Below are 56,387 nucleotides of genomic sequence, written 5' to 3' on the forward strand. Positions count from 1 at the left end.
CTTCCCCCGCGGGCTTTCCGTGATCTTCCGCCCCTCACCGGAGGCGGCAGCGGATTTTTCCGTCGTTTTCAAACCGCTTTCGGCGCGAGCAGAACACCCGGATTCATCAGGTTCTGCGGGTCGAACAGCGTCTTGACCTTGTTCATCAACTCGTAGCGCAGCGGATCGGCGAGGCGTTCCAGCTCCTCCGTCAGCTTGCGGCCGACACCGTGTTCGGCGCTGAAGGTGCCGCCGAAGCGCGCCGCGACGTCATGGATCGCCCGCTCGACCTCCAGCGCGAAGGCCTCCGCATCAGGCAGCGCCGCCCAGAATGCGTGCGTGAACATCAGGATGTAGTGCACGTTGCCGTCGCCGAGATGGCAGACCACCTCGCTGTAAGCTTCCGGAAACAGCTTCGCCGCGACCTCGTCGGCCGCCGCGATGAAGGGCGCGACATCCGAGGAGCGCACGGCGACGTCATGCGTGATGCTCATGCCCTCCTTCTTGTTCGCTTCGGAGACGGAGTGGCGGATGTGCCAGAAATCGGCGGCCTGTTGCTCGGACGTCGCAACCACCGCATCGAGCACCTCGCCCATCTCCAGCGCCGCACCGAGGACCTCTTCGAGGATCGTCGACAGTGCCGCCGTCGCGTCCTCGCTGCCGAGCTCGATGAGCACCGACCAAGCCGGAATCTCCGCGAAGGGGAACCGCGCTCGCTCCGCATGCTTACGCACCAGCTCGAATTGCGAGGCCGAGACCAGCTCGAAGGCCTGGATGTACGAGCCGGCGCGATCCTGCAGGGTGGCGAGCAAGGCGACTGCAGCAGCCGGTTCTGGAGCAGCGACCCAGGCATGGGCGGTGTTCGGGGTCTGCAGATGCAGCCGCAGCGCCGCGCCGGTGATGATGCCGAGCGAGCCTTCCGCGCCGATGAAGAGATGGCGCAGCATGTAGCCGGTATTGTCCTTGCGCAGCGCCGCGAGGTCCGCGAGCACGCGCCCGTCCGGCAGCACCACTTCCAGCCCCGCGACGAGATCGCGCATCGGGCCGTAGCGGACGACGCCGGTGCCGCCGGCATTGGTCGAGATCAGCCCGCCGATCTGGGCGCTTCCCTCGCTGCCGAGATGCAGCGGGAACTGTCGCCCCGCCTCGGCGGCGGCGGCGTGCAGGTCGCCGAGGACGACACCGGCATCGACCGTGGCGATGCCGGTCGCCCGGTCGATGGCGCGGATGCGGTTCAGACGGCGCAGCGAGAGCACGATACCCGGCTTGTCGCTGCGGTCGCTTTCCGGCACGGCCCCGAAGCACAGCCCGGTATTGCCGCCGACCGGGAAGACCGGTTGCCCCTCGGCCGCGCAGAGCGCGACCACGGCGGAGACTTCCTTGGTCGAAGCCGGCTGGACGACGGCGAGCGCGCGGCCGCGACGGCGCTGGCGCCAGTCGGTGAGCCAGGGCTCCATCTCCGCCGGATCGGTGATCAGCCCCTTGTCGCCAACGATGCCACGAAGCGTCTCGATCACGACACCGTCTCCGCTCAGGCGAGGCTAACGGCTTTGGCCCGCTCGGCGGCCAGCTTGAGCTTCGCCAGCGTGTCCGGGCTCGGCCCCAGCAGCGGCAGGCGGACCCCGCCGACCGGCCGGCCGGCGAGCGCCATATATTCCTTCAGGGGCCCCGGGTTCGTTTCGACATAGATGGCGTCGACCACCGGGTCGATCTTGTCCTGAAGCTTGAGCGCCTCCTTCAGCTTGCCCTGACGGGCAAGTTCGAAGATCTCAATCCAGATTCGCGGATAGATCGTCGCCGAAGCGAGCACGCCGCCGCGCGCGCCGAGCGCGACATGGGTGGCGAAAAGCGGCTCCTCCCCCGAGAGGATCGCGATCTTATCGCCCGCGAGCTTCATCGTGCGGATGAAGTCCGGCATGTCGTAGGACGAGTACTTCATGCCGATGATCGAACCGTCCTCGGCCATGGCCTGCACGGTCTCGGCGAAGGCGGCGACCGTGGTGCGGCGCGGGATCTGGTAGAGCATCACCGGCAGATCCAGCGCATCGCGATAGCGGGCGAACCAGGCGCGCATGCCCTCCTGGGTGCCGGGCGCGTAATAGGGTGTCACCGTCATCACCGCCGAGGCGCCGACCTTAGCGAAGTCGCGGCCCGCCTCCAGCGCATCCTCATAGCCGGTCGCGAGCACGCCGGGGATCACCGGCTTGCCGTCTGCGGCGTCGACGCAGGCAGCGACGATGTCCCGGCGCTCGGCACGCGAGAAGACCGGATATTCGCCCGTGCCGCCGATCGGCACGATGCCGGCGGCACCGGCGTCGAGCTGGAAGCGCACCAGCGCCTGGAGCCCCTTGATATCGACCGCTCCATCGGCGGCGAGCGGCGTAACGATCGCGGTGTACAGACCGCCGAGGGAGTCGTGCGTAAGCGTCATGTAAGCATCCCCGCAGTGATGCTGCCGGTTCCCCGCGTGTCGGCCCCTCGCCAACCGCGCTCAGTTTCTTGCCGGCGCATCGTTGGGAATGGAGCCTCTTTCAGGGGCGGGAAAGTGTCAACACAAAAATACATAAATGTCGGATACGACAATTATTGGATCATGCGGGACGCGATTCTCTTTCCCTCCCCGCAACCAGAGATTATGACAGGACGATCCCCATCAGGGGGGCGAGGAGAATCGGGATGCCGGAAATCTCGGCGGCGGAACGCGGGGATATCGAACCGCCTGAGGCTTGGCAGGCCGGCGACGAGTCGCGCGGTGGCGTCGATATCGGTGTTCGGCTGCTCAAGCTGCGCAAAAGCCGCGGGCTGACGCTTCAGGACGTCAGCGCGATGACGGGGGTTTCCGCCTCGGCCTTCTCCAAGATCGAACGCAACGAGCTTTCGCCGACGATCTCGACGATGCAACGCATCGCTCACGGGCTCGATGTCGAACTGGTGACGCTACTGTCGAGCGGTCAGGACAACAGCACGGTGAGCTTCGCCGGACGCCGCGCCATCAGCCGGGCCGGCAGCGGCAGCAAGCATACCACCGGCACGTGCAACAACGTCCTGCTCTGCGCCGATCTCAAGAACAAGCGCGCCACGCCGATACTGACGACAGTGACGGCGCGTTCTCCGGATGAATATCCTGCCTGGGCGAAATCCGAAGCGGAAATCTTCGTGATGGTGCTGGAAGGCACGCTCGTCGTGCACAGCCGACTCTACGAGCCGCTTGAGCTGAACAAGGGCGATTCCGTGTATTACGACGCCACGACGGAACACACCTGGACGTCAAAAGGGGTCGCCAACGCCGTGGTGCTGTGGGTTCTCGTCGATCTCTGAGGGTAGCGCCCGAGACGCGGCTTGCCCCATAGATTCGGTGAATCTGCAAAATTTGGAGCGAGAACAAGACTCGCCGAGATCGACGTCCGGCCGCTCCGGATTGGGCAAGCGTACCGTCACAAGCATTAAAGAGGCCGATCGCGGGCACATTCGGCATCTCCGAGCCAATCGTCCGTTCGTGGAACGGATCGTGCTTAGCGCATGGCGTTTTTCGCACGAGACCCATCGCGATGGCCGCAGCCGCTTGTTCCGCCGGACTCGACACCGGATTCGCCGCCCTCGACTTCGGGCAGGTCGCCGTGCTCGGGCTGGTCCAGGGTGTCAGTGAGTTGTTGCCGATCTCCTCGACGGCCCATATGCGGGTCGTGCCGGCCCTGCTCGGCTGGCCCGATCCCGGCTCCGCCTTCTCGGCGCTCATGCAGCTGGCCGCGCTTGCGGCGGTGACCACCTATTTCAGGCGCGATGTCGGCAGCATCGCCGTCGGGGGGCTCGCGGCGCTCAGGACCCGCAAGTTCGACACGGGCCCGGGCCGGCTGGCGCTCGGCATCGTGGTCGCGACGGTCCCGATCGTCCTGGCTGGTGTCGCGCTCGCGCCCATGCTCAACCGCTGCGGCTCGCCTTTGCGTTCGCTGGAAGTGATCGGCGCGACATCGCTGGTGATGGCATTGCTACTGGCGGCGACGGAATGGTTCGCTAGCCACCGCCGCTCGGTGGAGCAGGCGCGCTGGCCGGATTTCCTGCTGGTCGGTTTGGCCCAAGTCGGAGCCCTGATCCCGGGCGTTTCTCGATCCGGCTCGACCCTGACGGCGGCGCTGGCTCTCGGCTTCAAGCGCGACGAGGCCGCGCGGCTGTCCTTCCTGCTCGGCCTGCCGGCCATCGCCCTGGCCGGGCTCAAGGAAGCCTGGGAGATCGCCAAGGTCGGCATAGACGCCCATGCCGTAGCATTGCTGGCGGTCGGCCTGATCGCGGGCTCGCTGGCTTCCTTCGCCGCGATCTGGGGCTTGATGCGGTATCTGGAGCGGATGTCGAGCTGGGTCTTCGTGATCTATCGGGCTGGAATGGGCATCTTCCTGCTGTGGGCCGTCGCGACCGGATTGTTCGTCTAGATCCTGCCGCGCGAGGCAAAACGCAATCCGCAGGAGCGTCCGGATGAAGCACTTGCTTGGGAAAGGCGGGCAGCGGTTCGCGATGCTTGCGCTTTTTCTGATGTATGCGCCGGCTCTGCCCGCGCTAGCTGGCCCGGCGGCTGGCTGGCGCTTCTGCTATGCAGGCTCGGAGCAAGACCGTCATTTCTACGTTTCGCAGCCTTTTCCGACGACCGAACCTTTGGAAACCCTTGAGCGGAAATGGGTCGTCTGGTTGAGTCGGCAGGCGCTGCGATACGATACGACCGGATGTCCGCGCGGAGCCGATCCTTCCAAGGTCGAGGCCTCCGTCAAATCCGCCATTCGCTACAATGCCAGGCAAGGCCGCAGTGCGGTCGAACTCGACTGGAAGCCCGCTCCCTGAGCGCCAGGCCGTCAGTTGGCTCGTCCCGGCGTGCGAAAGGCCGCTCGACGCGCCAGGTGCCGACAGCCCTGCGCCGCGGGCCTACCGACATGACGGAAAATGTTTGAAAGATGCCCCTTCCGGAGCGAATCCATGCAAGTCATCGTTGACGGGCTCGATCGGGGCCTGGGTGCGATCTGTCTGGCAGCCCGATGGCTCGCCTTGCCGCTGGTCCTGCTGCTGTTCCTGCAATGGCCATTGCGCGATCTCTTCAAAGGTTGGTCCCGTGAAGCCAACGATCTCGGACAATGCGTGTTCGCCCTCTATGTCGCGGTATCGCTGACGGCAGCCACACGCTCCGGTGCCCACCTGGCGAGCGATGCCCTGGCGCATCGGCACGGGGAGAGGCTGCGGCGGGCGCTGGAGATCGGGCTCATCGTGCTTGGGCTTCTGCCCTGGTCCCTGTTCCTGCTGATCGTCGGGTGGCCGGCTTTGCTGGCCAGCCTTCGGGTCCTCGAATCGTTCCCGGATACCGGCAATCCCGGCTATTTCCTCATTCGCGCCTCGGGCTTCATTCTGGCTGCGCTGGTCTTCGCGTCCGGCTTGCTCGGTTTGCTGCGGAGGCGCGCGTGAGCCAGTGGGTCGGCCTTGCCATGCTCGGCGGCGTCGCGCTGGGCGCGATCGCGACCGGGTTGCCCGTCTGGGGTGTTCTGATTTGCCTCGCGGCGGTAGGCGCCGCCGTGTCGGCTGTGCTCGATGCTTCCAGCGTCGCGCTCTTTGCGGCGCTGCCGAGCCGTCTCGTCGGCCTGCTGGAATCCGATCTGCTGCAGGCGTTGCCGCTGTTCGTCTTCATGGGAGCGCTGCTGAACCGCTTGCCGCTCGCTCGCATTCTGTTCCGAGCGGCGCTGCGTCCCTTCGGTGGCGCACGCGGAGCGACGCTGGCGCTCGGCGCGATTCTGGGACCGATGAACGGTTCCGTCAGCGCCAATGCGATTGCCCTGACACGAGCGATCGATCCGGCACTGGCCGAGCATGAGGTCCCGCCCGCCGAGAGCGTCGCATTGTTGACGGTTGCCAGCACGCTCGGCGTGCTGGTTCCGCCTTCGCTCGTCCTGATCTTGCTTGGCGATGCGATGATGACAGCTCATACGATCGCGCTCAATGCGACCGGGCGGGTAGATCGCATCGTCAACACGCAGGACGTTTTCCGCGGCGCTATATTACCGGCCGGGTTGTTTCTCGCGGCCTGTCTCGCCCTGACGTTTCTGCGCCGGGAACCCGGCCGGCGCCTGCCGGTGCCGACGCTGGGGGAGACCGCTCTCGCGCTCCTCACCGTCGGCTTCATCGGCGGCCTGCTCGTCGGCGTCGCGCTCGGCTATTTCTACGCGGTCGAAGCCGCTGCGATGGGCGCGGTCGGCCTGCTGGTCGCGGGAGTGTTGAGCCGTCAGCTGGATCTTGTGCGGCTCAAGGCGGTCCTCGACGACACGCTGGCGATGACCGGTGCATTGATGGCGCTGCTGGTTGCGGCGACGACTTTCACGCTCGTCTTTCGCGTGCTCGGAAGCGACCGGCTCGTCGCTGGCTGGATGGAGGCGGTGCCAGGCGGCCCTCTGGGAATTCTGGGGGCGGGTCTCGGCCTGATCTTCCTGGCGGCCTTCGTTCTCGATGCCTTCGAGATCATCTTCGTGCTGATTCCGATCCTGCTGCCGCCGATCTTGATGCGGGTCGAGGATGCGCAATGGGTCGCGGTCCTGACCCTGCTCATACTCCAGACGAGCTTCTTGCTTCCGCCTCTCGGCTATGCGCTGACGATGACCCGGGCGGCCTCGACCCGGCGTGCGCCGTTGCGGGCCGCTATGGCGTCGCTCGCTCCCTTCATCCTGGTGCAGCTATGCGTGACGGCGGCGGTCGTTTGCTGGCCGAACCTGGCGCATTTGGGGAGGACGCCTGAGCGGGCCGTTGCGGCTCCTTCCGAAGCCGACGCCACACGCCGCCTGCGCGAGATTGCGCCTCCCGCCGACCTGCTGGAGATCGGGCCGCCAAAATTTTGAAATAGAGATTGCTGTGCTGCTCCGTTCATGGAGGCGCCGGCTGCGCCTGCTCCGCGCGATTGAACTGCTATGCGGCGGCGGGACGGCCGTGATCGATACGGCACTCGCTCGGTCTGAGACGATGCCCGCTTCAGATCCTGTCTTCAGATCACCTCCCTTGGCGGCGGAAGGACCGCTGCCGTTCGGATCCCTTGCCATCGCGGCGACAATCGCGTTCCTTGAGGCATCTGACCGGCGACGGTAGGCGTCAGTCCGACGCACAGCGAAAGAGTTTGCCGAGCACGTGCGCATCCTGTTGGTCGAGGACAATCGTGAGCTTGCGGACTGGCTCTCGCGCCTGCTCCAGAAGAGCCGCTACGTCGTTGACAGCGTCCATGACGGGCTCGATGCTGACGCCGCTCTCGCGACGCACAGCTACGATCTCATTATCCTCGACATCGGCCTGCCGAACATGACCGGGCTTGAACTGCTGCGCCGCTTCCGCCAGCGGCGCGGACTGGCGCCGGTGATCATCCTGACTGCCAACGATGCCGTATCGAGCCGGGTCGCAGGGCTCGATGCCGGCGCCGACGACTATCTCGTCAAGCCCTTCGAGCCGGATGAGCTGGAGGCACGGATTCGGGCTCAGCTCCGCAGGCGTCAGAATAGCCGCACCGCACATGTCAGCTTCGGGCCCCTGGTCCTGGAAACGGATGCGCGCCGCTTCATGCTCGGTGGTGCTCCCCTCGACCTGACGGCGCGCGAGTACAGCGTGCTTGAAGCGCTGGTTCTCGCCGGGGGGCGCATCGTCCCCAAGGCGAGCCTGATCGATACCGTTTTCGGCCTCGACGATGATGCGACCGACAATGCGCTCGAAATCTATGTTCACCGCGTTCGCAAGAAGCTCGGCGGCGGAGGGGTCTCGATCGGCACCTTGCGCGGCCTGGGCTACGCCCTGAGGCTGAAAGGTGAGTAGGAGCCTGCGCGCCGAGCTTCTGGCTTGGCTGCTGCTGCCATTGGCCGCCATCGTCGCCTTCAACGGCTGGACTCTGCGCCGGGACGCGACGCGGACGGCAGATCTGATCACCGATCGAACCCTGCTCGCTTCGGCGCGCGTCATCGCGGAGCAGGTCAAGGAGAGCGATGGGCGGGTCGAGTCCCTGATCCCGCCCTCGGCGCTGGAAATGTTCGCCTCGCCCGACCGCGAAAAGGTGATCTACCGGGTGCTATCGCCGTCCGGGGAACTCATTGCGGGTTTTCCCGATGTGGTGGAGCCGCCAGCGCCGCCCCAAGGGTTGGAGCCCGCCTATTACGAGGGCCAATTCCGCACGGAGCCCGTGCGCGCGGTCGCCCTGGCTCAACCCGTGATCTCCAAGGTGGAAGGCGGCAACGCGCTCGTCATCGTCGCGACGACCCTGCATGGCCGTGACCGGCTGGTGAACGAGATCTGGCAGAGCTCTCTGCGAGACCAGCTCGTGCTGGTGGGCATCGCCGCCCTGCTGGCCCTGCTGGGGTTGCGGCGCGGCCTGGCGCCCTTGCTCCGGCTGCGCGACGAACTGCGCAATCGCGACCCGGAATCGTTGACAGCGCTGGACCGCAATCGCGTACAAGGCGAGCTCAGGCCGGTCATCGACGCGCTCAACCATGCGCTCGAACGCGTGCGCGTCTACATCCTTCTCCAACGGCGCTTCGTGGCCGATGCTTCACACCAATTGCGCACGCCGCTGGCCGTCCTGAAAACGCAGGTTGCGATGGCGCGCCGCGACGACGATCCGCAGTTGCGGCACGAGGCGCTCTCAGCCATCGAGCGCGGCGTCGACAACATGGGCCGGGTCGTGAACCAGCTCCTGACCCTGGCGCGGGCGGAACCGGGCGGCGCGGCGCTGCGAAAGGAGCGGCTCGATTTCGGCGCAATCGCGCGCGACGTGCTCGTAGGCCTTGGAGCCATTGCCTTCGATAAGGACATCGACCTTTCCTTCGAGGCTCCCGATGCCGCGCTGCCCATCAACGGCCACGTCACCTTGCTGCGCGAGCTGGTGACCAACCTCGTCGACAACGCCCTGCGTCACATCCCTGAAGGGGGCAGCGTCGCCGTGAGGCTGGCATCGTCAAAGGCCGCGATTCTGCTCGTCGTCGAGGACAACGGCCCAGGCATTCCAGAGGCCGATCGCGAGCGGGTTTTCGAGCGGTTTCACCGCCTTGCCCCCTCGACTGTCGAGGGCACCGGGCTTGGGCTCGCGATCGTGAAGGAGATCGTTGCCGCCCATGACGGGACGATCGCGCTCACGGAAACGCAGCCCCCGCCGGGGCTGCGTGTCGAAGTCAGGCTACCGATGGCCGAGGACCAGCCATCACCTTCGGTTTGAGCCTCACTGCTGATCCTGTAGCGGCTTCGGGCGCCAGGTCGCGAGCCGGCCCTCGACCCAGGTCATCAGATACTCGGCTACGAGCGCCACGATCATGATCACCACGATCGCCGCATACATGCCGGCGGAGTCGAAGGTGCCCTTGGCGATGTTGATGAGCAGGCCGATGCCGTGGCGTGAGCCGACGAATTCGCCGACGATCGCGCCGATGATGGCGAAGCCGAAGCTCACATGCAGCGAGGCGAAGATCCAGCTCATCGCCGAGGGGATCACCACCGAGCGGGTAAGCTGCCAGCCGCGGGCGCCGAGGATCTGGGCGTTGGCCATCAGGTTCCGGTCTGCCTCGCGCACGCCCTGGAAGGCGTTGGCGAAGACGACGAAAAAGACCATGACGAAGGCGAGCGCCACTTTCGAGCCGATGCCCAGCCCGAAGATCATGATGAAGATCGGCGCCAGCACCACGCGCGGGATCGAGTTGAACACCTTGATGTAGATCGAGAAGATGTCCGCCAGCATCTGGTTGCGGCCAAGCGCGATGCCGACGACGATGCCCGCGACGGAGCCGAAGACGAAGCCCAACGTCGCCTCTTCCATCGTCACATAGAGGTGCAGCCAGAGAGAGCCTTCCGAAGTGCCCTCGATCGTCCATTCGACGAGCCTGCTCCAGATCGCGCTGGGGCTCGAAAAGAAGAACTCGTCGATGATGCCGGTTCGGGCCCCGAGCTCCCAGCCGCCGAGGATGGCGAGCAGGATGGCCCAGCGCCAGAACAGCACCTTGTGACGGCGATGGCGGGCAGCCTTGGCTGCCGCGGCCTCGATTTCCGCATCGGAGGTGCCGGGGCGGAAGCCGGTGGAGGTGGTGAGAACTGCGTCGGTCATGGCGCCCTCCTCAGGCTGCGCGGGCTTCGTCGCGGGCAGCGCCGCGCTCGACTTCGGCGCGAAGATCGTCCCAGATCCGGCGGGACAGCGCGATGAAATCGTCCTGGTAGCGGATCTCGCTCACGACGCGCGGCCGCGGCAGCTCGACGGGGTAGATCGCCTTCACCGTGCCGGGACCGGAGGTCAGCACATAGACCTTGTCCGCGAGCGCGATGGCCTCCTCGAGGTCGTGGGTGACGAAGATCACCGAGGCCTTGGCCTCCGACCAGAGGTTGAGCAACACCTCGTGCATGACCACACGCGTCTGCACGTCGAGCGCCGAAAACGGCTCGTCCATCAGCAGCACTTGCGGCTCGTTGATGAAGGTCTGCGCCAACGAGACGCGCTTCCTCATGCCGCCGGAGAGCTGGTGCGGATACTTGGTCTCATGGCCGCTCAGATGCACGCGGGCGAGCCACTCACGCGCCTTGGCGTAGGCTTCGTCGCGCGGCTTGCCGCGGAAAAGCGGGCCGGCGACGACATTGTCGATGACGCTGCGCCAGGGAAACAGCGCGTCCGTCTGGAAGGCGAAGCCGATACGCGGGTCGATATCGGTGACCGGCTGGCCGAACAGCCGAACTTCGCCGCTCGATGGCCGCGCGAGGCCGGTGACGAGGTTGAGCGTCGTGGATTTGCCGCAGCCCGTGGGGCCGACGACGGCGACGAATTCGCCGCGCGCCACGCTCATGTTGAAGTCCCGGATCGCGGTCATCGACTTGCCATCCGGCGTGATGAAGCGGCGCGAGACGTTGATGAGCTCGATGACCGGGCTATTGGCCGTGTCGGTTGCAGGCATGAGGCCTCCTTCGCCGCGAGGCGGCGTCGCTCGATTGCGCTTGATCAGAGAGGGCGGTGAGATGCGGCCGGCCTGTTCCGGCCGCTCTCCGCGCCGAAGCTTACTTCGCAGCCTTCACGAACTCGGTCGTATAGGTCTTCGACAGGTCGATCTGCTTGCCCTTGATGTTCTTCGAGAAGCCGGAAAGCACTGCGAGAACGGTCTCGGGGCCGCCCTGCGGCATCACGCCGTCGGCGGTGAACATCGCCTTGCCGTCGGCGAGTGCCTTCACATAGCCGTCCTTGTCACCGACATAATAGTCCTTCGGCATCTTGTCGGCGATATCCGCGGCGCTGTGGGTGTTGATGTATTTCAGCGTCTTGACGAAGGCGTTCGCCAGTTTCTGGACGATCGGCTTGTTTTTCTCCACCCATGCGGTCGGCATGTAGAGCGAAGCGGCAGGATAGGTGCCGCCGAGCGCGGCCTTGGTTTGCTCGATCGTGCGCATGTCGACGAGAATGCGCGCCTCGCCGGTCTTCAGCAGGCGCGAGATCGTGGGCTCGGTGGTCATGCCGGCCTGGATCTTGTCCTGCTGCATGGCGGCGATGAAGGTGGCGCCCGCGCCGACCGGCAACGAGGTGAAGTCGCTGAGCTGCACGCCGGACTTAACCATCAGATATTGGGTCAGGAAATTGGTCGAGGAGCCGAGACCGGTGACGCCGAGGGTCTTGCCCTTGAGGTCGGCCATCGATTTGACGTCGGGGTATTTCGACGAAACCAGCTCGACCTCGCCCGGGGCCTGGCTGAACTGGACCACCGACTGAACGAATTTGCCCTTGGCCTGCAGGTCGACGCAGTGATCGTAGAAGCCGACGACCCCCTGGACCACGCCGGCGAGCATTTCGTTTTCGGCATCGACACCGGCGGCTTCATTGAGAAGCTCGACATCGAGACCTTCATCCTTGAAGTATCCCAGGCTCTCGGCAAGCTTCGCGGGCAGGTAGATCTGCTTCTCGTAGCCGCCGACCATGATGGTGACCTTGTCGGCGGCGAAAGCCGAGGTGGCGGCGAAGAGCGAGACGATGGCGATAGAACGAATGGCAGCGCGCATGCGCATGGCGAGGCTCCTTGTCTGGTTTCCTACCCGGTTCGCCCCACTTTATGAGGAGGCTTGTCGCCGGGTTATCGGCCAGTAGCCCGCCAACCTTTCGCCAACCTTTCGACCGAGGGTTCAGCGTTCGCTCCAGAGCATGGCTGTCGAATCTTCCGCCTCCCTCCATTCGGACACGCCGGCCGGATCATCCTCGATATCGGCTTCGCCACCGACTCGCTTGGAAATTCGCAGCTCTCATCCATCGGATCGACCGCATCGCGACATGAAACAACGCAAATCTACGATCGATTTCAATGACGGATGTCACGGCCTGACATAGGTCCAGCCTCGCTCCTGCAACTCCATCACGCGCACCACGCCAGATTTTACCAGCGACGCCTCGGGCACGAGAGCAATTTCCTTGTTCTCAGCCTTGGCCATATTCTCCTGCGTATTGCCGCAGGCCTTGAAGGAAATTGCCGGGGTGCTCGCCGCGATCGCCTTGATCCGTGCCTTGACCGGGGAGGTGTCATCGCGAAGCATGTGCAAGCCCGGGCCAAAAGTGACAATCTCTATTTCTACCGGCTCTCCGAGATCCTTGTAGTATTGCGCAACATTCGTCGCGTTGTTGAGCGCCAGGTTCATCGTTGCAGGCTCGTTGGAGTTGACCTGCAGGATAAGGCGGTGCGTTTTTGTTTCCGACGCGTTTCGCTTTGATGCCTGCGCAGTGGCCTGCTTCCTTTCCTGCGCCACTGACGGCGGCATGGCGATCAGGAGCGCAGCGACGCCGGCCAGTGCAGCCCGCGCGATTTTCTCATAGCCAGTCATCACTGCTTCTCCCTTTTCGGTTCGAGGATTATCGACTGTTTGGCTTGGCAACGACGTTCGGCCACTTGCACGCTGCAGCGACCTTGGCTCGCACGACCTTCAGCCCGGCCAGCGCAAACTGCCCCTCATAGGTGCCGGCTCGGGCCACGAGGCGGATGTTGAGGCCGCCTTCGTCGGGCAAGGAATACAACAGATGCACGACATCGGCCCTGAATGCGGTGCCGGAACCGAATGACGAAGCCCCGGCTGCGACCTGCAGTGGCTGAGCGCCGTTGATGCGGTAGATGATGATGCCGTCAGCGCTGCCGCCGGCCACGGCCGGCCCTGAAACCGCCAATTCGGTTCGGCCGCCACGGCAATAGATGGACAGCCGCGTCAACGCGCCTTCTGATCCGCCGCTCGCAAGCGTCGTAGCGGTGACGATGGGAGCATAGTCGATCGGCGAGGTGGTCTCGCTGACGATCCAGTTGTCTTCGCCAGGCGCCGGGCGATCGGTCGGCGCGATGCTACGCGACAGCTTGTCGAGGCACTCCAGCCGCGCAGCGGGCTCCAGCACAGCGCAAGCGCGAAGATGCGCCACCGGATCGACCACATCCTGCGCCAGCGCGGCTCCGCAAGCGATCTCGAAGACGATGGACAGCATGGCCGCCTTCATCGCAGAGCCCGCGGTGCTCGCGTTTGGCGGTCCAACCACTCCTGGGCGGCGGGAAAGCGGTCGAGGCCCGGGACGGTCGCGGCCAGGTTGATCGACTTCCATTTCGCGTCGAAGCCGGGACCCTGAAGCCTGTCGATGCGGGAGAACAGCACATCCACAAAACGGGCTACGCGCTGATAGCGGTTCGTTTGCGCCGCCCAGTTGAACGCGACGAGCGCGGTCGGCACCGCAATCGTCTGCACGCGCTCTCCCGGCTTGATCAGCCCCGGATACTCGCCCGCCTCCAGCACGGCCGGAAGATAGTAATCCTCGAACTTGCTGTCGTATTTGACCGGAAGGAACTTGAAGCCGGGCTCGAAGCGCCCGCGCACGAATGCGTCGACCGGCTTCGAGGTGATGAAAACGACCCCGGCCATCTCACCTTTGCGCATCTGCTCGAGCGCCACCTGATGAGGGATGAACGTCTTGTCGACATTGATGCCGAGCCGGCTGAAGATCAGCGGCCCCGAATAGGCGGCAGCGGTGCCCTGCGTGTTGAAGTTCACCTTCTTCCCGGCGAGATCCTCCAGGCTCTGGATCTCCGGCCGAACGAAGATATGCAGCTCCGACGGGAAGAGGTTGAGGACATAGGTGATCCGACGCCGGATCTGGGGCAGCTGCGCCTTGTATTCGTCCAGAGCGTCGGAATTGATGATGGCCGTGTCAACGCCGCGCAGGTAGAGCAACGAGTTCAGGTTCTCGGTGGCGCCCCGCGTAACGATCGGCAGGACAAGCAAATTCGGCCCGTCATCGACGACGCGCGCCATCTCCGCCGCGAGACGAAGGGGCGCTCCTTCAATCAAACCGCCGGCAAGACCGACGGTCCAGGCGTTCATCTTGTCCTGTTCCGTCGCCTGCGCCGGGATGCGACGCGACGAGGGAGTGGCCTGGGCCTCGACCTTGGCTGTCTGCGCGAACAAATCAGCCGGCTGAAGCCCCGGCATGAGCGCTATCAAGGCAGTCAGCAGGAGCAGGCTTCGTCTGGCAAACCTCGTCATCCTCGAACTCCCTCGCGAGCGCACTAATCGGACGATGAACCGAAGCCGCATGGCCTGGCAGGCGCATCATCGGCTCAAAGTCTCGAACCTCTCCTTCGCCTCCCGAATGCCGCCCGCATGCGCCTTCGCGTAGAGCTCGCGCGCCCTCGCCACCTCGCCCTGCGTTCCAAACGTTTTCCAGGTCGAGAGAACGTTGGGGTCGTATGTCTCGGCCAGCATGAAGACCGCGCGCGGACTGCCCATCTCCGCAGCACGCTCAAGCACGATCCGCGCTGCTCCGATGTCGCCTTGGCCGAGCAGCGCGGCAGCGCGCGCAATCATCCTCGCCGCCTCGCTGCCGCCCGGCACGTCCGGGGCAGCGGGCGACGCGATGGCCGTGCCGGTGGCAGATGCGACCTGCCGGGCAACGGGACTGCCTGTCGTCGTTTCCGGCTGAATGCGCGCGGCAGCCGCGCTTCGCGCGGCATCAAGATCGGCGGCCCCGGCTGCCGCCTTGTCGCGCTCCTGGCTGAGCGCCTGTTGAAGCGCCGCCACGTCTTTCTCATAGGCTCGCCTGCGGAGTTCCGTCTGTTCGCCGATCAGCCGGAACTGCACGGCCAGCTTTTGGTTCACCTGCTGCGCCGTTGCCAGCTCGCTCGCCATCGCGCCATTCTTGGCTCGCTCCTCGTCGAGCGCCTGACGGAGCTGCGCCGTGTTAGCCGTCAGCTCCTGCCGCGCAGCCGCCGCATCCGCGAGGGCAGCAGCCATTTGCTGGCGTTGCCGCTCGAGTGATTGCGCGGCGTTTGCGGTGTCCGCTTGCTTGAGCGGCGCCGTGTCGGGGTCGGCTTGGTGAGATTGCGCCGTCTGCGCCTCGATCTGGCGCCGCGCCATCGCCAGCTCGCTCGCCAATGCGGCGCTGTGGGCGCGCTCCTCGTCGAGGGCCCGGAGGTGCTGCGCGGTGCTTGCGAGCAACTCCTGCCGCGCAGACGCCGCGTGGTCCGCCAGGATCGCGGCCCGCTCGCGCTCCTGCTTCAGCACCTGCTCGGCCGCCGGCCCCGCTTGCAACTGCGCTTCCAAGCGCTCGATGGTACGCCGAGCTCGATCCAGCTCCTGCGCCAGGGCCGCCTCTCGCGCCAGACCTTCCGGCGGGTTCCGGCCCGTTGGTTGCGGCTCATCCGGCCCGGGCGCCGCTGCAGCTCGTTGCTCCCGCATAGTCGGCGTCTCCGACGCGGGCGGGCCGGGCTGCCTGTCGACGGTTCGGAGGACTTCAGGGACCGCGGTCTTCGAGTCCCTGCTCGGCAAGCCCGCATCCTGAGCGACCACGCCATCGCCCGCAGGCGGCTCGGCAGCGACTTGCTTTACACAGCACAGCAGCAGCGTCGCCGCAGCGATGACAGTGACGACGGGCGTAAAGAAGCCTCGCCACATCCGTTTTACGGCAGGATCAGCGGCAACCGATCCTGCGCCGTGTGGCTGGAAATGAGCTCTGCGGGCAACCGGATGCCTATGCGTCCGCGTGAGCCCGATAGGGCCATCGTCCTTCCCGTCGGCCCAATCGCCCGCTTCCGGCGACCTGCCGCCGACGTCGCAATCAGCACTTGCATCGTCCTCGATGACGACGCAATGCCCGTCTTTCGGTGCGGTCTCGATCGCGTGGCGCATGTAAAGGACGCCTGCATTGACGGCGTTATAGAACCATAACTTCTCCGCTTTGCCTGAGAAAAAGCCCAAATCTCCTCATGGCAAGTATCCGGCACAGTATCGCGAATTGCCACGCCACGCCACACCGACTTCGCGGCCTGTCGACGTCTTGCGAGGGCCTGACCCTATGAAACGGCTCCGGCACCGACTGATGGGGCGGATGACCGCTCCGCGTGGATATCTTCCCGCCAGAGGGACTGCCGGTGCCGGATTGCGATCATCATGCCCTTTTGAGTAGCCGAAGCGCATTCTCGCGCTCGATCTGCGTGAGGTCGGCAGGGGACAGTAGGCTGATCTTCTGGAGCCCGTCGGCAACGACCTTGCCGGAGAGATAGGGAAAGTCGCTGCCGAAGAAGAGCTGCTGGCTCGGCACCAGCTGGAGAAGCGCCGCGACCGAAATCGGGTTCGCCATCGACACGACGTCGTAGTTGAGCCGCTTCAGTTCATAGAGCATGCCCTTCGGCAATTTCTCCGGCAGTCCCGGCGTGAAGAACATCGCCGCGTTCAGGCGCCCGGCCAGGAAGGGCAGCGTCCCCCCGCCTTGCGCGAAGATGAAGTTGATGTCCGGGCAGCGTGTCAGCGTCCCGCTAAACAGGAGACTGGTGATGCAGCGCGTCGTGTCCGTCGGGAACTCGATCAGCGCCGAGGATACGCCTTCCTGCAGATTGCTGCAGCAATCCGGCGCCAGCGGATGGACGAAGACCGTCGCCTTGCGCCGGTTCAACTCGTCGAAGACCGACGCGAAGGCGGGGTCGCCCGGCCAGCGCGAGCCGTAACTCGTCAGGATGCCGATGCCGTCGAGCTTCAGCACGTCGAGCGCATATGCGATGGCTTTCAGGCTGCCCTCGACATCCGGCAGCGGGATCGGCGCGAACATGCCGAAGCGGCCCGGATATTTCTGGATCATCTCCGCCCCGTAGTCGACGCAGGCCCTGGCGAGCCGCCGGCCCTGCTCGACATCCCCGAAGAAGATGCCCGGCGCCGCCACCGAGACGATCGCCTGGTCGACCCGGCTGCGCTCCATCTCGTCGAGCGAGCGCTGAGGCGTCCAGCCGATCATGGTCTCGGTCGGCAAGCCCTGAGCCTGGGCGATGATCCGCTCGCGCACCTCATCGAGGTATTTCGGCGGGAAGATGTGGTGATGAGTATCGATCCGGAAGCTGCCTTCCGGCTGCACCTGCGCGAGTCCGGCGCCCGCTGTCGCCGTCGCCGCTAATGCTGCGACGCTTCCCAGCAGCATGGCACGGCGGGACATGGTTTCGTCAGAGGTGGTCATTTCGGAATTCCCCTTTTTGGTATTGTTGTCGTTGCCGGTCGAAACCGGCGCCTGCTCATGGTCAGGCAGGAGCGCCGTTGGGCTCGCCCAGCCCCTCATGCTGCCGCGGGGTGTGGGCCTTGCCGGGCAGGCAGCAGACGCCGATGAGCCCGATCAGCCCGACGAGGATGACGTAATAGGCCGCTGCCGCCTTGTCGCCGGTGGTGGCGACGGCGTAGCTCACCATCAGCGGCGCGGCGCCGCCGAAGATGCTGTTCGAGACGTTGAAGTTGAAGCCCAGGATCGAGGCGCGGATGCGCGGCTCGAACAGCGCGGCGTTCATGACGATTCCCAGCCCGACGATCACGCTGCCGGGAATCGCCAGCGCCACCTGCAGGGCCACAAGTCCCCAGAGCGTCGGCGCCTGGATGATCCAGGCATAAAGCGGGTAGACGATCAGCAGGATCGCGACCGTGGCGATACCGTAGAGCAGGCGCGGCGAGGCGCCGCGATCGACGCGGCCGGCCCAGAAGATCGCGCCCGCGGCCGAGAGGAGACCCGCCACCAGCGTGCTGATGAAGGGCGCATTCAGGCCGAGATTGAGCTCGCGGACCGCGAAGGTCGGCATGTAAATGAACATGATGTAGAAATTGCCGCCGCCGAAGGCGAGCAGGGCGAAGGACGCCAGGAAGGCGCGGCGCTGCTTCGTCCAGATCTGGCGGATGTCGTCCGACCAGGACGTCCTGGCAACACTCGCAACGTCGAGCGTCTCATCGACATGGCGCCGGATGTAATAACCGACGGGGGCGATCAGCAGCCCGAAGATGAAGGGCAGCCTCCAGCCCCAATCGCCCATCTGCTGAGGCGTCAGCGTGTTGAACAGCAGGAAGCCGACAAGGCCGGCGAAGACGACGGCGAGCAGCGTGCTCGCCATCTGCCAGGCGACGAAAGTGGCCTTGCGGTTCGGCGGCGCCGATTCCGCCAGGAGCGAGACCGCGCTGCCATATTCGCCGGAGGCGGCGAAGCCCTGCATGAGGCGGGCCGTCAGCACGATCACCGGGGCGAGCAGACCGACGGTGGCATAGGTCGGCGCGAAGCCTATCATGGCGGTGGCCAGCGCCATGATCCAGATGGTGATCGTCAGGGCGCTGCGGCGGCCTTTCCGGTCGGCGTAGTAGCCCATCACAAGAGCGCCGACCGGCCGCATCACGAAGCCGACGGCGAAGGTCGCGAGTGTCAGCATCAGGGCGACGTTCGGATCATCGGCGGGAAAGAACAGCCGCGACAGGATCACGGCCAGATAGCCGTAGATGATGAAATCGAACCACTCCAGGGCGTTTCCCAGCGCGGCTGCGACGACGACGCGAACCGACGACCGTTGCGATTGCGTACGCACCGACATCTCAATCTCTCCCGTGATGAAATCGAGCTTTTGCTCTTGTTATGCGGCCATCGGCATATAGCCGGATTCCCGGATGATCCGGGCGGCGGAGGCTTCCAGCTCCCCGGCCTTGCGGCGCAGAAGAGCCGCATCATAGCCGAGCACGCCGCCGCGCTTGAGGACCTGCCCGTCGACTATGACGGTATCGACATTGTGGGCACAGCCCTGCTGCACGACCGTCCCGACCGGGTCATGCACCGGAAACAGGTTGAAATCCGTGGCCTTGAGCAGGATCACATCCGCCTTCTTGCCGGGCGTTAGGCTCCCGATCAGATGCTCTAGCCGTATCGCCCTGGCGCCGCCGATCGTCGCCCATTCGAGCGCAACGCGTGAGAGCACCGGCAATTGCGTCAAAGGCGGCAGCCCTTGCGCATAGTTGGCGCGATGTTCTAGCGCCCGCTGGTAGAGCATGGCGAAGCGCATTTCGTTGAACATGTCGCTGTTCGCCGCCGGAATACTGTCGACCCCGAGCGAGGGGAGCGCGCCGAGGGCACGGATGCGTCCGGTCACCGGATCGGCAGGGTGGACATGCAGTTCGATCATCGACGTCACGGTGAAGGAGGCGCCGGAATCGACGATCAGCTTGAGCTGCTCGTCGTCGATGTAGTTGCCGTGGACCACGTTGTGGTTCTCGTCGAGCAAGCCGAGCCGGGCCGGAATCCGGTATCCTTCCGGCGAGACCTGATCGGCGGGACGGCGCGCGGCATGCGAGCTCGACAGCAGGCCAAGCTCGCGCACCAGCCTGAAATCCTGCTCGACCACCTCGGGAACCGAGAATTGCGGGCCGAGGATCGCCGCCGCCAGGGTGACGCGGCGGTCGTCGGAGGAGAAGCGCTCGCGCCGCAGCCTTACCAGCCGCTCGCGCGGATGGGGCTCATGGGTGAATGGGATGTCGGACACCGTCTTGAGCGGTTTGGCCGTGCCGTGGCCGAAGACGGCCCTGAGCCCGCTCTCTTCCAGCGCGTCGACCGAACGCTCGGCATGCTCGAACGAGGTGATGTTGTGGCACCAGTCGAAGAGCGTGGTGACGCCGGCATTGAGCTGCTCGAGGGCGCCGACCAGTGTGCCGATATAGTTGTCCTCGGGCCGGAAGCGGGTGGCCATGTTGCCATGCATGATCCGGTGGTAGTCCGGGCCGGTCCAGTCCGCTCCGATCGAGCGCAGACCCGTCTGCCAGGTGTGGAGATGGGCGTTGACGAGGCCGGGCATCACGATCATGCCGCTGGCATCAATCACCTCGTCGGCATCGGCCTCGATTCCCGGCGCCACCGCGGCGATGCGATCGTCCTCCAGCAGAACGTCCGCGATGGCGAAATCGCCGATGGCCCGATCCATCGTGACGACCTGCCCGTTCCTGATCAGCTTCCTGCCCATGATGGCGCTCCGTAAATCCTCGAGATCGCAGTGCAGCGCCCGGCTATTCGCTGAAATGGGCGTAGGACGGATCCTGCCGTCCGATCGCGCCGGCATTGGCGTACTCGGTCGTGGCGGCAAGCTCCGCGGCCGTGAGGACCCTGACCTGGCGGTAGTCGCGGATGGTGCGGCGGTGCGCCAGCGACCAGCGCCCGCCATCGCAGCGCCAGCGGTCGAGATAGCGAGTGTGAACGGTGCGTTCCTCGATGTCGCCGTCGTCACGCTTGACGATCAGATGCGCGGTCGCCGAGGTCTCGCTGACCGCCCCCTCGCCCTTCAGCGCGACGAGGATGTTGCTCATGCTGTGTCGGTTGTAGAGCATGCTCGTATGCGCCTTCATCAGGAAGGCGACATAGTCGGCCCAGCTTCCGGAGAAGAGCGGCGGGAAATCCACGGTCGCGGTTTCATGCGCCATCGAGAGCAGGAGCTCGCGATCGAGCCGGTCGAGCCCGCGCGGATAGGTGTGGATCAGCCGGGTGATCTCGGCCTTGCACATCAGTTCGTGGACGGCGTCATGCCCCATTTTGGGTCTCCTGCCGGCCGCCTATCGAACGGCCGATGCGTGATGGATCTGAGGACCGGTCGTCGCGGCCGGAACAACGGCTTGCCGGGCGGCGCGAATGCAGGCCGGCAGAGGCCGGCGACGCGCCTTCCGCCAAGAGGAGGCCGGTGGGCTACGGCAGCTGAGCCCTCGCCCACCGGCGTCAGGCGGCTACTTCTCGTCGCCGACCACCGCGACGCACTGGACCTCGATCAGGAAGCCGGGAACGGCCAGGGCCGACACGGTGATCTGCGCGCTCGCCGGAGGATTCTTCGGGAACACTTCCTTGCGAACCGCTTGGAACTGGGCGCCGTTGCGCGCATCGGTGAGGTAGACCGTCATCGTGACGACATCCTCGAGCTTGCCACCCGCTTTTGCGAGCTGGCGCTCGATCTCACGGAAGATGAAGCGGGTCTGGCCCTCGACATCGCCGGCCAGGGACTTGCCCTGCTCGTCCTGCAGCGTGGTCACGCCCGCCAGCCAGACCTGCTTGCCGCCATGCGTGACGACGCCGGGGGAATAGCTTCTTCCGGCAAATTCCTTGGGGAGCGGCAAATACTCCCGTGCATAGGCGGCGCAGCAAGCGGAGACGGCGGCCGCAAACGCCAAGACTACGGATGCAGGCCTGACGTGTTCCCGAAATTTCATCTTCTTCACCCTCGGCGTTGTTTTTAGGATACAGTAGAAAAGCCGATATCATTCCAGAACAGCGAATAGAGACCGGCCCATGCCCGGTATCGGCCGCTCCAAATCTTTATTCTTGGGGGCATTATGCTCAGCGGCCGGCCGCCAGGGGAAATACTGATTTCAGCTCAATGCATCGGCTTCCACGATCAATCGCCGGATGGGATGGAGCTCTGGCGATCGCGGGCATACGGCTCTGCGTTACCGACCCACGCCTGTCGTGCGCCGGCCTGGAGCCGGCTCGGGGCACCTCATCCCGCGCGGACGTGACGCCATCCCGCCCCCCGCGGCTCAACCCATGCCGGTCCCGGAGTGGCATTCCATGTCGGGTTCCCGGTTGCGAACGCGCCTTGACGGCCTGCGGCATGCCGGCGACGCCTCAGGACTGGTCGATCAGGGCTTTGCCTTGCTCCCTGACGACATCGATGAAGGCCTCGACCGCCGGCGACGGTGCCCGTTCCTTCGACATCACGATCGAGACCGTATGAAAGGCCTCGGGCCGCACCAGCGGGCGAAGCACCAGATCATAGGCGCTTGCCAACGTCGCCGCCCAGGACGGCCAGGTCGCCACGCCCATCTGGGCCGCTACGAGGCCGAGCGTCGTGGTCATGTTCCTGACCTCGAAGGCCGGGCGAATCTCGACTCCGGCGAGCGCGAGATAGCGATCGATGCGCCGGCGCGCCGCGTTGTCCGGGTTGACAGAGATGAAGTCGTGATCGGCCAATTGCCGCCATTCGACCTCCTGCTCCGCCGCCAGAGGGTGATTGCGGGGGCACATCAGCATCAGGCGCTCGCTGAAGGCGGAGATGGCGGTCAAACCGTCATCCATCGTGTCGAAAACGCCAATGCCGCAGTCGAACAGGCCGCCGGCCACCCTGGACGACAGCAATTCGGGCGAAATCTCCTCGATGGCGACGCTGATCCCCGGATAGAGGCTACGGAAGCTCGCGATGATCTTCGGAAGCAGCGCAGCCGCCGCCAGCGGAGAGGCAGCGAGGCTCAACCGCCCCTTCTTGCGAGCAGCAAGTTCGCGGGTCGCCGTGAAGCCGTTCTCAAGCTCCATGAGCATCCGTTCCGCGAAGGGAGCGAATTCGCGGCCGGCCTCTGTAATCTCGACCTTGCGGGTGGTGCGATCCAGGAGACGCGTCCCGAGTTCGGCCTCCAATTCGCGGATCAGCACGGAAAGCGACGATTGCGTCGTATTCAGCCGATCGCTGGCGCGCGTGAAGCTGTTTAGCCTGGCAATCTCGAGAAACGCCCTGATCTGCTTCAGCGTGATGTTCATGGGCATTCGGTGGGGGCGTCGTTCAGCCACCTTCCCACATGGGCATCGGGTCCACAAGCCGCCCCCACCCCTGCCAAACGCTGGTCATCGGCATCGCCTGGCGCATCTGTGCGCATCGCCGTCGATAGAGCCAGATGACGGCAGCCTGGCGAACTGGCTTCGGCAATTGGCCTGAATGCCTGCTTTGCCGGGATGCCAATGCCCGCATCCGGCCGGGACAATGCACGACGCTTGCCGATACGGCCGAGGGGAACCGGCGGAAGCTTCGTCAGCTCGGCCTCAGCTACGGCGATCCGTATCGGCCGAGCCATCGGGCGCCCGGGCCAGCGGAGGCTTGGCGGCGGGTTGCTGCTTGCCCTTCGCGCCCTTGAGCAGGTCCCAGCTGTTCTGCTGGCTGACGCTCCGCTTGAGATAGGCGATCGTCGCGGCGGCTTCCGCCGGACTCTGGTCGCGCCGGGCCATGGCTTCGGCTTCGGCAAAGCGGCCCTGAAGCCCGAGCACGAGCACCAGGTTCTGGCGCACGCGCGCATCGGCGCCCTGCGAGGCCGCCGCCTCGGCGAGAACGCGCTCCGCTTCCGGCAGATGTCGGGACAAGGCGAGCGACAGGCCGTAATTGGACATGACCGTCGGCTCGCCCGGGGCGAGCTTCAGAGCCGCCTGATAGATCTGCTGGGCCCTCTCATGCTCCCCCAGCTGGTCGGCGACCGTGCCCTGCGCCGAGAGAATGCGCCAATCCGGCCGCTCCGGCGAATGGGCACGGGAGAGCACGTCGTCCGCTTCCCGAAACCGCCCGTTATCGGCGAGCGAGCGGCCATAGGCGCCCAGCAGCTCGCGATCGTCCTGGAAAGTCAGGACGGCACTCTGGAGCACGGCCAGCGCCTGCGCATTCTGATCGAGAGCCCGGAGCGCCCGGGCATAGGCGAAGGCGGCGTTGCGATCCTTCGGATTGGCCTCATAGCGTTTCGCCCAGTTCTCGCGCTCGGCCTGCCATTCGGCCGCGGTGCGCGGCTGCGCCGCCGGGCTGCGGGAGATGGACCCCGTGACATCCCCGAGGCCGCCACGGCTCTGGCAACCCGCCAGGGCCAGCGCACCGAGACAGATCGCGATCGTCAATCCAAGTCGGCGAGCACGGAAGGCCGGCAGGTCGGAGGCGAGCTTCGTTCGAATCATGGGCCGGATCGCCTCGCGACAACGTCGTCTGACTGGGTTCCTCTGGTGGTTCGGTGATAAAACGTTAACCCTAATGCATCCTTAATTCCGGCAGCCGCCGCTGTCCCAGAACCGATCGACCGACCCGTGAACAGTCTTCTGATCCCCACCTCCGACACCGCCGTTCCGATTCACGCGGTTTCTGCCGAGAGCTGGCCGGCCTTGCAGACGCGGCTTTCCCCCACCCATCGCAATTTCGCGCTCGCCCAGGGCTTCGCGGCCGGTGCCGGCCAGCATTGCCTCCTTCCGGATTCGCAGGGGACACTCGCGGCCGTTCTCCTTGGTGTCGAAACCGCGCGGCGGCAGCGCGATCCTTTCGGGCCGGCGCGGCTGGCAGCCCTGCTGCCGGCGGGCGACTATGCGCTGGAAGGCGAGATCGACGATCCGGGGCTCGCCGCGCTCGGCTGGCTGCTGCAGGGCTATCGTTTCGACCGCTACCGCAAGCCGAAGCCGCCGCGGGCGCGCCTGTCGCTGCCGGACGGCGTCCACGGCCAGGAGATCAGCCTGATCGCTGAATCGGCCGCACTGGCGCGCGATCTCATCAACACGCCGGCCAATGCGCTGGGGCCGGGCGAAATCGAGGCGGCGATCCGCGGGCTCGCCGCCGAATGCGGCGCGACGATCACCAGCATCGTCGGGGACGACCTGATCACCCGGAACTTCCCGATGATCCATGCGGTCGGCCGTGCTTCGACGCGGGCACCGCGGCTCGTCGATCTGGTCTGGGGTGATCCGGCCCATCCCAAGGTCACGCTGGTCGGCAAGGGCGTCGCCTTCGACACGGGCGGGCTCAACCTCAAGCCCGACGCCTCGATGCTGCTGATGAAGAAGGACATGGGCGGCGCGGCAGCCGCGATCGCAGCGGCGCGGATGATCATGCTCGCGAAACTGCCGGTGCGGCTGCGGCTGCTGGTTCCGGCGGTCGAGAATGCAGTTTCAGGCAATGCCTTCCGGCCCGGCGATGTGCTGGCAAGTCGCAAGGGCCTCTCGGTCGAGATCGGCAATACCGACGCCGAAGGCCGGCTGATCCTGGCCGATGCCCTGACGCTCGCCGATGAGGAGATGCCGGAGCTGCTCATCGATTTCGCCACGCTGACCGGCGCGGCACGCACTGCGCTCGGCCCCGAGCTGCCGCCCTTCTACACCCATGACGAAGGCCTCGCTGCCGAGCTCGCCCGGATCGGTATGGCCGTAAACGACCCGGTCTGGCGCATGCCGCTCTGGCGGCCCTATGACGGCCTGCTCGATTCCAAGATCGCCGATGTGAACCATGTCTCCAGCGGCGGCATGGCCGGCTCGGTGACGGCAGCGCTCTTCCTCAACCGCTTTGTCGAGAAGACGGAATCCTATGCGCATTTCGACATCTACGGCTGGAACCCGTCGCCCAAGCCGGGACGGCCCGAGGGCGGCGAATGCCAGGGTGCGCGGCTGATCCATGCGCTGGTGAAGCAGCTCTATCCAACCGGTTAAGGCTGATCGCCGAAGGCGATTGCGCCATCACGACCTTGGGATAATGATACGGCTCCGTAACGATCGGGAACCGTGCCTTCATGCCCCTCGAGATCAAGCCTTCGCAGGCGCTCAGACTGTGGCGGCAGGTCCATCTCGATCTGGTGCGGGACAGCGAAGCCGACCTCTCGGCGCGCCAGACGGCGATCCTGCTCACGGTCTATCTCGAGCTGCCGCCGCATACGGTGCGGGGGCTGGCGAAGCAGCTCGGCGTGACCAAGCCGGTCATCACCCGCGCGCTCGATACGCTCGGCAAGCTCGGACTGCTGACGCGCAAGCGCGACGAGGCTGACCGCCGCAACGTCGTAATCCAACGCACTGTCGCCGGTGCGCTCGCGGTCGAAAGACTGGCCGACCTCGTCACCGAGCACGCGAAGGAGATCGGCGGCAGCTGACGGCTCTCCCTGCCCACGCCTCGCCGCGCTACGGTATTGGACCTGATTCCTGAATCGGGTCCGATACCGTAGCCCTTTGTTGCCGCGTCGTTTTCCGCCGAAAACCGGATCCACTTTTCGGCACGATGCTCTAGATTGCGTCCATGACGATTCTCGACCGCCGCATCCATGCCTTCCGCCCCGATCTCGCCGCCCGCCATCTCGCGGGGAAGGTCGAGGCCGCTCGCTTCGCCGATGCGCAGCCAATGCGCGTCGTTGTTCCCTCGGCGCCGCTGCGACGTGAGCCGCGCCCTGACGCCGCGCTCGATACCGAGGCGCTCGCGGGCGAACTTGTTGATGTCTACGAGCGCGAAGAGGGCTGGGCCTGGGTCCAGCTCGCCACGGACGGCTATGTCGGCTACCTGCCCGACGACGCACTGCGCCCCGACCAACCGGCGCCGACGCACCGCGTCGCGGCGCTCAGGACCTTCGTCTATCCCGGCCCCTCGATCAAACTGCCGCCGCTTGCGTCGCTTTCGCTGAATGCAGGCGTCGCCGTGCTGGAGACCAAGGGCGACTTCGCCATCCTCGCCGATGGCGGGCACGTCTTCCTGAAGCACCTCGTCCCCGCCGACCGCTTCGAAGCCGATTTCGTCGCGGTCGCCGAACGTTTCCTCGGCGTACCCTATCTCTGGGGTGGCAAGACGAGCCTGGGCCTCGACTGCTCGGGGCTGACACAGCTTGCGCTCACTGCTGCCGGCATCGCCTCGCCGCGCGATTCAGATATGCTGGAAGCCGCACTCGGCAGCCCCGTTCCCTTCGATGAGAGCCTATCCGGGCTTAGGCGCGGCGACCTGGTCTTCTGGAAGGGCCATGTCGGCATCCTGACCGACCCGGATACGCTGCTGCATGCCAACGGCTACACGATGACGGTCCATCGCGAGCCGCTGCGGGAAGCGCGCGACCGCATCCTGACGAAGAGCTTCGGCGCGATCACAAGCATCAAGCGGCTGGGCTAGAACAGAAACTCAGGCCAAACCTTTCAGCCGGTAGAGCACCTCCAGCGCCTCGCGCGGCGTCATCTCGTCGGGGTCGATCCCGATCAGCGCCTCGCGCAGGCTATCCGGCTCGTTCTCGACAGAAACCGGCGCCGGGCGTCGCGATGGCGCGGCGAAGAGCGGGAGATCATCGACCAGCGAGGCGACCGGCTTCTCGCGCTCGGTCTTCTCCAATTCGCCGAGGATGGCGCGGGCTCGCTCGACCACGGCCGGCGGCAGGCCGGCGAGTTTGGCGACCTGGATGCCGTAGGAGCGGTCGGCCGCCCCCGGCACGACCTCGTGCAGGAAGACGACCTCGCCCTTCCATTCGGTGACGCGGACGGTCGCGTTGGCGACCCGGTCGAGCCGGTCTCCGAGCGCGGTCAGCTCATGGTAATGGGTGGCGAATAGGCTGCGGCAGCGGTTGATCTCGTGCAGATGTTCGATCGCCGCCCAGGCGATGGAGAGACCGTCGAAGGTCGCGGTGCCCCGCCCGATCTCGTCGAGGATGACGAGCGCGCGCGGGCCGGCTTGATTCAGGATCGCGGCGGTCTCGACCATCTCGACCATGAAGGTCGAGCGGCCGCGGGCGAGATCGTCGGCCGCGCCGACGCGCGAGAATAGCCGGTCGACGATACCGATATGGGCGCGTGCCGCCGGCACGAAGGAGCCCATCTGCGCGAGCACCGCGACCAGCGCGTTCTGGCGCAGGAAAGTCGATTTACCGGCCATGTTCGGGCCGGTGATCAGGCAGATGCGCCCGCCCTTGGCCTCGGTGCCGGGCGGCGACAATTCGGTATCGTTGGCGACGAAGGGCTTGCCGTCCCGCTTGAGCGCGGCTTCGACGACCGGATGGCGGCCGCGCTCGATGGTGAAGGCGACGCCATCATCGATCTGCGGGCGGCTCCAGCCCTCGCGAGCGGCGAGATCGGCGAGGGCCGCGGCGACGTCGAGTTCGGCCAATGCCAGCGCGGCGGCCTTGATCGGCTCGGCCTGGGCCAGCACGGCTTCGCAGAGCCCGGCGAAGATGGCGAGTTCGAGCTTGAGCGCCCGGTCGGCCGCGGAGGCGATTTTGGCCTCGAGCTCGCCGAGCTCGACCGAAGAGAAGCGCATCGCATCGGACATGGTCTGGCGATGCACAAAGGTCGCGCGCCAGGGCTCCCTGAGGAACTCTTCGCCCATCGCCTGCGGCACTTCGACGAAGTAGCCGAGCATGGCGTTGTGCTTGATGCGCAGCGTGCGACAGCCGGTTTCGCTCGCGTAGCGGGCCTGCAGTTGCGCGATGACCTTGCGCGAATCGATCTGGAGGAGGCGCAGCTCGTCGAGCGCCGGATCATGACCCTCGCGCACGAAGCGGCCGTCGCGGCGGTTGAGCGGCAACTCGTCGGCCAGCGTCGCGTTAAGGCGAACCGCCAGATCGGGATCGCTCTCGCCCAGCGCCTGCATCGCGCCGGAGAGCTCCGCCGGCAGCTCGCCGCGCCGGACGAGCAAGGCGGCGATCGCGCGGGCGGCATCGAGCCCGGCGCCGAGCGCAGCGAGGTCGCGCGGGCCGCCGCGATCGAGCGAGAGCCGCGCCAGCGCACGGGCGACGTCCGGCACCTTCTCCAGCGCCTGCTGCAGATCCTCGCGCAGGGCGCCGTCCGCGACCAGGAATTCAACCGCGTCGTGACGCGCCGCGATCGCCGCCGCATCGGTCAACGGGCCGGCGAGGCGCTCGGCGAGCAGGCGCGCGCCGCCCGGCGTCACCGTGCGGTCGATCGTAGCGAGCAGGCTGCCCTGCCGCTCGCCGCCGAGGGTGCGCGTCAATTCGAGGTTGGCGCGGGTGGCGGCGTCGATCAGCATCGTCGCCGAACCGGAATCGCGCACCGGGGCGGAAAGGGGTGGGCGCGCTCCAAGCTGAGTGCGCTCGACATAGGCGAGCGCTGCACCGGCCGCCGCGATCTCGGCGCGGCTGAAGGCGCCGAAGGCGTCCAGCGTGGCGACGCCGAAGAACTCCTTCAGGCGCCGCTCGGCCGAGGCCGCATCGAGGCCGTCGCGGGCGAGCGGCGTCACCGGCACCGCGATCTCGCGCCAGAACTCCTTGAGTTCGGGATCATCATGGATCGCGTCGGGGCAGACGATCTCGCGCGGCTCCAGCCGCGAGAACTCGATGGCGAGCCGTTCCTGCGGCGTCTCCATCACCGTGAAGCGACCGGTCGAGATGTCGATCGCCGCGAGACCGTAGAGCGAGGCCGCCTCGCCCGTCTTGCGGCGCGCGACCGCGACAAGCAGGCTCGCGCGGCCGGGCTCGAGCAGCCGCTCCTCGGTGATGGTGCCGGGGGTGACGAGGCGCACCACATCGCGCTTTACCACCGATTTGGCGCCGCGCTTCTTGGCCTCGGCCGGGTCCTCGGTCTGCTCGCAGACGGCGACGCGATGGCCGGCGGCGATCAGGCGCTGGAGATAGTCGTCGGCGCGCTCGACCGGGACGCCGCACATCGGGATGTCGTCGCCCTGATGCTTGCCGCGCTTGGTCAGCACGATGCCGAGGGTGCGCGAGGCGATCTCGGCGTCCTTGAAGAAGAGTTCGTAGAAATCCCCCATGCGATAGAAGAGCAGGCAGTCCGGATTGGCAGCCTTGATCTCGACGTACTGCGCCATCATCGGCGTGACGCGTTCGGCGGCAGCGGCCGGCGCGGCGGAAAGGGTGGCTTCGCTGGGGGAACTGTGACGCATCGGCCGGCACGCTAGCAAAAAGCGGCGCCAAGACCATCCGTTAGGACGGCTTTCAACAATTGAAAGCAAGGTCCATCGGCCGAATCGGCCGAAGGTCTCGACATTGCTGCTGATCAATCTCGTCCAGAGCCTGTTCTTCCTGCTCTTCGCCGGGCTCGTGCTGACGGTGATCGCCCCCTGGTTCAGCGGACGGGGCTGGCTACGGCCCTGCGCCGTGAGCCTGTTGTTCGCCGGCGGCGCGCTTGTCAGCATGGCGAACCCTGTCGAGATCCAGCCCGGCCTGCTGATCGATTCACGCAATACCTTCGCCATCCTGGCCGGGCCGATCGGCGGGCCCTGGGCGGCCCTCCCGACGGCCACTCCGCTGGTCGTCGCGCGCTTCCTGGCAGGCGGCGTCGGCATGGCGACCGGAATCGGCGGCATCGTGCTACGCATGCTGATCGGAATCGCCTTCTCGGCCTGGCTGGCGCGGCGCCGACGCCCGCTGATGCCACGCGACCTTATCCTGCTGAGTTCGCTCGATGCCCTCTGCCTGCTGGCCTCGGCCCCTTTCATTCCGGGGGATGCGGGAGAGCTCTTCCTGCGCGAGGCCGTGCCAGCCATGATCCTGGTGGGCACGATCGGCATCATCCTCACCGGCATCGTCGTCATCCACGACAACGACCGCCGCGAAACGGCTTATCGCTTGCGGACCCTGATCCAGCGGGCGCCCGGCACGCTCTATCAATGTCTTTTGAGGCCGGACGGCAAACTGTCCTACCAGTTCGCCTCATTCTCCATCGACAAGGCGCTGGGCATCGCGCGGAAAGATGCCGAAAAGGATCCGGAAGTCTGGCTCGGCAAGATGTTCGCCGAGGATCGCGCGCGCTTCGAGGATCGGCGCCGCGAGACGCCGGGCGACGACCATGTCTGGCGTTTCGAGGGGCGCTATCATGCTCCAGATGGCGGCACGGTCTGGCTTCGCAGCGAGTCGACGCGGCGCCGGCTTGCAGATGGAACATTCATCTGGGACGGCATCCTGCTCGACATCACCGCCGAGAAGACGCTGGAGGCGCGCCGCGCCGAAATCGAGACGCTGCGCAAGACCGCGCTCGACGAACTGGCCGGCAATCTCGAACGCACCGTCGGCAAGGCGCTCGCCGATGTCGGGGTTTCGATGCGCGACATGCGCGCCGCCGCCGGCCAGATGGTGCAGAGCGCGAGCGCGACGACCCTGCGTGCCGAAGGCGTGACCCGGGAGGCGGAAAGCGCATCGCAGCGGGTCGGCAGCGTCGCAACCGCGGCGGAAGAGATCGAAGCCTCGATCCGGGAACTCACCCGCCAGACCAGCCATGCCGACGAGACGGTGCGCGCAGCCGCCAGCTATGTCCGCAGCACGCGAAGCGACGTCACCGGGTTGACGGAGGCGGCCGACAAGGTGCGCGCGGTGCTCGATTTCATCGAGGAGATCGCAGCCCGCACCAATTTGCTGGCGCTGAACGCCACGATCGAGGCTGCGCGCGCAGGTGTCGCCGGGCGAGGCTTCGCCGTCGTGGCGGGCGAGGTCAAGACGCTCGCAGAACAGACGCAGAAGGCGACGCGCGACATCGCCGAAACCCTCTCCGGCATCCGCGGTGCTGCCGCGGCCGCCGTCCAGGCCGTGGCCCATATCGAAGGCACGATGACCATGATCGAGCAGACGTCCGGCGCGATCGCCTCCGTCGTCAGCCGGCAGGCCGACATCGTCTCGACCATTGCCGCCGATGCGCAGGCGGTAGCTCTTAGCGCCGACGCCGTCACCGCCAATGTCAGCACGGTCGGCACCGAGGTGCGCGTCACCGGGGATGCCGCAGTTGGCGTGGCGGATGCCGCCCGCAGGGTCGACGAGCAGGCGGAAGCGCTCGACCGCTATGTCGGTGATTTCGTCCGCAGCGTGCGCAACCGGCTGTAGCCTTCCGACGCCGCCGCCATTCCTCCGTTGCCCGGCAAGAGTTCTGTGGGCCTATAACGGCTTGTGGTCCCGTGGGGCGCGGCCGTATGGTCGATTCCCCCGAGGAAACGCTCAAGAAAAGACTCTTCGATGAACGACCGCCCGACGACCAAGAGAACGCGCCCGACCTTCACGGACCAGGAAGCCCTGCTGTTCCACTCGCAGGGCCGTCCCGGCAAGCTGGAGATCGTCCCGACGAAGCCGATGGCGACACAGCGGGACCTCTCGCTGGCCTATTCGCCGGGCGTGGCCGTGCCGGTGCTGGCGATCGCGGAGGACCCGTCGCGCGCCTATGACTACACGACCCGTTCGAACCTCGTCGCGGTGATCTCGAACGGCACCGCCATCCTCGGCCTCGGCAATCTCGGCGCACTCGCCTCGAAGCCGGTGATGGAGGGCAAATCCGTCCTGTTCAAGCGCTTCGCCGACGTCGACTCGATCGACCTCGAGGTCGACACGGAGGACCCGGACAAGTTCATCGATGCGGTGCGGTATCTCGGCCCGTCCTTCGGCGGCATCAACCTCGAGGACATCAAGGCGCCCGAGTGCTTCATCATCGAGCAGCGCCTGCGCGAATTGATGGACATCCCGGTCTTCCACGACGACCAGCACGGCACCGCGATCATCGCCGCCGCCGGCCTGGTCAACGCGCTCGATCTGACCGGACGCGACATCACATCGACCAAGCTCGTCATCAACGGCGCCGGCGCCGCCGCCATCGCCTGCATCGAGCTCCTGAAGGCAATGGGCTTCAAGCCCGACAACGTCATCCTCTGCGACACCAAGGGCGTGATCTACCAGGGCCGCACCGAGGGCATGAACCAGTGGAAGTCGGCCCATGCCGCCATCACCGACCGGCGGACACTGGCGCAGGCGCTGGAAGGGGCGGACGCCTTCTTCGGGCTGTCCCAGAAGGGCGCGGTGACCAAGGAGATGGTCGCCGCGATGGCGCCGAACCCGATCATCTTCGCCATGGCCAATCCCGATCCGGAAATCACGCCGGAGGAGGTCCATGCGATCCGCGACGACGCGATCATGGCGACCGGCCGTTCGGATTATCCGAACCAGGTCAACAACGTCCTCGGCTTCCCCTTCATCTTCCGCGGCGCGCTCGACGTGCGGGCGACCACGATCAACATGGAGATGAAGATCGCTGCAGCGGAGTCGCTGGCGATGCTCGCCCGCGAGGACGTGCCCGACGAGGTTGCCGCAGCCTATCAAGGCGCGCGGCCGCGCTACGGCAAGGACTACATCATCCCCGTGCCGTTCGATCCGCGCCTGATCCAGGTCGTGCCGGCCGCGGTGGCGAAGGCGGCAATGGAATCCGGCGTCGCCGGCAAGCCGATCGTCGACATGACCGCCTACAAGGCCCAGCTCTCCGCCCGCCGCGACCCGGTCGCCGGCACGCTCAACCGCATCTTCGAGCGGGTAAAGCGCTATCCGAAGCGCGTCGTCTTTGCCGAAGGCGAGGAGGAACAGGTCATCCGCGCCGCAGCGTCCTTCGTCAATCAGGAGCTGGGCCAGGCCATTCTCGTCGGCCGCGAGGAGCGCATCTACGAGACCGCGACCTTCCTCGGCGTCGATCTCGAAGCCAAGGGCATCTCGATTCAGAACGCCCGGCTCTCCCACCGCAACAGCGCCTATGCGCAGTATCTCTATGAGCGGCTGCAACGGCAGGGCTATCTCTTCCGCGACTGCCAGCGCCTGATCAACCAGGACCGCAACCATTTCGCCGCGGCGATGGTGGCGCTCGGCGATGCCGACGCGATGGTGACGGGCGTGACCCGCAACTATTCGATCGCGCTGGAGGAGGTTCGCCGCGTCATCGACGAGAAGCCCGGCCATCGCGTGATCGGTGTCTCGATCGTGATCTCGCGCGACCGCACCGTCCTCGTCGCCGACACCGCAATCACCGAGATGCCGACAGCTCTGGCGCTTTCCGAGATCGCGATCGAGGCAGCCGGCGTCGGCCGCAGGCTCGGCTATGAGCCGAAGGTGGCGATGCTCGCCTTCTCGACCTTCGGACATCCAGCCGGCGAGCGCTCCGAAAAGGTGCGCGAGGCGGTGGCGATCCTCGACGGCCAGCGCGTCGATTTCGAGTATGATGGCGAGATGGCGGCAGATGTCGCACTCAACCGCGAGATCATGACCCAGTATCCGTTCTGCCGCCTGTCGGGACCGGCGAACGTGCTGGTGATGCCGGCCTTCCACTCGGCCTCGATCTCGACAAAGCTGCTGCAGGAACTCGGCGGCGCAACCGTGATCGGCCCGCTGATCGTCGGCCTCGACAAGCCCGTGCAGATCGTGCCGCTCGGCGCGAAGGATTCCGACATCGTCAACATGGCGGCGTTGGCCTCCTTCAACATCGGCGGCTGAGGCCGGCAACTCCGGGGCGGCAAGCCGCCCCGGTTCAGGACGCCTTTTTCTTCCGCGTCTCGGCCGCCTTCTTCGCCGAGGCCGAGCGCTCGGACTTCGGGCGCGCGGCCGCAGCCTCGCCGCCGATCCGACCGCCACGCTTGGCGGAGACATTGGTGTCGGGCTTGCCCCGGCCGGAGCCCGACTTGTTGCCGCCGCCGCTTTCCTTGTTCACGGTAGCCCAGGCCCGGCGCTCGGCTTCCTCGTGCGAGACGCCGCGCTCCTGGTAGCCTTCCTCGATATGCTCCGCCTTGCGCTTCTGCTTGTCGGTATAGGCTGATTTGTCGCCGCGCGGCATGATGAGCCTCCCTTGCTGGAGTCGAGCGTTGAACGCCGGCGAGCAGCGGCTGTTCCCCCCATCCCAACCTTGCCGGCCCGAGCCAGGCTTCGACACAATCGAACGCATCGCGGACGCTCGGGCACGGTGCTCGGCTCGCGGCGGCTATCGCGACCGGCCTCCTCATGGGGCTCATTCGCCGCAGCGGCTTGTGCATCGCTGCCAACGCGCTATCTCTCGGGCCGGGGCGCGGCCGCGCCCTCCCATCCCCCCGTGCTGCCGCGATCCGGCTGTGGCACGCAACCCAGAGAGCGCATGTCTTTCGGCCCGCATGAGCCAGGAATGCACCTGCGCAAGCGCAGCCGCTGGTGGTGGCTCGGCCCGCTGGCGAGCATGGTCATCTTCGGCGCTTCGCTCGTCGTGCTCTGGCACATCATCAGCCAGATGGAGCCCGGCCAGCTCGCCGGCGCCTTCGCCAATGCCAGCCTGCGCCAGCTCGGACTGGCCTGCGGTTTCACGGCCCTGAGCTATCTGCTGCTCACGGGATACGATGCGCTGGCGCTGCGCCGGCTCGGACTCTCGATCCCCTACCGCACCACGGCGCTCGCCTCCTTCACCAGCTATTCGGTGTCCTTCACGCTCGGCTTCCCGATCGTGACCGGCGGCACGGTGCGCTACTGGATCTATTCGCCGAAAGGCGTGCGGGCTTCGGAGGTCGCGAGCCTGACAGTGATCGCGGGCATCACCTTCTGGCTCGGGCTCGGCGCCATCCTCTGCGCCAGCCTGGTCTATTCGGCCGATTCGGTCGCCATGCTCGCGCGGACCTCGCCACTTGTCGTCCAGATCGTCGGCGGCCTCGTCGGGCTCGGTATCATCGGCTACCTGATCTGGATCGCAACGGACGAGCGCAGCTTGCGCGTGCGGGGATGGAACCTTCATCTGCCGGGGCTGGGCACCACGCTCGGCCAGATGGCGCTCGGCGCCTGCGAAGTCAGCGCCGCCGCAGCCGTGCTCTTCGTGCTGCTGCCGGGCGGCTACAATCTCGATTACCCGACCTTCCTGGCCGCCTACATCTTCGCCTGCCTGATCGGCATCGCCAGTCACGCGCCCGGCGGCCTCGGAGTCTTCGAGGCGACGATGCTGGTCGCGCTCAACCGGCTTCCCTACGAGCAGGTGCTCGGAGCGCTGCTGATGTTCCGGGTGATCTACTACGTCCTGCCCTTCATCCTGGCCCTGGCCATGCTGGCGCTGAACGAGATCATCCGCCGGATCCGCCGCCACGAGCCGTGAGGCGGACGGCTATTTCAGGGCGATGATGATCATCAGGAAGGCGAGGAGAAGCAGGAGCTGCCTGAAGCTCCAGTTGATTTTGCGCAGCTGCTCGGCACTGCTCTCCTGCCAATCCTCATCGGGTTCGTGACCGTGCTCGGCTACAACCCGGTGCACGGGCACAGCCTCCGCCAACGGCTCGAGACGGGCCTTCGGCATCCATTCGATGCTGTCGATGAAGCCACGGGCCGGGACAGCGGCCTTTCCATCGCTCCCAGGCGCGAGATACCAGCCGACCGGGCTCCCGGCGGGCAGCTCGCGATCCTCCTCCCGTACCCAGAGGCTCGTCGTGGCGCTGAGCGAGAGTTCCTGCGCAAGCCCTTCGAGCATGTCGGCCTTGAGCGCCTCGAACACCGAGGGAGCCAGAAACACATCGGCAAAGGGCAGCTCGGCCCCGCCTTCTTCGCGATAGCCGAGCATCAGCAGGAGGCGCGGCTGTTCGCTCGACGCGGCAAGCGGGCGCAAGGTGAGGGCGATCGCCTCGGCCTCGCCGTCGAAGCCGGCGCGCCTGAGCACGCCATCCGCCACATGGGCCTCGGCAAGGATGCGCTGCGCGTCCTCGAGGCGCCCATCGCGACTCTCGAAGCCGCCGACGACGCGAAGCGCCGCGGCCTGCAGCCGAAAGCGCCGGGCCGAGCCCTGGACGTAGCGGGCCAACGAGCCCTCGATCGCCATCCGCCCTTCACTCACGGAGACGCTGCGCAATGGCGATGATTCGTTCATGCTCCCGTCCTGTTTCGCAGCAAGGATAGCAGTTCAAACCGGCGCCGTCAGGCGATGTATCCTGACAGCATCGCGACAGCGCTAGAGCGACACCGCACCGCAAGGAGGCAATATCCATGACAGACGAACTCGTGCTGTACACGAATCCCATGTCGCGCGGCCGGATCGCGCGCTGGATGGTGGAAGAGGTCGGCCAACCCTACCGGGCCGAGATCCTCGGCTTCGGCGCGCCGATGAAGAACGCGCAATACAAGGCGCTCAACCCGATGGGGAAGGTGCCGACGCTCGTCCATGGCGACACCGTGGTCACCGAATGCGCGGCGATCTGCGCCTATCTCGCCGATGCCTTCCCGCAGGCGGGGCTGGCGCCGGAGCCGACCAGCCGGCTGCGCGGCCCTTACTATCGCTGGCTGTTCTTTACGGCCGGGCCGGTCGAGGCCGCCGTCAGCAACAAGGCCTTCGGCCTCGAAGTGCCGCCCGATCGGGCCCGTGCGATCGGCTACGGCACCTATGCGGATGTGATGGACACGCTCGAACAGGCCGTCAGCCAGGGGCCATACCTGCTCGGCGAGCGCTTCAGCGCCGCCGACGTCTATGTCGGCTCGCAGGTCCAGTGGGGGCTGCAGTTCGGCACGATCGAGAAGCGGCCGGCTTTCGAGGCCTATGGCGCAAGACTGGCTGGCAGGCCAGCCGCCAAGCGGGCCGACGACATCGACAACGCGCTGATGGCCGAGATGCAAAAGGCCGGCTGAAGCGGGAAGCGCGCCCGGCGCATGGCGCATGGCGCATGGCCGGCAGGGCGGGTTGCCGCCCCCCTGTCGGCAGGTTTAATGCTGCCGCCTGATCATTGCCTACCGCTGCCCTCCGCTCGCAGCCGCCGGGCCAGCTTTCGCGATCGCCATGAACGACATGTCCGCCATCGCCCGGCCGCGCCACGGCATGGGCTTCTATCCCTTCGTGGGCCTCACCGCCGCGCTGATGGCCACCAACGCGCTGGCGATCGACTCCATGCTGCCGGCCTTGCCGCAAATGGCCGAGGCGCTGGGCATCGCCGAGGCCAACCAGCGGCAGTGGATCATCACGGCCTATCTGCTCGGCTTCGGCGTCTCGCAGATCTTCTACGGCACGATTTCCGACCGCTACGGCCGCAGGCCGGTGCTGCTCGCCGGCCTGATCGTCTACGTCTTCGCCAGCATCGCCGCGGCCTTCGCCGGCTCGTTCGAGGCGATGATGGCGGCGCGCGTGGTGCAAGGGGTCGGCGCTGCGGCGACGCGGGTGCTCGTCGTCTCGATCGTGCGCGACTGTTATTCCGGGCGCGACATGGCGCGCGTGATGTCGCTCGCCATGATCGTTTTCCTGGCCGTGCCGATCCTCGCCCCGTCGATCGGCCAGGCGATCCTGTGGGTCGCGCCCTGGCGCTGGATCTTCGGCGTGCTGACCGCCTTCGGCGCCACCGTCCTCGTCTGGGTCGCGGTAAAGCTGCCCGAAACCCAGCATCCGGAAGACCGCAAGCCGATCGCCCCCCGGAGCGTCGCCGCCGCCTTCCGCACCACGCTGACGAGCCGCATCGGCGTCGGCTACATGCTGGCGATGGCCTTCGTGCTCGGCGGGCTGTTCGGCTTCATCAATTCGGCGCAGCAGGTCTTCGTCGACGTCTTCCATACACCCGAACTGTTCACCACCGTCTTCGCGCTGATCGCGATGTTCATGGCGGCATCCTCGCTGCTGAACTCGCGCATCGTCGGGCGGCTGGGCATGCGCCGGGTCTCGCATACCGCGCTGCTGGGCTACATCGCGCTGACAAGCCTGCATGCGCTCCTCGCCCTGGCGGGCCATGAGTCGCTGTGGAGCTTCGCGATCCTGCAGGGCGGCGCCATGTTCTGCTTCGGCCTGCTCGGCCCGAATTTCGGAGCCATGGCGATGGAGCCACTCGGCCATGTCGCGGGGACGGCGTCCTCGGTGCAGGGCTTCGTCACCACAGTGATCGGCGCGCTTCTGGGCTTCTATATCGGCCAGCACTTCAACGGCACGGTCATCCCGCTGACGCTGGGCTTCGCGCTCTGCGGCATCGCCGCGCTCGTCATCGTGCTGATCGTGGAAAAGGGCCGGCTGTTCCATCCGGCGCCGGGCCGCGCCTGAGCGGCTCCCTTCCGAATCCGTCGCCAACGGCGACGGGCATGCCTGGAATCGCCTTCAGTTCGCTCGCGAGCGAAAGAGATTCGCCGTGGCTCGGGAACGGCGCCGCCATCGCCTTCCCGCTGTCGCTGCCTGCCCTAAGCGACCTTCAGATTCACCGCAGCGCTCTTGCCGGTCTTGCGATCAGGTTCGAGGTCGTAGCTGACCTTCTGGCCTTCGTTCAGGCCACGCAGCCCCGCGCGCGTCACTGCGCTGACATGCACGAAGATGTCGCCGCCGCCCTCGTCGGGCGTAATGAAGCCGTAGCCCTTGGTCTCGTTGAACCATTTCACGGTTCCCGTACTCACATGCCGCTCCTTCCTTGAGGCTTGCCGGACCAGCCCGGCACGGCAGTGTAGGAGGCAAATCGCGGTGGTTGCAATGACGCGCCGCACAAACCATTCCGCGCATGCGAAGAGCGCCTGCAATGCCGCGCACGCAGGCCCGGTGAGGGTCCAAGCTGCTTGCGGACGGCGCGCGCCTCCCGCATGAACAGCGCAAGCAGGTGCCAGGGCATTGCGCGCAAAGGCGGATACCGGTTTTTTGCCGCAGCAATGTTCTGAACTTTAACGACCGAGGGAACCGCCCAATGAGCAACTATGTGATCGATCCGCAGGCCATCACAGCCGTTCCGGTCGCTGGGGGCGGCTCCTTCCCGGTACGGCGCGTCTTCTGCGTCGGCCGCAACTACGCCGAGCACACCCGCGAGATGGGCGGCGATCCCGACCGCGAAGAGCCCTTCTTCTTCACCAAGCCGGCCGACGCGCTGCTCGTCAACGGTGCCGACATGCCCTATCCGACGAAGACGAAGGATCTCCATCATGAGATGGAACTGGTCGTCGCCATCGGCACAGGCGGCAAGGACATCCCCGAAGCCGAGGCGCTCGCCCATGTCTATGGCTACGCGGCCGGGCTCGACATGACCCGCCGCGACCTGCAGGCCGCTGCCAAGAAGGCCGGGCGCCCCTGGGACATGTCGAAGGGCTTCGACCTCTCCGGGCCAATCGGCGAGATCGTTCCCGCGAGCCAGGCCGGCCATCCGAGCGCCGGCAAGATCGAGCTCACGGTCAACGGCGTCGTGCGCCAGAGCTCCGACCTCGCCAAGCAGATCTGGAACGTCGAGGAGACGATCTCCTATCTCTCGGGCCTGGTCGAACTCAAGCCCGGGGACCTGATCTTCACCGGTACGCCGGAAGGCGTTGCCGCCGTCGGCAAGGGCGACGTGCTCGAAGGCGAGATCGCCGGCGTCGGCACGGTCCGCACCCGCATCGTCTGAGGCGTCATTCTCGGGCTCGCCCCGAGAATCTCATGACCAGCCCCGCTGGTTTCCGAGATGGCCGGGTCAAGCCCGACCATGACGAGGTGCCAGCCTTCCTCCCCGACAAGACCGAGAGCAGAAACCATGCGCCTGACCTCCGACGCCAGCGGCGTCTTCCCGATCGCGCCGACGCCGTTCAACCCGGACGGCGGTATCGACTGGACCTCGGCCGACCGGCTCTTCGAATTCTACCAGGGCATCGGCTCCGACGGCGTCACCGTGCTCGGCATCATGGGCGAGGCGCCCAAGCTCGAGCCCGAGGAGTCGGTCGAGCTGGTCAAGCGCGCCGTCGCCAAGATGGGCGGCAAGCCGATCATCGTCGGGGTCTCCGCGCCCGGTTTCGCGGCGATGCGCTCGCTCGCGCGGCAGGTGATGGACCTCGGCGCCGGCGGCGTGATGATCGCCCCGCCGCCCGCCCTGCGTACCGACGACCAGATCACCGGCTACTACGCCCAGGCTGTCGAGGCGATCGGCACCGATATCCCCTTCGTCATCCAGGATTATCCGCTGACGCTCTCGGTGGTGATGACGCCGGCGGTGATCCGCAAGATCGTCATGGACAACCCCTCCTGTGTGATGCTGAAGCACGAGGACTGGCCAGGGCTGGAGAAGATCTCGGCGCTGCGCAAGTTCCAGAAAGAGGGCTCGCTGCGCCCAATCTCGATCGTGACCGGCAATGGCGGGCTCTTCCTCGATTTCGAGATGGAACGCGGCGCCGACGGCGCCAATACCGGCTATGCCTTCCCGGAACTCCTGATCGACGTGGTCAAGCTGCAGAAGGCCGGCAAGCGCGACGAGGCCCATGATATCTTCGACGCTCATCTGCCGCTGATGCGCTACGAGCAGCAGCAGGGCGTCGGGCTCGCCGTGCGCAAATACACGATGATGAAGCGCGGCATCCTCAGCCATGACGCCCAGCGCAAGCCGGGCGCCGCCTTGAGCGCAGCTGCCAAGGCCGAGGTCGATTATCTGCTGTCCCGGATCGCGAAGCACGATCCGCGCGCGAAGCTCTGAGCGGCCAGACCGTCATTCCCGGGCGCCGCAGGGCGGCGACCCGGGAATCGCCGGCAAGAGATGCCCGGGTTACGCCCGAGCATGATGCGCGGGAAACGGGGCTCAGTGGCCCTTGTGCTCGCCTTCGCCGCCCTTGGCGGCTATCGAATCCACCTTGAACTCGACATCGACCGAGCCTGCCTTCTCGAAGGTCAGCGTGCCCTTCATCATCTCGCCCTGCTTCAGCGGCTGCTTCAGCTCCATGAACATGATGTGGTAGCCGCCGGGCTTGAACTCGACCTTGGCGCCGGGCGGAACCTCAACGCCCTGCTCGAGCGGGCGCATGGTCATGATGCCGTCCTTGGTCGCCATCTCATGGATTTCCGCGCGAGCGGCGAAGGGAACGGAGATCGAGACCAGCCGATCGGGCGTGGTTCCGGTGTTTTCGATGCTGAGATAGCCGCCGCCGACCTTGGCGCCGGCCGGGGTCGCCCGCGACCAGGGATGGCCGATCTTCAGCGCGCCCGCCTTGAAGTCGTGGGCGGAGGCCATGGTGGCCGAAAGCGCGAGCACGGCCGTCGCGAGCGAAAGGGAAAGCTTCATGGCTTGTGTCCTGAGCGGAAAGGACTGCTGAGCAGCCCGAATGGCAAATGCGCCGGCGTCGATGGCCGGCGGGATATCGGCAGGCGGTGGGAAGCGTCAGGCTGCGGGCGGAGCGCGCGAATCCGCAAGGCCGACAGCGAAACCATGCGCCACACCTTCGGCGACCGGGTGCAGCAAGGCCAGCCTGGCAATGGAACGCGCGGCGAAGAACAGATCGCCCCATGGCGGACCGGCCAGCACGGGATTGAGCGGACAGCCCTTGCAATGGGCGAGATCGCCGGCCGGGGCCGGCGCACCTTCCGCGGGCACCGGAGCGCCGGAACAGAGGACGGCGCCGTCTCTTGCCGAAAAGGGCGCCAGCGCCGAAGCCGGCGCGATTGCCAGAACAAGCGCGCCCCAGCCATAGGCGACCGCAAGCCAGACTCCGAGGCCGGAGCGGCGCAGGCGATCGAGAAAGGTGGCACGAGCCGGCATGGGCCGCAGATGGCGCCCCTTCCAGGGCTCCGTCAAGCAGCTCATTGCCGCATCATCGCCGACGGGTAACGAGCGCCGGAGAATATTCTTCTCTGGCCTGCGGTTTCTTTAAAAGAACGAAGCGATTGACAAAGAGGACGATCGCCGCCAGATTACACATTGTCTCCGGAGCGATCCGGATACCGCGGAGATTTGAGCAGCAGCTTGCGCCGCGTCACCAAACGCTAAAGCGCCACGACTGGGTCGTGGGCTCCAGATTGAGGAGACTGACATGACCGTTGCGAGAGTGAGCCGAAGCCAAACGCGCTTCCACCCCGCCCCCTGCTGTTGTCGACGCTGAGATCGCAAGGCCGATAGGCCGCTTTCACCCGATCGCTTCGACGAACACGCCGCCAGATGCGGCAAAAGGCAGAGCCATGTCCCAGTTTCATTCCGTTTCCAGCCGGCCTAGCCCGGCGCTGCAAGCCTATGTCATCGAGCTTGGCGAGGACCAGATCGGCCTCGTCAGCCGGCGCGCCGATGAGCGCGACTTCACCTTCATCGCTGCCTCCTCGGCCTTCCGAGCCCTGGAGGGGCAGCGCTTCGCCACGCCCGGCGCGGCAGAGAGCGCGGCGCGCCGCCTCGCCCGGCAGCCCCGCCACAGCCCGCTCCGGCTGGCCTCGTGAGGCGGTGATGCAAGTCCTGTCATCGCTCTGGAACGCCGTCGCCGCCTGGTTCAACCGGGCGGTGCCGGCAGCCTTCGACCCGCTCGACGCCGCGCGCTCGGACGATCGGCGGCGCTCGATCCATGACGTCACCATCGAGCAGCTCGGTATCGCGCACTGGTCCTGCCACACCCATTTCTGAGGACATGATGAACGCCCCCGTCAGCCCCGGCGCTTTGAGCGCCGGCGCCCTGCCAGTCGCTATGGCCGAGCCCGCGATCCGTTTCGAGCAGGTCGGCAAGACCTATGCGGCACGTAGCGGCCAGCAGCCCGTGAGCGCGCTCGCCGGCATCGATCTCGACGTGCCCGCCGGCAGCATCCTCGGCGTGATCGGCCGCTCCGGCGCCGGCAAGTCGACCCTGATCCGCCTCGTCAACGGGCTGGAGCGCGCCACCGCCGGCCGCATCCTGATCGAAGGCCAGGAGGTCACCAACCTGACCGAGGCCGGCTGGCGGGCGCAGCGCCGCCGCATCGGCATGATCTTCCAGCACTTCAACCTCCTGTCTTCGCGCACCGTCTTCGACAATGTCGCGCTGCCGCTGGAGATCGCCGGCACGCCGCGCGCCGAGATCACCGCCAAGGTCGAGCGGCTGCTCGAGCTCGTCGGCCTTGCCGACAAGAGCGCGCGCTATCCGGCGGAACTCTCGGGCGGGCAGAAGCAGCGCGTCGGCATCGCCCGCGCGCTCGCCACCGATCCGAAGGTGCTGCTCTGCGACGAGGCGACCTCGGCGCTCGACCCGGAGACGACCCGCTCGATCCTGGCGCTGCTGCGCCAAGTCAATCGAGAGCTCGGGATCACGATCCTGCTGATCACCCACGAGATCCCCGTCATCAAGGAGATCTGCGACCGCGTCGCGGTGATCGAGGGCGGGCGCATCGTCGAGCAGGGCGAAACCTTCTCCGTCTTCACCAACCCGCAGCACCCGACCACGGCGCGCTTCGTCGAGGCCGTCACCGGCGTCGAGGTGCCCGAGCATCTCGCCGGCCGCATCCGCACGCAGGCGCGCCCGGGCGACAATCTCGTGCTGCGCATCACCTTCATCGGCGAGAACGCGACGGCCCCGGTGATCAGCCGGCTCAGCGCGGTCGTCGGCGTCGACGTCAACATCCTGGCCGGGCGGATCGACGCCATCGCCGGCCAGCCCTTCGGCAGCCTGCTCGTCTCGGTGCCCTCGCGCGCGCCGGAAAGCGACGCGGTGCTCGGCGCCCTGAAGAGCCTCGGGCTCAAGGCGGAGGTTATCGGCCATGTCTCCTGAACTCATCCGCCTGATCTGGCAGTCCACGCTCGACACGCTCGCCATGGTCGCCGTCTCGGCCGGCATCGGCACGCTGCTCGGCCTGCCGCTCGGGGTCTTCCTTGCCACCAGCAAGCGCGGCGAGCTGTTCGCCGCACCCGCCGCCAATGCCTTGCTCGGCGTGCTGGTCAACGCCACCCGCTCGACGCCCTTCATCATCCTCGTCGTCGCGATCATCCCGTTCACGCGGCTTCTCGCCGGGACGTCGATCGGCACCGCCGCGGCGATCGTGCCGCTGACCGTCGCCTCGACGCCCTTCATCGCCCGGTTGATCGAAGGCGCGGTGCGCGAGGTCGATCAGGGTCTGGTCGAGGCCGCGCGCGCCATGGGGGCAACGCCCATCCAGATCGTCCGCAAGGTGCTGGTGCCCGAGGCGCTGCCGGCCATCGTGCTCGGCCTCACCCTCGCCGTGGTCAGCCTGATCGGCTTCTCCGCGATGGTCGGCGCGGTCGGCGGCGGCGGACTCGGCGATCTCGGCATCCGCTACGGCTACCAGCGCTTCATGCCCGACGTGATGGCGACCGTCGTCGCCGTACTCATCGTTCTCGTCCAGCTCGTGCAGAGCTTCGGCGACCGCCTGGCGCGCCGCCTGAACAAGCGCCTGCGCCACGCCTGATCATTTTCACCCGCTTCATACCGAAGGAAACAACGATCATGACGACCTCTTTCAGCCGCCGCGCCGCGCTCGCAGCCGGTCTCGCCATGGCGCTCGCAGCCGGCCCCGCCTTCGCCCAGCAGAACCAGGTGCTCCGGATCGGCGTCACGCCCGGCCCTCATGCCGAGATCCTCGAGAAGGTGAAGCCGCTCGCTGCGCAAAAGGGCCTCGACCTCAAGATCACCGAGTTCTCCGATTATGTCGTGCCGAACCAGGCGCTCGACGCCGGTGAGCTGGACGCCAACTCCTTCCAGCACGAGCCCTATCTCGACAATCAGGTGAAGGATCGCGGCTACAAGATCGTCAAGGTCGGCCTCACCGTGAACTTCCCGATCGGCATCTACTCGTCGAAGTACAAGAGCTGGGCCGAGATCCCAGACGGCGCCACCATCGCCATCCCGAACGATCCGACCAATGGCGGGCGCGTGCTGCTGCTGCTGCAGGACAAGGGCGTGATCAAGTTGAAGGACGGGGTCGGCTTCAAACCGACCGTGGCCGACATCACCGGCAACCCGAAGAAGTTCAAGATCATCGAGCTCGAGGCCGCCCAGACGCCGCGTTCGCTCGCAGACGTCGCCGCCGCCGCGATCAACACCAACTACGCCGTCGACGCCAAGATCGACCCGGCCTCGGCCATCCTGCGCGAGGATGCCAAGGGTCCCTATGTCAACCTGATCGCAGTCCGCGCCGCCGACAAGGACAAGCCCTGGGTCAAGACGCTGGTCGAAGTCTATCAGAGCCCGGAGATCAAGAGCTTCATCGCCGAGCGCTACAAGGGCGCCGTGCTCGCCGGCTGGTGACCGTTTTCCTCCCACCTGGCTTCTTCATGGGCCAGGCGCCTTGCCCCGGATGCATCGCATCCGGGGCTTTTTTTATCACGCGTCATTTGGTCGGGCTTGACCCGACCATCTCGGAAACCAGCGTCCTCCGGTCATGAGGTTCTCGGGTCTGCGCTTCGCCCGAGAAATGACGCGGGCGGCTCGTCAGTTGCCGATCTTGCCGAAGGCGAAGAACTGGGTCTCGCCGGAGGAATCGTCGACGCCGTCATTGTCGGTGACGACAAAGAGGTGCCCGGCCTTGTCGACGGCCATGCCCTCGACCTTGTCGAGACCGTAGCCGCCGGTCTTCATCAGATCGGGCGTCAGGTCGCGCAGCAGGGTCTTCGCGACGGTCGGGATGTCCGCCGCGCCGATGGCGGCGGGCTTCAGGCCCTTCACCGAGAAGGTCTGGAGCGTCTTCGCCGCCTTGGCGCCGAAGCCGTTGTCCCGCTCGATCACGGCGAAACGGTCGTCGCCAAGGGCAACCAGCTCGGAGAGGCCCATCCAGAAGCCGGCAGCCGGCTGAGAGAGCGGGTAGTGCAGCACGCCCCATTCTTTCGTCGCCGGCTTGTAGGAGAGGATCTTGGCCTTGCCCTTCGGGTCGTCCTTCCACTCGCGCTGCACGGCGAGCCAGACGGTCTCCTCAGGGCCAGTACCGGTCACCGCCACGCCCTCGAAGCCAAAGCGGACCGCATGCTTCGCCAAAGCCTCAGGCAGGACGATCTCTTCCTCGACCTCGCCCTTGGCCGAGACGCGCAGCAGGATGTCGGCGAGCGGCGCATCCTTCTTCTCGGGATTGCCCTCGGAGGCCAGCCAGAAGCCACCGCCCTCGCGGGTCGCAATGCCTTCGAGATCGTAGGAAGCGGGTTTGCCGTCCTTGGTCACGGTGATCGCGCCGATGATGCGGGCGGGCTTCTGCGTCGCGTCAATCTCGAGGATGCGCGAGGGCGTGTAAGCGCTGTCGGTGATCGAGAAGAGCTTGCCCGGCGCGGTGCGGTCCGCTGCAAGGCCGGAGAGCGCACCCCAGCCGATCGGCAGGCCGTTCTCGTTCTGCGACTGGATGGTCGGGTAAGCCGCGGCCTGCTCGGCGCGGCGATAGATCATCACCGCCGAACGCGCGCCGCCCTTCTCGCCGACATCGGTCTCCGAGGCAGAGACGAAGAGGTCGCGCTGCGGGATGGCGAGCAGGCCTTCCGGGCCGATGCCGGTCGGCAGGGCCTGCAGGTAGCGCGGCGCCTTGCCCGGTCCTTCGTCCTTGTAGACCAGCACCAGCGAGGCGCGCTCCAGCCCGACGAAGATCAGCCGGTCGTTGCCATAGGTCGCGACCTCGATGCCCTCGGGCTCGCTGCCCTTGGCGGCCGAGCGCTTCTCGGGATAGTGGCCGAGCCGCATGGCGAGGTGGTCCACGTCAGAGCCGGAATCGAACTCCACCGTGCCGTCCTTGCGGAAGATCGTGAAGCCGCGCGAGCCGCCCTTCCAATCGCCCTCATTGGCGGTGACGAAGCGGTCGTTGTCGATCCAGCGCACGGCGTCGGGCTCGCGCGCAACGCCCTTCAGCTCCTCGGTCGGGCTGATCTTGCCGTCGCGGGTCTTGTCGATGTTCTTGAGATCGACGCTGCCTGCCGAGAAATGGGTCACCACCTTGCCCGTCTTCGAATCGACGACGATGAGGTGGTTGTTCTCCTGCAGCGTCACCACGACGAGCCCGTCCTGATTGACGTCGACGAATTCCGGCTCCGGATCGGTCGGCTCGACGGTTGCGAGGCCGGTCAGGTCGACGATCTGGCGGGTGGCGCAGTCGATGGCGCCATCCTTGATGCCGATCAAGGTGAGGTTGCCGGCGGGGAGCTGCGGCAAGGCGCCCTTGTTGAGCTTCTCGTCGCGCTCGTTCTCGATGGCGATGACGATCTTGCCCTTGTCCTTGGTGAGCGTCACCGAATCCGGCTGGCCGCCGAGATCGCATTTCGCCACGACCTGCCTGGTCTTCAGGTCGACCGTGGCGAGATGGCCGGCCGGCTCCTTGAAATTGTCGCCGGAGGTGACGACGGCGACGAAGGCCTTGTCGCCGAGGATCGTGACCGAGGTGGATTCACCGTCGAGCGGCACGAAGCCGGCCGGCTTCGGATTGGCCGGGTCGGCGATGTCGATGATGCCGAGCGCCTTCTGCTCGCCATCGGTATAGGCCAGCAGCATGCCGTCCTCGCTGGCTGCGATGATCTCGGAGACGGTCTTCTTGGCGGGATCGCGGTCGGCCGGCAGGTTCTGCGGCACGGAGAAGGTGGCGATGCGGTTGAACACCGGCTCCGCACCGGCGGTGCCGGCGAGGAGGAGGGAGGCGAGAGCCGCGAGGACGAAAGGCTGGCGCATGGAACGGACCCGCTGACGGAAAAGGATATCCGCGGCTAGAGAGCCCATGCGACAGCCGCGTGACAGCGTCAGCCAAGACTTGCGCCCAATGCGGCATTATCGTGGGCCGGCGAGCGCCGGAAGCCGATCACCTCGAGCTCGGTGACGATGGCGACTGCCGCGGCCTGGGCGAGCACGAAGGCGATGCCGAGCCCGGTCGGTGCCAGCCAGCCCGTCAGCAGGATCGCGATGCTGTCGACGATCCAGAGCAGGTTGATGCCGATGACCGCATAAACGGCGAGGCGCGGCAGAATCGTGCGGCTGGCGAAGAAGCCCAGCAGCGCCGCGCAAGGCAGCAGCACGATGCCTGCTCCGCGCAGCAACCCCTCCGGCAGGCCGAAGGGCGCGGCGAGCGGGCCGGCGGCCGTAGCGAGCAGCAGGCCCATGCCGGCGCAGGCCGCGGCATCGAGCGCGAGGGCGTTGCGCAGCAGTGGTGAGGGTTGGATGAGCGACATGGCATTCTCCTTCCGTTTCATGGGCAGGCAGCCCGTTTCGATGCGGGGAATGCTGCCGATTTCGGGAGAGCCCGTCGATTAAGCGGGAGGTAATTGGAACGGCCCGCAGGGATCGCTAGCTTGCCTGCCATGAACAAGCATCACGCCCCCTCCTTCGGTACGCTGCTGCGCGACTGGCGCCAGCTGCGCCGCTTCAGCCAGCTCGACCTCGCGCTCGAAGCCGAGATCTCGCAGAAGCATCTGAGCTTCGTCGAAAGCGGACGCTCGCGCCCGAGCCGCGAGATGGTGCTGCTGCTCGCCGAGCATCTCACCGTGCCGCTGCGCGAGCGCAACGCCCTGCTGCTGGCGGCCGGCTATGCGCCGGTATATCCCGAGCGCTCACTGGAAGATCCGTCGCTGAACGCCGCCAGGGGCGCGATCGACTTGATCCTCAAGGGGCACGAACCCTACCCGGCGCTCGCCGTCGACCGGCACTGGACGCTGCTCGCCGCCAATGGCGCGGTGACCCGGCTGCTCGGCCTCGTCGCCGATGCGGCGCTATTGCAGCCACCCGTCAATGTTCTGCGCCTGTCGCTGCACCCCGGCGGGCTCGCCCCCTTCATCGTCAATCTCGACGAATGGCGCGGCCATCTGCTCGCCAGGCTGCGCCAGCAGGTCCGCGCCACGTCGGACGGCACGCTGGGCGCCCTGCTGGAAGAACTCTCCACCTATCCGCATCCCGGCAAGGCCGGACAGGAGCGGCACGATCCGGACGCCGAAGCCGGCATCGTCGTGCCGATGCAGCTGCGGCTCGGCGAAACCGTGCTGTCTTTGATCTCGACGACGACGGTCTTCGGCACGCCGGTGGACGTCACCCTGTCCGAACTGGCGCTGGAGACGTTCTTCCCGGCGGATACGGCCACGGCTGAGGTGCTGCGCGCGCTCGCCGCGAGCGGAAGCGGGACGGCGTAGTCGCCCGGAACCGATCCGGCGCAGTGCAGTTTCTTGGAGGGACGCGACCGAGGTCGCACCGGAACCAGGAGGAGCCACGCAATGGGTAGCACGACCGACAAGATCAAAGGCATGGCCAACGAGGCCGCCGGCAACGTCAAGCAGGCCGCTGGCAAGGCGCTCGACAAGCCGGAATGGGAGGCCAAGGGCAAGGCGCAGGAACTGAAGGGCGAAGCCCAGCAGGCACTTGGCAAAGGCAAGGACGCGGTCAAGAAGGCCGTCGACAAGGCCTGAAGCACCGCCTCGAAGCACAAAGGGCCGCCGAAAGGCGGCCCTTTTTTTGGCTGCTCAAACCCGCGGCTCAGGCGGTGCCGCCGAGCCCGCCGAGGAAATCCTTGACCCGGCCGAAGAAGCCGGCCGTCTCCGGATGATTGTTGTGCGAGCTCTCGCGCTCGAACTCCTCCAGCAACTCGCGCTGGCGGGCCGTCAGCTTCTGCGGCGTCTCGACCACGACCTGGATATAGAGGTCTCCGACATCGCGCGAGCGCAGCACGCTCATGCCCTTAGCCTTCAGGCGGAACTGCTTGCCGGTCTGCGTGCCTTCCGGGATCTTCACTCGCGCCTGCTCGCCCGAGAGCGTGGGAACCTCGATCTCTCCGCCGAGCGCGGCCGAGACCAGCCCGATCGGCACGCGGCAGAACAAATCGGCACCGTCGCGCTGGAAGATCGCGTGCGGCTTGATCGAGAGGAAGATGTAGAGATCGCCCGCAGGCCCGCCGCGCAGGCCGGCCTCGCCCTCGCCGGCAAGGCGGATGCGCGTGCCGTCCTCGACGCCGGCAGGAATGTTGACCGAAAGCGTACGCTCGCGGGTGACGCGGCCAGCGCCCTGGCAATTCTTGCAGGGGTCGTCGATGATCTCGCCGCGACCGGAGCAGGTCGGGCAGGTCCGCTCGACCGAGAAGAAGCCCTGATTGGCGCGGACGCGGCCATGGCCGCCGCAGGTCGGGCACTGCCGCGACTTCGAGCCGGGCTTGGCGCCGGTGCCGGAACAGGACTCGCAGGAGACCGAGGTCGGCACGCGGATCGAGGCGTTCTTGCCGGTGAAGGCCTCTTCCAGCCCGATTTCGAGATTGTAGCGCAGATCGGCGCCGCGCTCGCGGCCATTGGCGCTGCGCGGGCCGCCGCGCCTTGCATCGCCGAAGAAGGAATCGAAGATGTCCGACATGAAGTCGGAGAAATCGGCGTTGCCCCCGGGGCCGCCGCCATTCTCGAAAGCCTGATGCCCGAAGCGGTCATAGGCCGCCCGCTTCTGGCCGTCGGAGAGGATCTGATAGGCCTCGTTGATTTCCTTGAACTTGATCTCGGCTTCCTTGTCGCCGGGATTCTTGTCCGGGTGATGCTGCATCGCGAGCTTGCGGAAGGAGCTCTTGAGCTCGACCTCCGTCACGGTCCGGCTGACGCCGAGGATCTCGTAGTAGTCTCGCTTCGACATCGAAACGTCTGCCCCTTGCCTTTGACGCGCCATGGCCGGGCGCGGCGGCCCGGCCATGCGCGACAGGCGTTGTCCATCCTGCCTTCACGCCGCCCCGGAACGAGATGGCCGGGTTCGAGCCCGGCCACCCCATCGCGTTCCGCGACGAACGCGGATTACGCGCTCTTCTTCTTGTCGTCTGAGACGTCCTTGAAGTCGGCGTCGATGACGTCGTCCTTCTTGGCTTCCGCAGCAGCTTCGCCTTCACCACCGGCGGCAGCGCCCTCGGCCTGGCTGGCGGCATACATCGCCTCGCCGAGCTTCATCGAAGCCTGCATCAGCTCGTTGGTGCGAGCCTGGATGACTTCGACGTCCTCGCCGGTGAGCGCGGTCTTCAGCGCCTCGGCCGCGGTCTCGATCGCCGACTTGTCGGCCTCGGAGACCTTGTCGCCATAGTCCTTCAGCGACTTCTCGGTCGAGTGAACGAGGCTCTCGCCCTGGTTCTTGGCCTCGACCAGCTCGCGGCGCTTCTTGTCCTCAGCGGCGTTGGCCTCGGCATCCTTCACCATCTTCTGGATATCGGCCTCGCTGAGGCCGCCCGAAGCCTGGATCTTGATCTGCTGCTCCTTGTTGGTGGCCTTGTCCTTCGCCGTCACCGAGACGATGCCGTTGGCGTCGATGTCGAAGGTCACCTCAATCTGCGGCATGCCGCGCGGGGCCGGCGGAATGCCCATCAGGTCGAACTGGCCGAGCAGCTTGTTGTCGGCCGCCATTTCGCGCTCGCCCTGGAAGACCCGGATCGTCACCGCGTTCTGGTTGTCCTCGGCGGTGGAGAAGACCTGGCTCTTCTTGGTCGGGATCGTGGTGTTGCGGTCGATAAGACGCGTGAAGACACCGCCCAGCGTCTCGATGCCGAGCGACAGCGGGGTCACGTCGAGCAGCAGCACGTCCTTGACGTCGCCCTGGAGGACGCCGGCCTGGATCGCGGCGCCGATGGCGACGACCTCGTCGGGGTTGACGCCCTTATGCGGCTCCTTGCCGAAGAACTGCTTCACGACCTCCTGGACCTTCGGCATGCGGGTCATGCCGCCGACGAGAACGACCTCGTCGATCTGGCCCGCCGAGAGGCCGGCATCCTTGAGCGCCTTCTTGCAGGGCTCGATGGTGCGCTGGATGAGATCGTCGACCAGGCTCTCGAACTTGGCGCGAGAGAGCTTGATGGCGAGGTGCTTCGGACCGGATGCATCCGCCGTGATGTAGGGCAGGTTGATCTCGGTCTGGGCCGTGGTCGAGAGCTCGATCTTAGCCTTCTCGGCCGCTTCCTTCAGGCGCTGGAGAGCGAGCTTGTCCTTCTTCAGGTCGATGCCCTGCTCGCGCTTGAATTCGTCCGCGAGATATTCGACGAGACGCATGTCGAAGTCCTCGCCGCCGAGGAAGGTGTCGCCGTTGGTCGACTTCACCTCGAAGACGCCGTCGCCGATCTCGAGGATCGAGACGTCGAAGGTGCCGCCGCCGAGGTCATAGACCGCGATGGTGCCGGCGGACTTCTTCTCGAGCCCGTAGGCGAGCGCGGCCGCCGTCGGCTCGTTGATGATTCTGAGTACCTCGAGGCCCGCGATCTTGCCGGCATCCTTGGTAGCCTGGCGCTGGGCGTCGTTGAAATAGGCGGGAACCGTGATGACGGCCTGGGTGACGGGCTGGCCGAGATAGGCCTCCGCCGTCTCCTTCATCTTGGTGAGCGTGAAGGCCGAGATCTGCGACGGCGAATATTCCTTGCCGTCGGCGGACACCCAAGCGTCCCCGTTCGAGGCCTTGGTGATCTTGTAGGGAACGAGCTTCAGGTCCTTCTGCGTCATCGGATCGTCGTAGGTGCGGCCGATGAGGCGCTTGATCGCGAAGAAGGTACGCTCCGGATTGGTGACGGCCTGGCGCTTGGCAGGCTGGCCGACAAGGCGCTCGCCGTCATCCGTGATGGCGACGATCGAGGGCGTGGTGCGCGCGCCCTCGGAATTCTCGATGACCTTTGGCGTGGTGCCTTCCATCACTGCAACGCAGCTGTTGGTCGTGCCGAGGTCGATACCAATGACTTTACCCATGGATGGGATCCCTTTCGATTGAGCAGATCGCCGGCCTGCGACGCATTCACGCCGCCTGCCGGCCCATGGACCGGGTCGCCCCCGCTTCAGCGGCGAACGCTCCGGCATTCCACGTTTGACGGTGGTTAAACCGCCCCTTGGCGGCGTATATAGTGAGGGTGTTCCCGCCCTTGCAAGACAGGCGAGCCGATTAAGAAGCGGGGATTGTGGGGTTTTGGGCTGCACCGGCGCTTTCCGCAGCGACTGTGTCCTTGCGGCCCTTGCGTGGAATTGCGCCTGCCTTCATGCAGGAAGGCCGTTCCGTTTGCGCATGGACACCATGAGCCGATCGACGCGCATCGCCCCTATGCTGGTGGCTATCTCGGCCGCGATGACGGCGCTCGCGCAGGCGCAGCCCCTGCAATTGCCGGGCGCACAGCCATTCAATGCTCCCGGCACGCAGCAGGGTGCTCCCTCTGCGCCCGGCGCGCCGGCAGCACCGCGACCACCGAGCATGCCCGCGATCAAGATCCCGACCGAGGAGGCAATCCTCGGAAAGATCCTTCACCGCAACGGCCATCACGGCGAAGCGACCTTCACGAAAACCGCCAACGGCTTCGGGATGAGGCTCGGCCTCGACGGCTTCCAGCCAGTCAATCTGGTCGAGCCCTGCTCCGTTTCCTTCGGCGACGCGCCCGTCCCGGTCACGGCGCTGGGACGGCCGGCCGGCGTGCCCCGCTACCGGCTGGAGGCGCCGATCTGCCCGATCGTCTTCGACGTCCTCGACGGCGCCGTCCTCGTCGTGGAGCCCACCGAACCTTGCGTCGTCGAGGCGGCCCAGTGCCGGATCGATCCGCGTGGCCTGTGGGGGCCGGACGCCCGAACGATCGCCGCGCAGGCAAGGGAGATCGAGCGGGCGCGCGGCACCGCCGAGCGCGCCGTCCGCGAGGGGTACCGGACCCTGACGGCCAAGTCTGACGCCGTCGAGCAGCGCTCGATCGCCCGCGAGCAGGCGGGTTTCTCCTCCGAGCGCGAAACCATCTGCCGCGATTTCCAGCGCGAGGGTCAGATGGGCTTCTGCGCGGCCCGGATCACGGAAGCCCGGGCCGCCGCGCTGCGCGTCCGGCTCGGCCTCAGCACCGAGCCCAAGCCCGCCCCCAAGCCGAAGCCGCGCCCGGCAACGCCGAAGCCGGCACCGCTGTCGCTCGCCCCGACGCAGTAGAAGGTCGGCCTGGCCCCTTCCGGCGGCGCCGGGTTCGTCCCCTATTAGGGCTCCATTCACCAATTTTTCCGGCTCTCCTTCCGGCCCCCAGAAGGCAGCGCGCTTCTTTACGATTGCTGCGTGAGTGACCGCGTACCAAGCCCGGGCACACCGCTTTGGGGGATAGAATGCGTCTTATGAATTGGGGTTTCGCGAGAAAAGGCCTGTCGGCCCTGCTCGCCGGCCTGCTCGCCAGCGCCGCGCCGGCTCAGGCCTGCACGAATATTCTGATGATCGCGGCCGACGGCACGCCGGTTTACGGCCGCACGCTCGAATACGCGCTCCAGACACCGTCCGACGTCGTCGTCGTCCCGCGGAACTACGCCTTCGTCGGCACCCGCCCCGCCAACATGCCGGCTCCCAAGTGGAACACGCGCTATGCATTCGTCGGCGTGATGAGCTTCGGCCAGCCTTTCGTCTCCGACGGCATGAACGAGAAGGGACTCGCTGGCGGCGCCCTGTATTTCCCGGATTTCGTGGGCTACACGCCCGTGGCGCAAGCCGACCCGAACACCGCGCTCGCGCCCTGGGAATTCCTGAGCTGGGTCCTGTCGAACTTCGCTACCGTCGCTGAGGTCAAGGAAGCGCTCAACAAGGCCGTGATCGTCGACCTTCCGGCGCCGATCGTGAATTTCACGCTGCCATTCCACTTCCCGATCCACGATGCGACGGGCGCCTCGATCGTGATCGAGCCGGTGGACGGCAAACTGAAGGTCTATGACAACCCGATGGGCGTTCTGACGAACTCCCCGACCTTCGACTGGCACCTCAACAACATCCGCAACTACGTCAAGATTTCGCCCGTCGCGGCCGATCCGCTGAAGATCGGCGGCAAGACCTTCGAGCCCTTCGGGCAAGGCTCCGGCCTGCTCGGCATTCCCGGCGACCCGACGCCGCCCTCGCGCTTCATCCGCGCGCTCGGCTACGTCGCCTCGGCGAAGCAGGCTCCCGACGGCCCCCAGACCGTTCGTCTCGTCGAGCACATCATGAACAATTTCGACATCCCGGTCGGCTTCATCAACTCGGCGGCGAAGGGCGGAGAGCTCGAATATACCCAGTGGACGTCGGTCGCGGATCTCAGGGCCAAGAAGTACTATATCAAAAGCTATCAGGATCAGGTCCTGCGCATGGTCGACCTGACCAGCTTCGACCTCGACGCCAAGGCACTTCAGGTCGCGCCGTTCAAGCCGAACCCGGTGCCTCCGGCTCTTCAGTTCGCGAAGCCGTAATGCCGAAGCTGCCCGCTCTCCCCTTCGAGAGCGGGCATTTTCTTCTCCGGGCCACCCAAGGACCGAGAGGACCAAGCCCGCATTCACGCGGGCTTCTTTTTTGCGTCAGGGAGAGGTCGTCAGCGGCAGCGAGACCGTGAGCAGGCCGACGGTTCCGCGCGCGCGGTTCTCGACGGCGAACTCGCGCAGAACCTTGATGCGGGTAGAGATCGGCGTCTTTCCAATGGTGAAATTATAGGCCAGCGTGCCGCCGAGCGCGGTCACGCGGCCCTTATAGGCACCGAGCTGCGCGCCCGCTCCGCTGTCACCGGTGACCTGCTGATAGTGATAGCCGATCACTCCGGCGGAAAGCGCGCTGGTCAACGCTTTCGAGGCGGCCCATTCCAGGTGGAACTCGGTGCCCGTCCGGTAGTCCGTGGCCGGATTGGTGCCGTTGAACGTCACCCCGGCGATGCCTGAGAGATCGATGCCGGTTTCCGGATCGAACCAGGTGAGGGCGCCGGACAGATCCGTGGCCCAGCGGTGAAAGGCAAGATTGGCCAGTTCCCCGTTGCGGTACTCGCCCGCAGGCGCGTTCACCATGACGGTCGCGTTCCAATGAAACTTGCCGGCATGCCAGCCGAGAATCGTCGAGAATACGGGATCGCCGACCATCGTGGCCTTGTCGCGCAAATTGGAGCCGACAAGGCGGTTCGTTTGCGGCGAATCGTATTCGACACCGGCCGCGACCCGGACGCGGCCGACAGGCAGAGTGGCCCCGAAGGCGAGATTGCCCCCGGCGAGTTCCCAGGGCGTCACCCACGTTCCGCTCAGGAAATCGGCCCGTGCCTGGCTCCGCACGCCGGCAACGAAGCGACCGCCGGAAGGCAATGACTTCCGGGCGTCGAGCTTGGCGTCGTAGCTGTAGGTGTCGCTCTCGAAATAGACCCCGGGAGGCGGCAGATAGCCAGCCATCGCGCCACGGCCGCCGAGCAGATAGAAGCCCGTGCCGTTCTCGGCCGCCCGGACATCCTCCGGCAACCCGACGCAGCCGGCGGCCAGACCAAGGGCCATCAGGGCGACAAGCCGAAAGGGCCTGTGCGATTGCCCGCAGGCTTCGTTACGCATCATGTTGTCTGTTGCCCCCCGGCGCGGCCGTCGCCAGCCGGGCGAATCAGCCATGCGACCCTAGGATGCCTGCGG

52 protein-coding genes are annotated in these 56,387 nt (G+C 66.3%); 25 read left to right on the top strand and 27 right to left on the bottom strand.

Annotation, left to right across the window (positions count from 1 at the left end; translation table 11 throughout):
* Positions 1-68: 68 nt before the first annotated feature.
* Together AB4Z16_RS02800 and dapA are read right to left on the bottom strand one after the other, a co-directional pair.
* Positions 69-1,496, bottom strand: coding sequence for an FAD-binding oxidoreductase (locus AB4Z16_RS02800; RefSeq protein WP_441509787.1), 1,428 nt, complete (start codon positions 1,494-1,496; stop codon positions 69-71).
* Positions 1,497-1,510: 14 nt separating this feature from the next.
* Positions 1,511-2,410, bottom strand: a complete 900-nt coding sequence (gene dapA / locus AB4Z16_RS02805) for a 4-hydroxy-tetrahydrodipicolinate synthase (RefSeq protein ID WP_441509788.1) — start codon at positions 2,408-2,410, stop codon at positions 1,511-1,513.
* Positions 2,411-2,655: 245 nt separating this feature from the next.
* Between dapA and AB4Z16_RS02810 the strand changes: the two genes are divergently transcribed.
* The 6 genes from AB4Z16_RS02810 to AB4Z16_RS02835 all read left to right on the top strand — a co-directional run bounded on the left by AB4Z16_RS02810 (position 2,656) and on the right by AB4Z16_RS02835 (position 9,181).
* Positions 2,656-3,297 carry a helix-turn-helix domain-containing protein gene (locus AB4Z16_RS02810; protein ID WP_441509789.1) on the top strand — a complete coding sequence of 214 codons (642 nt, stop codon included), beginning with the start codon at positions 2,656-2,658 and terminating at the stop codon, positions 3,295-3,297.
* 230 nt (positions 3,298-3,527) lie between these two features.
* On the top strand, positions 3,528-4,403 hold the full coding sequence (locus tag AB4Z16_RS02815; protein ID WP_441509790.1) for an undecaprenyl-diphosphate phosphatase: 876 nt from the start codon (positions 3,528-3,530) through the stop codon (positions 4,401-4,403).
* A 604-nt stretch (positions 4,404-5,007) separates the two neighbouring features.
* Positions 5,008-5,418 carry a TRAP transporter small permease subunit gene (locus tag AB4Z16_RS02820; protein WP_441509791.1) on the top strand — a complete coding sequence of 137 codons (411 nt, stop codon included), beginning with the start codon at positions 5,008-5,010 and terminating at the stop codon, positions 5,416-5,418.
* Entirely contained in the window at positions 5,415-6,836 is a 1,422-nt protein-coding gene (locus tag AB4Z16_RS02825) for a TRAP transporter large permease subunit (RefSeq protein WP_441509792.1), read from the top strand. The genes AB4Z16_RS02820 and AB4Z16_RS02825 overlap by 4 nt, the downstream gene beginning before the upstream one ends.
* A 283-nt stretch (positions 6,837-7,119) precedes the next feature.
* The gene (locus AB4Z16_RS02830) at positions 7,120-7,791 is read left to right on the top strand and encodes a response regulator (RefSeq protein WP_441509793.1); all 672 of its coding nucleotides are present in this window, start codon (positions 7,120-7,122) and stop codon (positions 7,789-7,791) included.
* Positions 7,784-9,181 (top strand): sensor histidine kinase, encoded by a 1,398-nt coding sequence (locus tag AB4Z16_RS02835; RefSeq protein ID WP_441509794.1) that lies wholly within the window; start codon positions 7,784-7,786, stop codon positions 9,179-9,181. Before AB4Z16_RS02830 ends, AB4Z16_RS02835 begins: the two co-directional genes overlap by 8 nt.
* 3 nt (positions 9,182-9,184) lie before the next feature.
* On the opposite strand, the gene AB4Z16_RS02840 is transcribed toward AB4Z16_RS02835, so the two are convergent.
* The 14 genes from AB4Z16_RS02840 to AB4Z16_RS02905 form a co-directional block, all read right to left on the bottom strand.
* Complete coding sequence (locus AB4Z16_RS02840; protein WP_441509795.1) at positions 9,185-10,060, bottom strand: ABC transporter permease; 876 nt, start codon at positions 10,058-10,060, stop codon at positions 9,185-9,187.
* Positions 10,061-10,070: 10 nt separating this feature from the next.
* Complete coding sequence (locus AB4Z16_RS02845; protein ID WP_441509796.1) at positions 10,071-10,895, bottom strand: ABC transporter ATP-binding protein; 825 nt, start codon at positions 10,893-10,895, stop codon at positions 10,071-10,073.
* Positions 10,896-10,995: 100 nt separating this feature from the next.
* Positions 10,996-11,991: an ABC transporter substrate-binding protein gene (locus AB4Z16_RS02850; RefSeq protein ID WP_441509797.1), complete on the bottom strand. Its 996-nt coding sequence runs from the start codon at positions 11,989-11,991 to the stop codon at positions 10,996-10,998.
* A 300-nt stretch (positions 11,992-12,291) separates the two neighbouring features.
* Positions 12,292-12,795: a DsrE family protein gene (locus AB4Z16_RS02855; protein ID WP_441509798.1), complete on the bottom strand. Its 504-nt coding sequence runs from the start codon at positions 12,793-12,795 to the stop codon at positions 12,292-12,294.
* Positions 12,796-12,823: 28 nt separating this feature from the next.
* Positions 12,824-13,438, bottom strand: a complete 615-nt coding sequence (locus AB4Z16_RS02860; RefSeq protein ID WP_441509799.1) for a hypothetical protein — start codon at positions 13,436-13,438, stop codon at positions 12,824-12,826.
* An 8-nt stretch (positions 13,439-13,446) separates the two neighbouring features.
* The gene (locus tag AB4Z16_RS02865; RefSeq protein WP_441509800.1) at positions 13,447-14,487 is read right to left on the bottom strand and encodes a TAXI family TRAP transporter solute-binding subunit; all 1,041 of its coding nucleotides are present in this window, start codon (positions 14,485-14,487) and stop codon (positions 13,447-13,449) included.
* A gap of 66 nt (positions 14,488-14,553) precedes the next feature.
* Entirely contained in the window at positions 14,554-16,197 is a 1,644-nt protein-coding gene (locus tag AB4Z16_RS02870; RefSeq protein ID WP_441509801.1) for a coiled-coil domain-containing protein, read from the bottom strand.
* A 190-nt stretch (positions 16,198-16,387) separates the two neighbouring features.
* Positions 16,388-17,443, bottom strand: coding sequence for an amidohydrolase family protein (locus AB4Z16_RS02875; protein ID WP_441509802.1), 1,056 nt, complete (start codon positions 17,441-17,443; stop codon positions 16,388-16,390).
* Positions 17,444-17,504: 61 nt separating this feature from the next.
* The gene (locus AB4Z16_RS02880) at positions 17,505-18,824 is read right to left on the bottom strand and encodes an MFS transporter (RefSeq protein ID WP_441509803.1); all 1,320 of its coding nucleotides are present in this window, start codon (positions 18,822-18,824) and stop codon (positions 17,505-17,507) included.
* Between the two features lie 39 nt (positions 18,825-18,863).
* On the bottom strand, positions 18,864-20,237 hold the full coding sequence (locus AB4Z16_RS02885; RefSeq protein ID WP_441509804.1) for an amidohydrolase family protein: 1,374 nt from the start codon (positions 20,235-20,237) through the stop codon (positions 18,864-18,866).
* Positions 20,238-20,280: 43 nt separating this feature from the next.
* Entirely contained in the window at positions 20,281-20,799 is a 519-nt protein-coding gene (locus AB4Z16_RS02890) for a nuclear transport factor 2 family protein (RefSeq protein ID WP_441509805.1), read from the bottom strand.
* Between the two features lie 189 nt (positions 20,800-20,988).
* Positions 20,989-21,372, bottom strand: a complete 384-nt coding sequence (locus AB4Z16_RS02895) for a RidA family protein (RefSeq protein ID WP_441509806.1) — start codon at positions 21,370-21,372, stop codon at positions 20,989-20,991.
* 508 nt (positions 21,373-21,880) lie between these two features.
* Positions 21,881-22,786, bottom strand: coding sequence for a LysR family transcriptional regulator (locus AB4Z16_RS02900; RefSeq protein WP_441509807.1), 906 nt, complete (start codon positions 22,784-22,786; stop codon positions 21,881-21,883).
* A gap of 279 nt (positions 22,787-23,065) precedes the next feature.
* Positions 23,066-23,956, bottom strand: a complete 891-nt coding sequence (locus AB4Z16_RS02905) for a tetratricopeptide repeat protein (RefSeq protein WP_441509808.1) — start codon at positions 23,954-23,956, stop codon at positions 23,066-23,068.
* A gap of 126 nt (positions 23,957-24,082) precedes the next feature.
* Between AB4Z16_RS02905 and AB4Z16_RS02910 the strand changes: the two genes are divergently transcribed.
* The 3 genes from AB4Z16_RS02910 (at position 24,083) to AB4Z16_RS02920 (ending at position 26,897) form a co-directional block, all read left to right on the top strand.
* Entirely contained in the window at positions 24,083-25,465 is a 1,383-nt protein-coding gene (locus tag AB4Z16_RS02910) for a leucyl aminopeptidase family protein (RefSeq protein WP_441509809.1), read from the top strand.
* An 80-nt stretch (positions 25,466-25,545) separates the two neighbouring features.
* Positions 25,546-25,899, top strand: a complete 354-nt coding sequence (locus tag AB4Z16_RS02915; RefSeq protein WP_441509810.1) for a MarR family winged helix-turn-helix transcriptional regulator — start codon at positions 25,546-25,548, stop codon at positions 25,897-25,899.
* Between the two features lie 143 nt (positions 25,900-26,042).
* Entirely contained in the window at positions 26,043-26,897 is an 855-nt protein-coding gene (locus tag AB4Z16_RS02920; RefSeq protein ID WP_441509811.1) for a C40 family peptidase, read from the top strand.
* Positions 26,898-26,906: 9 nt separating this feature from the next.
* On the opposite strand, the gene mutS is transcribed toward AB4Z16_RS02920, so the two are convergent.
* The gene (mutS, locus tag AB4Z16_RS02925) at positions 26,907-29,630 is read right to left on the bottom strand and encodes a DNA mismatch repair protein MutS (protein WP_441509812.1); all 2,724 of its coding nucleotides are present in this window, start codon (positions 29,628-29,630) and stop codon (positions 26,907-26,909) included.
* Between the two features lie 103 nt (positions 29,631-29,733).
* Between mutS and AB4Z16_RS02930 the strand changes: the two genes are divergently transcribed.
* On the top strand, positions 29,734-31,560 hold the full coding sequence (locus AB4Z16_RS02930; protein ID WP_441509813.1) for a methyl-accepting chemotaxis protein: 1,827 nt from the start codon (positions 29,734-29,736) through the stop codon (positions 31,558-31,560).
* Between the two features lie 129 nt (positions 31,561-31,689).
* A complete protein-coding gene (locus AB4Z16_RS02935; protein ID WP_441509814.1) occupies positions 31,690-33,975 on the top strand; it encodes an NADP-dependent malic enzyme in 2,286 nt (761 codons plus the stop codon).
* 34 nt (positions 33,976-34,009) lie between these two features.
* Here AB4Z16_RS02935 and AB4Z16_RS02940 read toward each other — a convergent pair whose 3' ends face one another.
* Positions 34,010-34,312 (bottom strand): plasmid stabilization protein, encoded by a 303-nt coding sequence (locus AB4Z16_RS02940; protein ID WP_441509815.1) that lies wholly within the window; start codon positions 34,310-34,312, stop codon positions 34,010-34,012.
* Between the two features lie 321 nt (positions 34,313-34,633).
* Here AB4Z16_RS02940 and AB4Z16_RS02945 point away from each other — a divergent pair, with 321 nt between their 5' ends.
* Positions 34,634-35,581 carry a lysylphosphatidylglycerol synthase domain-containing protein gene (locus AB4Z16_RS02945; RefSeq protein WP_441509816.1) on the top strand — a complete coding sequence of 316 codons (948 nt, stop codon included), beginning with the start codon at positions 34,634-34,636 and terminating at the stop codon, positions 35,579-35,581.
* A gap of 9 nt (positions 35,582-35,590) precedes the next feature.
* On the opposite strand, the gene AB4Z16_RS02950 is transcribed toward AB4Z16_RS02945, so the two are convergent.
* Entirely contained in the window at positions 35,591-36,343 is a 753-nt protein-coding gene (locus tag AB4Z16_RS02950; protein WP_441509817.1) for a hypothetical protein, read from the bottom strand.
* A gap of 116 nt (positions 36,344-36,459) precedes the next feature.
* On the opposite strand from AB4Z16_RS02950, the gene AB4Z16_RS02955 reads away from it, so the two are divergent.
* Both AB4Z16_RS02955 and AB4Z16_RS02960 read left to right on the top strand, forming a co-directional pair.
* Positions 36,460-37,095: a glutathione S-transferase family protein gene (locus AB4Z16_RS02955; protein WP_441509818.1), complete on the top strand. Its 636-nt coding sequence runs from the start codon at positions 36,460-36,462 to the stop codon at positions 37,093-37,095.
* Between the two features lie 148 nt (positions 37,096-37,243).
* Positions 37,244-38,482: a multidrug effflux MFS transporter gene (locus AB4Z16_RS02960; protein WP_441509819.1), complete on the top strand. Its 1,239-nt coding sequence runs from the start codon at positions 37,244-37,246 to the stop codon at positions 38,480-38,482.
* A gap of 134 nt (positions 38,483-38,616) precedes the next feature.
* On the opposite strand, the gene AB4Z16_RS02965 is transcribed toward AB4Z16_RS02960, so the two are convergent.
* Complete coding sequence (locus AB4Z16_RS02965) at positions 38,617-38,826, bottom strand: cold-shock protein (RefSeq protein WP_149131593.1); 210 nt, start codon at positions 38,824-38,826, stop codon at positions 38,617-38,619.
* Positions 38,827-39,107: 281 nt separating this feature from the next.
* On the opposite strand from AB4Z16_RS02965, the gene AB4Z16_RS02970 reads away from it, so the two are divergent.
* The gene (locus AB4Z16_RS02970) at positions 39,108-39,794 is read left to right on the top strand and encodes a fumarylacetoacetate hydrolase family protein (protein ID WP_441509820.1); all 687 of its coding nucleotides are present in this window, start codon (positions 39,108-39,110) and stop codon (positions 39,792-39,794) included.
* Positions 39,795-39,920: 126 nt separating this feature from the next.
* Positions 39,921-40,850, top strand: a complete 930-nt coding sequence (locus AB4Z16_RS02975; RefSeq protein WP_441509821.1) for a dihydrodipicolinate synthase family protein — start codon at positions 39,921-39,923, stop codon at positions 40,848-40,850.
* Between the two features lie 102 nt (positions 40,851-40,952).
* On the opposite strand, the gene AB4Z16_RS02980 is transcribed toward AB4Z16_RS02975, so the two are convergent.
* On the bottom strand, positions 40,953-41,432 hold the full coding sequence (locus tag AB4Z16_RS02980) for a copper chaperone PCu(A)C (protein ID WP_441509822.1): 480 nt from the start codon (positions 41,430-41,432) through the stop codon (positions 40,953-40,955).
* 96 nt (positions 41,433-41,528) lie between these two features.
* Positions 41,529-41,951, bottom strand: a complete 423-nt coding sequence (locus AB4Z16_RS02985) for a hypothetical protein (RefSeq protein ID WP_441509823.1) — start codon at positions 41,949-41,951, stop codon at positions 41,529-41,531.
* Positions 41,952-42,322: 371 nt separating this feature from the next.
* On the opposite strand from AB4Z16_RS02985, the gene AB4Z16_RS02990 reads away from it, so the two are divergent.
* Genes AB4Z16_RS02990 through AB4Z16_RS03010 form a run of 5 tightly spaced genes read left to right on the top strand, consistent with a single transcriptional unit; the run spans position 42,323 to position 45,360 of the window.
* Positions 42,323-42,571 carry a hypothetical protein gene (locus tag AB4Z16_RS02990; RefSeq protein WP_441509824.1) on the top strand — a complete coding sequence of 83 codons (249 nt, stop codon included), beginning with the start codon at positions 42,323-42,325 and terminating at the stop codon, positions 42,569-42,571.
* A gap of 7 nt (positions 42,572-42,578) precedes the next feature.
* Positions 42,579-42,752 (top strand): hypothetical protein, encoded by a 174-nt coding sequence (locus AB4Z16_RS02995; RefSeq protein ID WP_441509825.1) that lies wholly within the window; start codon positions 42,579-42,581, stop codon positions 42,750-42,752.
* 7 nt (positions 42,753-42,759) lie between these two features.
* Positions 42,760-43,866, top strand: a complete 1,107-nt coding sequence (locus AB4Z16_RS03000; protein ID WP_441510113.1) for a methionine ABC transporter ATP-binding protein — start codon at positions 42,760-42,762, stop codon at positions 43,864-43,866.
* A complete protein-coding gene (locus AB4Z16_RS03005) occupies positions 43,856-44,521 on the top strand; it encodes a methionine ABC transporter permease (RefSeq protein ID WP_441509826.1) in 666 nt (221 codons plus the stop codon). The genes AB4Z16_RS03000 and AB4Z16_RS03005 overlap by 11 nt, the downstream gene beginning before the upstream one ends.
* A 38-nt stretch (positions 44,522-44,559) precedes the next feature.
* Positions 44,560-45,360, top strand: a complete 801-nt coding sequence (locus AB4Z16_RS03010; RefSeq protein ID WP_441509827.1) for a MetQ/NlpA family ABC transporter substrate-binding protein — start codon at positions 44,560-44,562, stop codon at positions 45,358-45,360.
* A gap of 183 nt (positions 45,361-45,543) precedes the next feature.
* Here the strand turns inward: AB4Z16_RS03010 and AB4Z16_RS03015 are convergent, their stop codons facing one another.
* Positions 45,544-47,745 (bottom strand): esterase-like activity of phytase family protein, encoded by a 2,202-nt coding sequence (locus AB4Z16_RS03015; RefSeq protein WP_441509828.1) that lies wholly within the window; start codon positions 47,743-47,745, stop codon positions 45,544-45,546.
* Positions 47,746-47,813: 68 nt separating this feature from the next.
* The gene (locus AB4Z16_RS03020) at positions 47,814-48,239 is read right to left on the bottom strand and encodes a hypothetical protein (protein ID WP_441509829.1); all 426 of its coding nucleotides are present in this window, start codon (positions 48,237-48,239) and stop codon (positions 47,814-47,816) included.
* 129 nt (positions 48,240-48,368) lie between these two features.
* On the opposite strand from AB4Z16_RS03020, the gene AB4Z16_RS03025 reads away from it, so the two are divergent.
* Both AB4Z16_RS03025 and AB4Z16_RS03030 read left to right on the top strand, forming a co-directional pair.
* Positions 48,369-49,190 carry a helix-turn-helix domain-containing protein gene (locus AB4Z16_RS03025; RefSeq protein ID WP_441509830.1) on the top strand — a complete coding sequence of 274 codons (822 nt, stop codon included), beginning with the start codon at positions 48,369-48,371 and terminating at the stop codon, positions 49,188-49,190.
* Positions 49,191-49,271: 81 nt separating this feature from the next.
* On the top strand, positions 49,272-49,463 hold the full coding sequence (locus tag AB4Z16_RS03030; protein ID WP_441509831.1) for a CsbD family protein: 192 nt from the start codon (positions 49,272-49,274) through the stop codon (positions 49,461-49,463).
* 67 nt (positions 49,464-49,530) lie between these two features.
* On the opposite strand, the gene dnaJ is transcribed toward AB4Z16_RS03030, so the two are convergent.
* Together dnaJ and dnaK are read right to left on the bottom strand one after the other, a co-directional pair.
* Positions 49,531-50,661, bottom strand: coding sequence for a molecular chaperone DnaJ (gene dnaJ / locus AB4Z16_RS03035; protein ID WP_441509832.1), 1,131 nt, complete (start codon positions 50,659-50,661; stop codon positions 49,531-49,533).
* A 155-nt stretch (positions 50,662-50,816) separates the two neighbouring features.
* A complete protein-coding gene (dnaK, locus tag AB4Z16_RS03040) occupies positions 50,817-52,736 on the bottom strand; it encodes a molecular chaperone DnaK (RefSeq protein WP_441509833.1) in 1,920 nt (639 codons plus the stop codon).
* Positions 52,737-53,055: 319 nt separating this feature from the next.
* Here dnaK and AB4Z16_RS03045 point away from each other — a divergent pair, with 319 nt between their 5' ends.
* Together AB4Z16_RS03045 and AB4Z16_RS03050 are read left to right on the top strand one after the other, a co-directional pair.
* Positions 53,056-53,937: a hypothetical protein gene (locus AB4Z16_RS03045; protein ID WP_441509834.1), complete on the top strand. Its 882-nt coding sequence runs from the start codon at positions 53,056-53,058 to the stop codon at positions 53,935-53,937.
* A 176-nt stretch (positions 53,938-54,113) separates the two neighbouring features.
* The gene (locus AB4Z16_RS03050) at positions 54,114-55,205 is read left to right on the top strand and encodes a linear amide C-N hydrolase (protein ID WP_441509835.1); all 1,092 of its coding nucleotides are present in this window, start codon (positions 54,114-54,116) and stop codon (positions 55,203-55,205) included.
* A 105-nt stretch (positions 55,206-55,310) separates the two neighbouring features.
* Here the strand turns inward: AB4Z16_RS03050 and AB4Z16_RS03055 are convergent, their stop codons facing one another.
* Positions 55,311-56,258, bottom strand: a complete 948-nt coding sequence (locus AB4Z16_RS03055) for a SphA family protein (RefSeq protein WP_441509836.1) — start codon at positions 56,256-56,258, stop codon at positions 55,311-55,313.
* Positions 56,259-56,387: the final 129 nt, after the last annotated feature.

The sequence above is a fragment of the Allobosea sp. TAF32 genome (assembly GCF_052113585.1).
Classification (GTDB): Bacteria; Pseudomonadota; Alphaproteobacteria; order Rhizobiales; family Beijerinckiaceae; genus Allobosea.

Bases quoted from the DNA above. Each gene is read 5' to 3' on its own strand.
- AB4Z16_RS02945 (WP_441509816.1), top strand. From the start codon at position 34,634: ATGCACCTGCGCAAGCGCAGCCGCTGGTGGTGGCTCGGCCCGCTGGCG.
- AB4Z16_RS02985 (WP_441509823.1), bottom strand. From the start codon at position 41,951: ATGAGCTGCTTGACGGAGCCCTGGAAGGGGCGCCATCTGCGGCCCATG.
- AB4Z16_RS03015 (WP_441509828.1), bottom strand. From the start codon at position 47,745: ATGCGCCAGCCTTTCGTCCTCGCGGCTCTCGCCTCCCTCCTCCTCGCC.
- AB4Z16_RS02950 (WP_441509817.1), bottom strand. From the start codon at position 36,343: ATGAACGAATCATCGCCATTGCGCAGCGTCTCCGTGAGTGAAGGGCGG.
- AB4Z16_RS02975 (WP_441509821.1), top strand. From the start codon at position 39,921: ATGCGCCTGACCTCCGACGCCAGCGGCGTCTTCCCGATCGCGCCGACG.
- AB4Z16_RS02935 (WP_441509814.1), top strand. From the start codon at position 31,690: ATGAACGACCGCCCGACGACCAAGAGAACGCGCCCGACCTTCACGGAC.
- AB4Z16_RS03005 (WP_441509826.1), top strand. From the start codon at position 43,856: ATGTCTCCTGAACTCATCCGCCTGATCTGGCAGTCCACGCTCGACACG.
- dapA (WP_441509788.1), bottom strand. From the start codon at position 2,410: ATGACGCTTACGCACGACTCCCTCGGCGGTCTGTACACCGCGATCGTT.
- AB4Z16_RS03050 (WP_441509835.1), top strand. From the start codon at position 54,114: ATGAATTGGGGTTTCGCGAGAAAAGGCCTGTCGGCCCTGCTCGCCGGC.
- AB4Z16_RS02955 (WP_441509818.1), top strand. From the start codon at position 36,460: ATGACAGACGAACTCGTGCTGTACACGAATCCCATGTCGCGCGGCCGG.
- AB4Z16_RS03000 (WP_441510113.1), top strand. From the start codon at position 42,760: ATGAACGCCCCCGTCAGCCCCGGCGCTTTGAGCGCCGGCGCCCTGCCA.
- AB4Z16_RS02905 (WP_441509808.1), bottom strand. From the start codon at position 23,956: ATGATTCGAACGAAGCTCGCCTCCGACCTGCCGGCCTTCCGTGCTCGC.
- AB4Z16_RS02915 (WP_441509810.1), top strand. From the start codon at position 25,546: ATGCCCCTCGAGATCAAGCCTTCGCAGGCGCTCAGACTGTGGCGGCAG.
- AB4Z16_RS02875 (WP_441509802.1), bottom strand. From the start codon at position 17,443: ATGACCACCTCTGACGAAACCATGTCCCGCCGTGCCATGCTGCTGGGA.
- AB4Z16_RS03030 (WP_441509831.1), top strand. From the start codon at position 49,272: ATGGGTAGCACGACCGACAAGATCAAAGGCATGGCCAACGAGGCCGCC.
- AB4Z16_RS02900 (WP_441509807.1), bottom strand. From the start codon at position 22,786: ATGAACATCACGCTGAAGCAGATCAGGGCGTTTCTCGAGATTGCCAGG.
- AB4Z16_RS02850 (WP_441509797.1), bottom strand. From the start codon at position 11,991: ATGCGCATGCGCGCTGCCATTCGTTCTATCGCCATCGTCTCGCTCTTC.
- AB4Z16_RS03025 (WP_441509830.1), top strand. From the start codon at position 48,369: ATGAACAAGCATCACGCCCCCTCCTTCGGTACGCTGCTGCGCGACTGG.
- AB4Z16_RS02940 (WP_441509815.1), bottom strand. From the start codon at position 34,312: ATGCCGCGCGGCGACAAATCAGCCTATACCGACAAGCAGAAGCGCAAG.
- AB4Z16_RS02855 (WP_441509798.1), bottom strand. From the start codon at position 12,795: ATGACTGGCTATGAGAAAATCGCGCGGGCTGCACTGGCCGGCGTCGCT.
- AB4Z16_RS02960 (WP_441509819.1), top strand. From the start codon at position 37,244: ATGAACGACATGTCCGCCATCGCCCGGCCGCGCCACGGCATGGGCTTC.
- AB4Z16_RS02865 (WP_441509800.1), bottom strand. From the start codon at position 14,487: ATGACGAGGTTTGCCAGACGAAGCCTGCTCCTGCTGACTGCCTTGATA.
- AB4Z16_RS02880 (WP_441509803.1), bottom strand. From the start codon at position 18,824: ATGTCGGTGCGTACGCAATCGCAACGGTCGTCGGTTCGCGTCGTCGTC.
- AB4Z16_RS02990 (WP_441509824.1), top strand. From the start codon at position 42,323: ATGTCCCAGTTTCATTCCGTTTCCAGCCGGCCTAGCCCGGCGCTGCAA.
- AB4Z16_RS03055 (WP_441509836.1), bottom strand. From the start codon at position 56,258: ATGGCCCTTGGTCTGGCCGCCGGCTGCGTCGGGTTGCCGGAGGATGTC.
- AB4Z16_RS02980 (WP_441509822.1), bottom strand. From the start codon at position 41,432: ATGAAGCTTTCCCTTTCGCTCGCGACGGCCGTGCTCGCGCTTTCGGCC.
- AB4Z16_RS03020 (WP_441509829.1), bottom strand. From the start codon at position 48,239: ATGTCGCTCATCCAACCCTCACCACTGCTGCGCAACGCCCTCGCGCTC.
- AB4Z16_RS02815 (WP_441509790.1), top strand. From the start codon at position 3,528: ATGGCCGCAGCCGCTTGTTCCGCCGGACTCGACACCGGATTCGCCGCC.
- dnaJ (WP_441509832.1), bottom strand. From the start codon at position 50,661: ATGTCGAAGCGAGACTACTACGAGATCCTCGGCGTCAGCCGGACCGTG.
- AB4Z16_RS02995 (WP_441509825.1), top strand. From the start codon at position 42,579: ATGCAAGTCCTGTCATCGCTCTGGAACGCCGTCGCCGCCTGGTTCAAC.
- AB4Z16_RS02885 (WP_441509804.1), bottom strand. From the start codon at position 20,237: ATGGGCAGGAAGCTGATCAGGAACGGGCAGGTCGTCACGATGGATCGG.
- AB4Z16_RS02890 (WP_441509805.1), bottom strand. From the start codon at position 20,799: ATGGGGCATGACGCCGTCCACGAACTGATGTGCAAGGCCGAGATCACC.
- AB4Z16_RS03010 (WP_441509827.1), top strand. From the start codon at position 44,560: ATGACGACCTCTTTCAGCCGCCGCGCCGCGCTCGCAGCCGGTCTCGCC.
- AB4Z16_RS02970 (WP_441509820.1), top strand. From the start codon at position 39,108: ATGAGCAACTATGTGATCGATCCGCAGGCCATCACAGCCGTTCCGGTC.
- AB4Z16_RS03045 (WP_441509834.1), top strand. From the start codon at position 53,056: ATGAGCCGATCGACGCGCATCGCCCCTATGCTGGTGGCTATCTCGGCC.
- AB4Z16_RS02840 (WP_441509795.1), bottom strand. From the start codon at position 10,060: ATGACCGACGCAGTTCTCACCACCTCCACCGGCTTCCGCCCCGGCACC.
- AB4Z16_RS02920 (WP_441509811.1), top strand. From the start codon at position 26,043: ATGACGATTCTCGACCGCCGCATCCATGCCTTCCGCCCCGATCTCGCC.
- AB4Z16_RS02810 (WP_441509789.1), top strand. From the start codon at position 2,656: ATGCCGGAAATCTCGGCGGCGGAACGCGGGGATATCGAACCGCCTGAG.
- mutS (WP_441509812.1), bottom strand. From the start codon at position 29,630: ATGCGTCACAGTTCCCCCAGCGAAGCCACCCTTTCCGCCGCGCCGGCC.
- dnaK (WP_441509833.1), bottom strand. From the start codon at position 52,736: ATGGGTAAAGTCATTGGTATCGACCTCGGCACGACCAACAGCTGCGTT.
- AB4Z16_RS02860 (WP_441509799.1), bottom strand. From the start codon at position 13,438: ATGCTGTCCATCGTCTTCGAGATCGCTTGCGGAGCCGCGCTGGCGCAG.
- AB4Z16_RS02845 (WP_441509796.1), bottom strand. From the start codon at position 10,895: ATGCCTGCAACCGACACGGCCAATAGCCCGGTCATCGAGCTCATCAAC.